Here is a 57,671-nt window from a genome sequence, read left to right as displayed (position 1 = left end):
GCGAAGGTGACGAGGTTCGAGTGCAGGTCGCTGTCCGAGCCGATGTCGCCCATCGCCAGCACGCGGCCACCGCCGCTGCCGTCAAAGCAAATCGCCGGTTGCAACACCTGGCCGCGCGTGGCGTAGTCCATGACACCGAACCAGGTGCGGTTGGCGATGGTCGGGGTGGCGGCGAGCAAATCCGCCTTGGGAATCGACACCAGCCCCGGCCCGACGGCGTTGGTATCGCCGTGGAAGAAATCGCCGGCGACGTAAACGGCGTTGCTGTCCACGCCGAGTGTCGGGAAGTCGGCAAAATATCCGTTGTCCGGATCGGCCTGAAACAGGAAGCCGTACCAGACTCCTTTCGGGTCGGTGCTGGCAGAGACGGCGAGCAAAAAGTCATTGGCGTAAATTGTCGGATCGGTGGCGTTGGCATTGGCGTTCACCTGCGTAGCAAACCATCGTTGGGAGATCGGATCATAAATGACTCGTGGGTCGCTCACCGCCGGATAGCCTGATGCGTTGATTCCCGCATCCGACCAGAATTTCACGTCCGTAATTCTTTTCACACTCAGGCCGTTGGTCCTGTTGTAAACGGTGAACGAGCCATTGATAAACTCCACGAAATATTGCGGCCCGATCGCACCGCTGCAATCCGGAGGGAAAATTGGATTATTGGAGTCCTCGGTCGTGCCGGTGAAATTCTGTCCGATGGTTACCGGCACTGCGGGTTGCGCAGCACTGAACCAAACGGATCCGCAGAACGCGAGGATCGGGGTAACAAGAGGGAGGCTTCTTCTGAAAAACGTCATTCGCTTGCTTTCTAAATAAGCCAGCAAACGTGCCAAGTCAAGCCGACCCTTCGAAACCACATCATCGCCGGACAACTACGACGCGAAAACCGATGTGGTCGTAGCGCCGCTCCGGTTCGAATCGCAACCGGAAAGCCGACCGGCACGGCCAACCCTCGTCGGCCCAGCAACCGCCGCGGCGCACCCGGGAAATATCGCCGTGTTCGCTCTTGGTCGCCGTGGACTTCGCCGAATACAAGTCGGGGTCCGTCCCGCCCGGCAATCTCCTGTGATACCAATCCCGGCACCACTCGTAAATGTTGCCGTGCATGTCGTGCAGCCCCCAGGCATTGGCAGGGTAACTGCCGACTCTCGCCGCCCGACCGAGCGATGGCCCCGGCTCGCCGCCGTTGTACGGCTTGCCTTTGAAGTTCGCCTGTTTGCTGCTGAGCTTGTCGCCGAACGAAGTGGCGGTCGTCGTTCCAGCCCGGCAGGCGTATTCCCATTGCGCCTCCGTCGGCAACCGAAACCCCCAGTTCTTCGGCAACTCACCGGACGCATGGCCGAGTTCAGTCAATTTTCCGCAGAACGCCTCCGTCTCGGCAAAGTTGACATTGCCGACTGGAAAATCGTCCCCCTCCGGCAACTCCGCGGTGAGTGGGCCGGGCAACTTACCAATGACCCGCTTCCACTGGCCTTGGGTCACCTCGTACTTGCTCATCCAAAAACCTTTGGACAGCGTCACGTCAACCTGGTTTTCGTCGGGACGCCGCTCGAGTTCGCCGCGAGGACTGCCCATCCTAAACCGCCCCGGTGGACACCAGCAAAGCTTGATGTTGTTGACCTCCCGCTCCTCGCCAGCTTTTGAACCGGCGAAGGCGTCCGCCCGTGCTGGAGGTTGGCTGGCAATTGGTGGGTCACGCGGCGGCGCAGCGGTGCAACTGGAAACAATCGCCACACTGATCAGAAGCGTGATGAGGGAACACGTCTCACACGTGATCGGGTAGCAGTGGCATTGGATGGATTGGTCAGCCGTCTTTATCAAGCTTTCCTCCTTTCCGGCAAAGACGAAGCCACTGAGTCCCAATCGAAACTACGGCTATCAACCACAAAAGAGGGAACTGGCCGAAAAACCGCCGACCCCCGCTACCCGTGGACAAGATTTCTTCCGTGGTTCGCTCGAGATGCCACATCAGGAGAGTGGCTGGACCCGCAATTAACACGAAGAGAAACAGGATCGACATGAACAAGATGCGGATTCGAGGCGAAAGCTTGCGCCGCCGCAGGTGAAGCCAAGTCCCGATCGCAAGAATCGGTGCTGTGATTAACGATGTGATCAGTATTGGCATCATGGCGTGACTGCGTCTAGTACTGTTAACTAGGCCGCAATCTGCGGTCTCGCATGGTTGTCCTGACCGTTTTGTATTTCACGACTTGCTGTGTGTCAACCAAGGCTCGTTGAGTCTCTCGGGGTCGCTCGAGGCTCGACGATGTTGGGTAGCGCTCGCCGCCGCGTTCACGGCTGGGTGCGGTTGTTGTCCTCAGACACTTCAAAGCTGTAAACGTAATTCCGTTGCCGCACCAACTCCGCGTGGCCGTCGCAAAACGCGACGTTGCCGCCGAGCGTGCCGTGATTGTCACCTCGCTCCGGGTAATTGCCAATTCCCCCTGAAGCGGTATCGTCGGCATCCAGAATCAACCAGACGCGTGAGGGGCCGGCGATCACACCGCGCAGGCTGAAAGCATTGTTCAAGTGCGCATAGGTTCGCACAGAGTTCTGCGTTTTTTGGATGAGCGTGGGTTTTGCGCCTCGAAAATAGCCGAACACCTCGTAGCTTGTTCCAGGCAACTTCTTGCCTTTGGCGTTGTCGGCCAGATCAAGCAGCTTTGCAGGAGACAAACGATTCGTCCGAATGAAATGCTGGGTGCTGGGACAGATGAAGGTTTTTAGAGTCGAAATGTAGTTGGGGTAAAGCCAGTTCAAATCGTCATCACCAATCGACTCTGTGTCCGATAATGCTCCCTTCTTGTCTTCGTCAGCATACAACACACTGCCCAGGCTCATTTGCTTGAGGTTGTTCAGGCAGCCGATGCGGTGTGCGCGTTCCTTGGCCTTCGCCAACGCGGGCAAAAGCAGGGCCGCGAGAATGGCGATGATGGCAATGACCACGAGCAATTCAATCAGGGTAAACGCCCGGCAGCGTCGGCAAGGGGAAGGAATCGAGGTGGAACATGTGTGACTCATGCCGCTTGTGATGCTTGGTTCGTGAATTTGGCAGCTACGATACGCACCCGTTGTCGGAGGGCAAGTTCTAAGCCAACGATGCAGGTGTACGCGCGCTGATTTCAATGGAGAGGCACAGGGGACGCGGCTTAAGGGAGCGCGGACTTCAGTCCGCTTCGATGTGGTTCACGGTTTGGTATTTGACGCCAGTTGGCCGCGATCAAGTTGAAGCGGAATAAATTCCGCGCTCCTGTCGCGCTCCCCAACTGCATTGTTCTGCGCGCGACCATGTTTTCACAACTGCGTGCTGTCGTCCTTCTTTTCCAACCTGGCGATGCGTTTCTTGATCGTTTCAACTTCCTTGGTCAACTGAAAGAGTGCCTTATAGATTTCGTCCTGCGTTTCCTTCTCGCCCAACGACGGAACGGCGGGATGAATGTTCATCAACTCGACGGAGATGGTGTTGCACGCCTTGCGGATTTGATTGATGCCCATTTGTGTGTCCATACGCGTCTTAAAAGAGTCGGGTTTGACGACCGGCGGTCAAGCCTTATAAACTCGCCGCACTGAAGATTTATGAATCCGGGCGCTCAAGCGGCGGCACAATCGCATAATCCATCCCTGAAAGGTTCAAGGCGGGATGGCGCGTCCGAACAAAGCTCTGCGGACGCCCGTCCTTCCGACTTTCAATCGCGATTGCAGGCGACATTGAAGCAGGCAATCGACAAGTTGCTCCTCGCGCGCGGACCGGGCGGACATTGGGTGGGCGACCTGTCCGGCAGCGCCTTGTCCACCGCTGTCGCGGTTTGTGCGCTCTCGATTGTCAGCCGGCAGTCACCGGAGGATGAAGCAAAGAACAGGCGGTTGATCGACGGCGGGCTGACGTGGCTGGCCGGCCACATCAATCCCGATGGCGGCTGGGGCGACACCGACCGCAGCCTCAGCAATCTAAGCACGACCGCTTTGGGCTGGGCGGCGTTTGGCTCGGTGCCGGGCGCGGATGAAAAATTCCGCACCGTCGTGGCCCAAGCCGAAGGCTGGTTGAAAAAAACGGTGGGCAGCCTCGAACCATCATCGCTCGTGCCGGCCATCGAAAAGCGTTACGGCAAGGACCGGACTTTCTCCGTGCCGATTCTGATGATGTGCACGTTGGCCGGACGATTGGGCGGTGCGGAGGGATGGCGTTGGGTCAAATCATTGCCCTTCGAGTTGGCGGCGCTACCACGCCGCTGGTTCGGCGCGTTGCAACTGCCCGTCGTCAGTTACGCCTTGCCCGCGCTGATCGCCATCGGGCAAGTCCGGCATCACCATCACCCGACGCGCAATCCTCTCATTCGACTTGTGCGAGATCGGGCGCGCAAGCGAACGTTGAATGCGCTGACTCATCTCCAACCCGGCAACGGCGGTTTTCTCGAAGCCACGCCCCTCACGGGCTTCGTCACCATGAGTCTCGCGGCGATGGGTCAGATCAATCATCCGGTGGCGCGCAAAGGAATTCAGTTTCTCTCGCGGTCAATGCGGCGTGACGGCAGTTGGCCCATCGACACCAATCTGGCGACATGGGTCACGACCCTTTCCGTGAAAGCGCTCGGCCAGCAAGCGAACCAGCTTTCCGCCGGCGAACAAAAAAAAATCCGCGACTGGCTGCTGGCCCAACAATTTCAATACAAACATCCCTACACCGACGCCGCCCCGGGAGGCTGGGCGTGGACGGATTTGCCGGGCGGTGTGCCGGACGCGGACGACACCGCAGGCGTACTGCTGGCGTTGCATCGATTGGGAGAAGCGGACGCCGCCGTTCGTTCCGCCGCCGTCGCCGGTGTGACGTGGCTGCTGAACCTGCAGAATCGCGACGGCGGAATCCCGACCTTCTGTCGCGGCTGGGGCGCGCTGCCGTTTGATCGCAGCAGTCCCGATTTGACGGCGCACGCGGTGCGCGCGTGGCTTGTGTGGCTCAACCAACTACCGGATGAAACTCAAAAACGCACCCACGCAGCCATCGATTCGGCGGTCAAATACCTGGGCAAATCGCAACGCGCGGACGGCTCCTGGTCGCCGCTTTGGTTCGGCAATCAGCAACTGCCGCATGATGAGAATCCAACCTACGGAACGTCGCGCGTGCTGATGGCGTTGCAGGAACTGGCTGCGAGCAACCGCACCATTCCCTTCGACGCCACAACCAAAGGTGCGCAATGGTTGCTGAAAGCGCAAAACCAGGACGGCGGATGGGGCGGAGGCGCGGGTGTTTCGTCGTCGGTTGAGGAGACGGCGCTGGCGGTCGAAACGCTGTGCGGGTTTTTGAACTTGCCACAACTCAACCTGACGATTCCGGTCGAACAAGTCAGATGCGCTGTGGTTTCCGGCGTCGATTGGCTGATCGAGCGGGTGGACTCGGGACAATGGTTGAATGCGTCACCGATTGGATTCTACTTCGCCAAGCTGTGGTACTACGAGCGACTGTATCCGATGATTTTTACCGTGGCAGCATTGAATCGCGTCGCTGCGGCGTTTGGTCAGACGCAAGGGTGCGAACCTCCAAGATAAAACTTTGAGCGCAGGCGATTCCAACTTAACTGGAGGCTGTGATGACTGATCCGCTTGACTCACTGCCGCACGGACCGGAATTTCGCTTCGTCGATCGTTTGCTTGAATTTGAACCAGGCAAGTCGGGTGTTGGTGAATACACGGTGCGCGGCGACGAGCCGTTTCTGCGCGGACATTTCCCCGGCCAACCGCTGTTCCCCGGCGTGCTGCTGGTGGAAGCCGCCGCGCAACTCGCCGGCACGGTGGCGCAAAGCGATCCGCAAATTCCAGCGATGCCCGGGCTTAAACTCACCGCGCTCCGCAACGTGAAAATCCTCGGCAGCGCGCGCCCCGGCGAAACCATCCGCCTCGAAGCCCGCGTCGTGGGACGGCTCGCCAATTTGGTCCAGGCGCAAGCTACTGCAATCGTGAACGGTCAGACCGTGTTGCAGGCGGATTTGGTTTTGAGCGGCGGCTGAAAATCGCTAGACAGCAAATTTTCCAAAGGGCAAAGTCGAATCTGTGATCTAGAAGAGACTGCTGAGTTACAGTTCAACACTAAGTTAAGAGTCTCACTTTGTAAGATGCAACTCCGTCGTCCGCAAATTATCGTCAAGATAGCAGCGGTGATCAGTGGATTGCTTGCTCTATCGGGGCTCACTTTCATCGTATGGCTGGCTTCTGACCTTCTGGTCTACCATGCAAGTGCGCCACGGTTCTACAAGGAGCTTGGCGTTTACGCTCTCTTTGCGATTGTGCCACTGATGTTTATTCTGGCCGCGATCCAAGCATGGCGCTGCATTCCAAAGGGCATTGTTTCACTTAGTTCTGGTTGGATCCTTTTCGGCCTTTGCGGAAGCATCGTCCAAGTCTTCTGGTTTTTCGCTGATTGGAGGATTAAGGATGCCATCGGTGCGATTATCTGGATTTGCGTTTTTCTGTTCGGAGTCTTGGTCGCCAGACAAGAGAAGAGAATTAAAATCGACGCGACCTAATCCGCGCCACCAACGCCGAAACATCCAGGAGATAGCTCATGGAAATTCATCCATCGCCTTGCGCGTTTCCGCCCAGGTGATCTGGCGCTCACTGACTCCCAGCAGCAAGCCCGTGCCCCGCTCCCGCACCACGCGCACCCGTGGTCGCGCCGGTTCAAGGCGCGTGAGTAACAGTCCGCCGTGGCCTCTCACCTTTACGTCAAACCGGTCTCCTGGATTCACCGTGGGCAACACCACGCGCTTCTTGGTATCCGCTGTAACTGTCATGGTGGGATTGTCCCACTCCACCTTTCCATTGTCAATTTTTGAACGGGATGGCAGCGAAATCATCCGCCTCGAAGCCTGAGTCGTGGGACAGCTCGCCAATTTGGTCCAGGCGCACGGCACCGCGTGCGTGAAGAGCCAGACCGTGTTGGAGGCGAAACTGGTTTTGGGTGGCGACGAAAAGAAATCCTCCGCGAATGTGGCGAATTCACGAGAATGAAGTCAAACAGAGCGCCGTAGGCGCGGAATCTTTGTAGCCATGACGCCCCCGGAAACCAAGCTCCGTAGTAGGAGCGGCATCATCCGGAAATATGTCGCTCCTACGGAGCTTGTGATTTGTGCTGCGTGGTTCTACAAAGATTTCGCGCCTCCGGCGTTGCCAACTTTTTCTGGACAGCGAATTTTCCCAAGCGCAGAGTCGAATCTGTAACCCGTGATTGTAAATCCGCCGTTCACTAATTAATTAGGTAATATCGTGGCCGACTTATGAAAAAGTGCACTTGGTGTGGGAAGGATTACCCCGATGAAGCGACAGCATGCACAATTGACGGAAAAGAACTGTCAGAGGTGAGACTCCCTGTGCGTCCGCCACTGGGAGAATCCCCAACTGTTCAGCAGAAGAGCCCTGTCGTGCGAGCCTCTATAGTTTCTGGAGTCATTCTCATCCTAGGAATTCTCAGAATTCTAGCTATTGCACAGGGCCGATGGATTTTGGTGATTTTTATCATGCTTGCCAGCGTTCTGCTTGCCTGTGTTGTTGCCATCGGCGTGGTCGCGTTTTGGTCTCGTCGCAGTCGAGCGCCGTGGTCTTGGTTAAGGGTCATCGTTGTCACTTTTCTAGGATACGTCGGCTTTGGCCTTGTTTGTTTAGTTCTTGGTCTCGGATTGGGGTTGGTTTCAAGAGGATTTCAAAGATGATCAGTTCGGCCAACTCTGTATTTGATCGTTTTCAGTTGTTTCATTCAATTTTTCCCAGCCACCGCTAACGCCAGTCGGCGCGGGACACTTTGCCGCGCGGGTTGGTCTGCACCGCTTCGACAAACCACCACTGACGCGGTGCTTGCCAGGCTGGCAGCGTTTCCAATGCAAACTGGCGCAGGTTTTCCTCGCGTTCCCGGCTCACGATGACCGCCACGATTTCCTCCGTCCGCTGCGCGTTGCGGCTCGGCACACCGAATACCACGCATTCCAGAATCTGCGGGTGCTTGAGCAAGGCCCGCTCAATTGTCTCCGGCGAAACTTTTCGACCGGCAACGTTGATCTGGTCGCCCGCGCGTCCGCGCAGATAAACGAGTCCGCCGGAAATCTCCGCGAGGTCGCTGGTGCGGAAACAACCGTTGGCCAGATCGGCGTTCGGCTCCGGCCAGTAGGTCTGCCCAACGGCTTCACTGCGTACCTGGAGACAGCCGTCATCGCCAACGGACAGTTGCACGTTTTGCATCGGCGCACCGGTGCAAGCGCCGTCAGTGCGCGGGATGTTGGTGGCATCATAGGCAATGCCGCCACATTCACTGGAGCCGTAAAAGTTGTGGATTTTTAATTCGCCAACCTCGAACACTGCCTGTTCGAGCGGCAACGGCAACGGAGCGCCGGCGGAAATGGCCAGCCGGACATTGGACGGAATCGCCTTGGCATCATGCCACGCCCGCCAAAGTGCAGGAACCGCCGCCAGCGTTATGGATTCAAAATCTTTCGCCGCGCGCCGGACGGTTTCCGGCATTGCGCCGTCGGTCAGAATGAGTGGAATGCCGTGCAACAACAGCGGCAAAACGAGATTGGAAAAGCCGTAGGAATGCGCCAGTGATATCACGCCGAGATTGGGCCAGTCGGCGCGAAGGCCCATCGTGGCCACGATGTTGTCCGCGTCGGCTGCCAGTTGTTCGCCGGTGAAAGCGATCAAGCGCGGCGCTCCGGTCGTAGCCGAAGTGGTTTTGAGATGGACGCCGCCGGGTGGAGGACTTGCGAGTGATGGGGCGGACTGATCCAGGTCGAGTGGGCAGATAATTTTGTTTTCACGCCAGGCGCGCAGAACGGCGAGGATGAATTCAGCGGTGTTACCCTGCGGGAATTGGACGGATGGTTGGAGTTCACGCTTCAGCGTGCCTCCGGACAAGCTAAAGCTTGAACTCCAACGCTCCGCCTCGGCGGCGAGTTGAGTAAAAGTCCAGCGGCGATTGGAGGTGGTGTCGTGCAACGCGAGTTCGTTGCTGTGTTTCTGCGCGATTTGTCGCCAGCGTTCGTAAAGCATTGTCAGTTTGGTAACGCAGCGATAGCTTCGACGGCAAGCAGGATATATGAAGTGTGGAGTGCGGAGTGCGGAGTACAGAGTGACTGCGGCCCAACGACGGCGGTTGTTGTTGCCAGCTTTAGCCCTATCGGTGTTATCGGTGACGCTGTTGAGCGGTTGCGCTTCCTCGCGCCCGTCCTCAGCCGTCACCAACAAGCCATTTGTTTTTCAACAGGACACGCTGGCCTACGCCAATCAACTGGTCTGGGAATATTATTTCGATCCGAACGGCAAGTGGCGAAGCAAACCGCGCGAACCAAAGCCGGATTACACGCATCACTGTTTTGTCGTTGCCCGTTCCGCACGACAATTCTTTCAACACGCGCGCTTCGATCCGGCGCAACCCGTAGCCGATGAAGCAACGTATCGAAGATTGATTCGCCGAGTAATTTCAGAAAGCCCGCGCCGGTATTCAACAGAGAGCGAGAAGGTGGTGATTCCCGGCTACGCAAACTTGCGCGAGTTCAGCCAGGCCCAGGAGAAATTGCTCAAGGCGGAATGTGGCGGCGCGTGGGAAAGTTATTTTCAGCGCGGCCATTGGCGGATGGTGTTTCCCTTCAGCCGCGCGCACCAGGCGAAGACAGCGCAGGCGTTGGTGGAGGCGCTGAAACAGAACCGTCCGCCGGTCGTCCACATCGTCCGCTTTCCGCAATTGACCATCAATCACGCCCTGCTGGTGTTCGATGCGACGGAAACGGAAACCGAAATCCACTTCGCAGTTTATGATCCCAACAAGCCGGAGAAGCCCACAACACTGACATACGATCGCGCAAAGCGGACATTCGACCTGCCAGCGAACGATTATTTCATCGGCGGCCGCGTGGACATTTATGAGGTTTATCGCAACTGGCGTTACTGACGCGCCGCGTTGAATTGGCTACAAGCGCTCGCGCCCGGCGTAGCCGGAATCGATTTCGTGCCAGAATTCAATGTCCTCTTCGTCCTGTTCCCAGCACAGAAAAACTTCGCGCCCGCCGATGAGCGACGGGAAATCAATCAACCCGCGCTCGAGGTCCTTGATCATGATTTCGCGTCTCTGAAATTCCAGCAACAGCTCCCTGATTTCCGTGGCGGTCCGGATGGATTCGTTGACCGTTTCGCCGCCCAAATCCTGACCCTCGGTCGCCATGCCGGCGAGGCGTTGACTAAACTTATCCAGTTTTTTGCGGAGATGATTGATCTGCTGCAGCCACTGGCGAATCTTCGGCAACAGTTCGCGCGCTTCTTCGCGGGTGTAATGTTTTTGAAATCGGAGGGCCATGAGGGAAGGGAGGATTGTCGCCAAATGTGCTCTGGGCGTAGTCTTATCTGGCGGCGGGCGGTCCCAGTTTCTTCTGGATTTGATCGTTCGGCTCGATGGCGAGCGATTTGTGCCAGGCTTCGCGTGCCTTTTCCGGCTGCTTGAGCGCGGTGTAAATATCGCCCAGATGATCGTAGAGCGTGGCATCGGGCTCTTCCGCGAACTCGACGGCTTTGAGGATTTGTTCAAGCGCGGGCTGCGGCTGGTTCAACTTGAAGAGCACCCAACCGAGGCTGTCGAGGAACGCGGCATTCTTGGGTTCGAGTTTGACCGCCTTTTCAATCAGCTCATGGGCTTTCTCCAGTTTGACACCCCGGTCGGCCCACATGTAGCCGAGATAATTCAGCGCCTCGGCAAAGTTGGGGGACATCTCCAGGCATTTTTGAAAATAGGTCTCGGCCTGTTGGTAATCGCCATTGCGTTCGTACACCGCGCCGAGTTGGAAATAGAAAGCCTGGTTCAATCGTTTGGGGTCGGTGACGCGAGCGATCACTTCCGCCGCGGTGAAATGCTTGATGGCCGTAGCGTAATCCTTCCGCCGGTTGTAAGCCAAGCCGGACAAGAATTCGGTCACGAAATTCTCCGGAAACTTGGTCCGGGCCTTGTCCAAGGTCGCCAGCGCGTCCTGGGTCTTGTTAAGATTGATTTGAACGCCGGCCAGATCGTAATACGCCTGTTGAATATCCGGGCGAAAGAGCAGTGTCTTCTCAAAGTATTCGGCCGCCTGATCGAATTTCTTTTCCTCATAGGCCAGACCTCCCAAATGATAGTAGGCCTGCGCGTTGGCGGGGTCGTCGCGCACCATCGCTTCGAGTTGTTCGACGGCCCGCTCGCGGTTGCTCCCGCGCAGGTAAATGTCCGTCAACTTGGCGCGGATTTCGTCGCGCACCGGAGGGAAATCACCGTACTTGGACAGCAACTGCAAATAAATCTCCGTCGCTTTGCGAATCTCGCCCATCAGATTCAATCCATCCGCGAGTTTCAAACTCAGATTTGGGTTGGCGGGGTTGAGTTTGGCGGCGCGGTTCAAGACCTCGAGTTCGAGCGGCTTGAGGGTGTCCTTCTTTTCCGGCACGGCGCGGCCAAAGCCGTTGCAAAGCTCGACCAGCCCGAGGAGAAACACGGCATCGGTATCGGGTTGTTTCGCCGCGCGTTCGAGTGTCTTCAGCGCCTCGGCGTGTTGGCCGCTTTTCATCTGCACATCAAAAAGGTTTTGGTATCCGGCCAGGGCGCGCGGGGATTTCTTGATGGCGGCCTGATTGGCGCTGATGGCTGCTTCATTCTTGTCGAGTTGCGCATAAACAAGGCCGAGGCGGGCGAACAGGGTTCCGGAAGCGCCGGGCAACGCCGTGGCCTTGGTCAAAACTTCCAGTGCTTTGTCCGTCTTCTTGGCTTGCAGAAGTCGGCGGGAAAGGTCGAGCACCAATCGTTCATCGCCCACATCGGCCATGGCTGCTTTGTAAAACTCCTCCAGTGCCTGGTCCGGTTCATCATTGATATCGTGTATGACGCCAGCCGCGTAGTGCGCGTGGGCTTCCGCGAGATTGCGGGTGGAGCGGTCACCAGATGCGGCGACATTCTTTCGTGTGAATGGTCTGTCGCGGTTTTCTGGCTGGGTGGAAGTTTTTGGTGAATGCGTGGCCGTGCCACATCCCGCCAATAGCGTCTGGCCGATGGCGAGAAGCGTGATCAATGACTTACGACATTGCAACATGGGGTACATTAACAAACAACGTCACCCGCGCAAACCGATAGCGGCATCGGCGGGTGCGTATGAACCAAGGTGTGCCAGGGCAGGCGTTTACTGCTGCCAGGTGCGCTTCTTGTGCCGATTGGCACGCAGCTTCTTGCGCCGTTTATGTTTGTTGATCTTTGCCTTCCGGCGTTTTTTGAGTGATCCCATAGTTTTTGTTGCCGTTTAATATACCACCTTGTTCAACGGATATTCAATGATTCCTTCGGCGCCCGCTGCCTTGAGGCGAGGGATGATCTCGCGCACAATGTGCTCGTCGATGATCGTCTCCACGGCGACCCAGTTCGATTGACTCAGCCGCGACACCGTCGGATTCCGCAGCGCGGGGAGTGCTTGCAACAGCTTGGTCAGATTCTTTTCCGCGATGTTCATCTTCAGACCAACCTTCGCCTCGGCTTCCAACGCACCTTTGAGCAGGAGCGCCATGGTTTCGATCTTCTGCCGCTTCCATTTATTTTTCCAAGCGTCATGGTTGGCAATCAGTCGCGGCGTGGACGTCAACAGAGTATCAACAATCCGCAGATTGTTGGCGCGCAGCGATGATCCGGTCTCGGTCAACTCGACGATCGCATCCACCAATTCGTGCGCCTTGATTTCGGTCGCGCCCCAGGAGAACTCCACTTCGGCTTTGACGCCGTGTTTGCGGAGATATTTCCGGGTCACGTTGACGACTTCGGTGGCGATGCGTTTGCCTTTCAAATCCTTGACCGATTTGATCCGTGACTTTTCCGGGACGGCCAGGACCCAGCGCGCCGGCTGCCGTGTTGCTTTACTGAACAGGAACTCGCCGACCTCGTGCACCTTGGAATTGTTCTCCACAATCCAATCGTGGCCCGTGATGCCGCAATCGAGATAACCGTGCTCCACGTAGCGGCTGATTTCCTGGGCGCGAATCAACCGGATTTCCAACTCGTCATCATCGACATACGGAACGTAGGAACGGCTGCTGACATGGATGTTGAACCCCGCCTTGGCCATCTTTTCGACGGTGGCCTCTTGCAAGCTGCCTTTCGGCAAGCCAAAACGTAAAATGGACTTACTCTTCATAAAGCAAACTGCGCTCCGAGCTTTTGGCGCGCGGGCGGGAATACTTCTTCGCTGAATCCTTCACCCGCGTAGCCGGATTGATTTGCCATTTACGACGCGGCAAAGCGACTTTTTTCTTTTTGGATTTCACGCGCCGAGGTTCTTGCGCCAGGTCACACGTCGGTCTCGCACTCCGATTTCCCCACGCGCAAATCCACCCACGACCGCGGGATAAAGCTCATGCTCCGCGCCGTGGATCCGCTCAAGCAATGTCTCCGGCGTGTCGTCGTCGAGCACGGGCACGGTTTGCTGGGCGATGATCGGTCCGCAATCCACACCGGCATCCACGAGATGCACCGTGCAGCCGGTCACCTTCACGCCGTGATCCAGCGCCTGCTTCCAAGCTTCCAATCCGGGAAACGATGGCAGCAACGACGGATGAATGTTCACGATGCGCCCCTCGAACGCGCGCAGGAAATCGCCTTTGAGCACACGCATGAAGCCCGCGAGAACGATCAAATCCGCTCCCGCTTCTTGCAACGCTGTGACGTAGGCTCGTTCGGCGATCTCATCCAGCTTCGTGCGAAATTTTCCAGGTGGAATGTATTGCGCGGGCATTTTCCGTTCCCGGGCGCGTTCCAGAATCCCCGCATCCGCGACGTCGCTCAATACAACCGCGACCGCTGCGGGAATTCTCCCCGCGGCGCAGGCGTCGGCAATGGCCACGAAGTTCGAGCCTTTGCCCGAACCCAGCACGCCCAGTCGGAGTTGTCTGTCACGATTCACCCGCCTTTCATACAAGCAGAAGCGACGAACCGGCAAGCATTTGGTTTGCCCCGCTGCAAATTGAACACGGAACTCTGCGCAAAACCTTGGACATCTCTGTTCCATCCATGTTTCATCTGTGCGTAGATAACGTTTATGGACGAAACCAACTCATTGATCGAGCAGCGCAAGGCCAAACTTGCCGCGATGCGTGCCAAGGGCGTCAACCCGTTCGCCAATAAATTTTCTCCTACCGAAACCTGCGCCGACGCCCGTGCTCACTATGTTGAAGGCCGCGAGGTTGCCCTCGCCGGACGCATCACGGCCAATCGCGACATGGGCAAGAGCCAGTTCATCGACCTCAAAGACCAGAGCGGCCGCATCCAGATTTACGCGCAGAAACAGGCGCTCGGCGACGAGCAGTTCGATATCTTCAAACAACTTGACCTGGGTGATTTCATCGGCGCGCGCGGGACGATGTTCACCACCAAGACCGGTGAGATTTCCGTGAAGCTGACTTCATTCGTCGTTCTGGCCAAGGCGCTGCGTCCACCGCCGGAGAAATGGCACGGCCTGGCCGACACTGAAATCCGCTATCGCCAGCGCTACCTCGACCTGATGGCCAACGACGATGTGAAACAGGTGTTCCTGATGCGCAGCCAGATCATTCACGAGATCCGCAGCTTTTTGCATGCGCGTTGTTACGTGGAAGTCGAGACGCCGATGATGCAGGCAATTCCCGGCGGTGCGGCGGCGCAACCGTTCAAGACGCATCACCACGCGCTTGGCTGCGACTTTTATCTTCGCATCGCGTTGGAACTCTACTTGAAGCGACTGCTCGTCGGCGGCCTGGACAAAGTGTTTGAAATTGGCCGCAACTTCCGCAACGAAGGGCTTTCCCGCAAACATAATCCCGAGTTCACGATGCTTGAGCTTTACCAGGCCTACGGCGATTATGAGAGCATGATGGAGCTGGTGCAGGGATTGATCTGTCACGTGGCGGAATCCGTCCTTGACACGCTCATCATCGACCACAAGAACGCGGACGGAAAGGTCATCAAGACCATCGACCTCACCCCGCCGTGGCGTCGCGTGAAATACAAAGACATCGTTTGTGAATTCGCGGAGGCGGATTGGTTTCTGATTCCCCCGGAAGAACGACGCGAACGCGCCATCAAACTGGGCGCGGAGATCGGCAAGGAATATGAGGACTTCGAGGTCACCCAGGCGGTGTTCGAGAAACTCATCGAGCCGACGCTCATCAATCCCACATTTGTCACTCATGCGCCGAAGGAATTGATCCCGCTGGCAAAAGTTTCGCCGGAAGATCCGAGCACGGTTGAGGTCTTCGAGTGCTGCATCAACGGGCAGGAGATTGCGCCAGCGTACACGGAGCAAAACGATCCCATCGAGCAACGCGAGCGACTCGAACACCAGGCCGGCGGCGAACGGCAAAAACTCGACGAAGACTTTCTGGTGGCGTTGGAACACGGGATGCCGCCCGCCGGCGGCATGGGCATGGGAATCGACCGTCTTTGCATGATGTTGCTCGGCCAGGAAAGCATCCGTGATGTGATTTTGTTTCCGCAGTTGAAGCCCAAGTAGCGTTTAGCCTCGCAATTTGGCCGACTCGAGGACGATGAAAAGAACTGCTCGTAAGTAAAGAAACATTCTTGTGAACTTCGTTTCAGTCGCGTCTTGGCGTTCGATTCAGAGTTGGGCGCAGGAAAGCTGCGGCGATAACCAATTTACAAATATGATTCGCCAAACTCGTTTCTGATGGCTAGAGTCATCCAGTGATGACAAAGCTGAAGGCTCACTTCGACGGCAAGGTATTGGTTCCTGACGAGCCAGTGAACCTGCCGCTTAACTGTGCCTTGGAAGTGCGGGTCCAACCGCTGAAGGGAATGTCAAGCCAGGAAAAACCTCTCGTGAAGCTTCTCCATGCGCTTGAAGAATTGCCGGAGAATTCAACCTGGCCCTCCGACGGTGCGCAGCAACACGACCATTATCTTTACGGTCTGCCCAAGCGGTCATGATCCTTGTCGATAGCGGATTTCTTTTAGCGTTGGCCCAGCCCACCGATGCACTGCACAGACGGGCTGCTGCCTGGGCGCAGCAGTTGTCCGAACCGCTACTCGTCACGGAATACATCCTCTGCGAAGTCATCAACAGCCTCTCCAAACGCCCCGATCGGCCGCGGGCGCGTCGGATTGCGGAAATGGTGATGAGCGATCCAGGTTACACGTTGGCGAACGCCAGCCCCACCCTTTTTCAAGCCGGCATGCAATTTCACAGCAGCCGGCCCGACAAGGAATGGTCGTTGACCGACTGCATTTCCTTCCAGGTCATGCAGGAGCGCGGCATCAGCCGGGCTTTGGCTTATGACATCCACTTTGAGCAAGCCGGTTTCGAGGCATTGTTGCGCAAAGATCCACCACCGTAACTTTGCACATCTCAAGTGCATAAATCTGCTCGACTGCCAGTTCGAGCGCGGCAGTGCTTTCTGACGCCGATGACCACCCATTCGCAAACGTTGACATTTCTAAACGTAACAGCGGTTTCGCTTACTTACACCAACTCAGCAAGAATCGGGTGGGCGAGAACTGATTCGAGAAGTATTTTGCTCGCATGAATACATCGTTGATAACGATTGAATCTGAACCAGCGAAACAACAATCGCTGGATTACCACCGAATAGAAAAGGCGATTGCCTATTTGCAAGTTCACTATCTGGAACAGCCTGACCTGGCCGCCGTCGCCCGCGCAGCGCACCTGAGCGAATTCCATTTTCAACGGCTCTTTACGCGTTGGGCCGGGATCAGTCCCAAACGCTTTCTCCAATTCCTGACGGTTGAACACGCCAAGCAGCAACTCGCGGAATCAAAGCCAGTGCTGGAAGCGACATTTGACTCCGGCCTCTCGAGTCCGGGCCGATTGCATGATTTGTTTGTCTCGGTGGAAGCCGTCACGCCCGGCGAATTCAAGTCGCGCGGCGACGGCATCCGCATCAACTTTGGCCTGCACGCGACTCACTTCGGGGACTGCCTGCTGGGCGTCACGGAACGCGGTGTGTGCTGGCTCGGTTTTGTTTGTGGCAATTCAAGCGCGGAAGCGATCATCGAAATGAAGCGGCATTGGGCGGGCGCGACCTTTGCGCGGCGTCCTGATCTTACGGAATCGGTGGCCAGGAAAATATTCTCGGGCTTGGAAGACGGGAAACAATCACCGTTCAGCTTGCTGCTGCTGGGCACAAATTTTCAAATCAAGGTCTGGCAGGCGCTGTTGAAAATTCCTGCCGGTGCGCTGATCTCGTATGAAAGGATTGGCGGATTTATCGGGGCGAGACAGTCCTCGCGGGCGATTGGCAGCGCGGTTGGGAGCAATCCCATCGCTTATCTCATCCCGTGTCACCGAGTCATCCGCAAGAGCGGTTTGCTTGGTGGCTACCGTTGGGGCGAAACGCGTAAGCAGGCAATGCAAGGATGGGAAGCGGCACGGAGATTTTCGAGTTCGCATTTGTTGTCGCGCTGAAAGGAAATTTGTCCGAGGCTTTCGCGTGATGATCAGGCGAATGTGTTTCTTCGGAGTTATTGCTGCCCTGACTTTCCGTTCGACCGGATTGTTCGCGGCAGATTGGTCGGTTACACCCTTCGCCCCATTCAACAAACTTTTTCACACACGAAGCGGTTGGATTGGCGCGGACGGCGATTATTCCGTGGCGCTGACCAATGACACCACCCTCTGGCTTTTCAGTGACACCTTCATTGGCGAAGTGCGCGATGGAATACGGGTCAACGCGCGAATGATCAATAATTCGGTAGCGTTGCAACACGGCAAAGACCCCGCGCGAGCCACGGTCCAGTTCTTCTACGGAAAGTCGGTTGACGACAAACCCGCGGCGTTGATCACGCCGGTCGATGGTCACGGGTGGTTCTGGCTGTACGACGGGGTGCTTACTAAACGCGGCCTGTTTCTATTCCTGATGCAAATCGAACGATCCGGTGGAAATTCAGTTTTTGATTTCACGCACATCGGCACGTGGCTCGGGCACGTGGTCAATCCCTTCGACACACCGGCGAAATGGCGCATCACCCAAAAGCGCATTCCGCACGAAACCTTTTCGGCAGAGGAGACGCGATTGTTCGGCTCGGCGGTGTTTCAGGACGGTGGGTTCGCTTATATCTATGGAACTGCTGAACCGAAGGGCAAAGGCAAGTCGATGATTCTGGCACGCGTGCCGACGGACAACGTGGACGAGTTCGCTCAATGGAGGTTTTTTGACGGTACGAATTGGGTGGCGGGCCACACCAAAGCCGCTCTGCTTTGTCCGGGCATCGCCAACGAATACTCCGTCTCCTATCAGCCGAGTTTGGGGAAATACATTTTGATCTACACCGAGAACGGCCTCTCGCCAACGATTCTGGCCCGATTGTCCGACAAACCGTTTGGGCCGTGGGGCGATCCAGTCACGGTCTATCAATGTCCGGAGGCGGGTTGGGGCGGCAAAATTATTTGTTACGCGGCCAAAGCGCATCCGGAGCTTGCAACATCGCCTGACGAGTTGATCGTGACCTACGCCACCGGCTCAACAGATTTTTGGGAGCTGGCAAACGACGCACGCATTTATTGGCCGCAGTTTTTGAAAATCAAATTCAGCGGCAAGGCAAAACCGTGACCTGCTTTGCTTTCGCGCCTTGAGCCACCAAAAAAAAGCACGCCCAAACTATCGGCGTGCTTGTTCGATTCAGTCGCGGACGACTTGTTCTTGCGTCGCTTAGTAATTCTTCGCCACTTCGGCCCAGTTGACCACGTTCCACCAGGCTTTCAGGTAATCGGGCCGGCGGTTCTGGTATTTGAGGTAGTAGGCGTGCTCCCAAACATCGCAGCCGAGAATCGGCTTGCCTTCACAACCGGCGATGGCCTTGCCCATGATGGGATTGTCCTGGTTGGCGGTGGAAACAATTTCCAGCTTGCCGCCATTCACCACGAGCCAGACCCAGCCGCTACCGAAACGGCCCACGCCCGCTCCTTCAAATTTTTCCTTGAACACGTCGAAACTTCCGAACGTGGCTTTGATGTCCTCGGCGAGTTTGCCGCTGGGCGCACCGCCGGCTTTTGGCCCCATGAGTTTCCAGAACATTGAGTGATTGTAATGTCCGCCGCCGTTGTTGCGCACCGGACCGCGGATGTTGTCGGGAACTGACGCCAGGTCGCGGATGAGCGCGTCAACCGACTTGGCTTCGAGCGCAGCGTTGCCGGCGATGGCTTTGTTGAGATTGGTGACGTAGGCGTTGTGATGTTTTCCGTGGTGGATTTCCATCGTCGCGGCATCAATGTGTGGTTCGAGTGCGTCTTTGGGATAGGGAAGAGGAGGTAGTTCGTGTGCCATAATTTTCCTTGGTTAACGGTTGTTTGTTAATTTCAATTGTCGATGAACGATTCTGTCATGCCTTCAAGTGACGGCAAGAAATTAACAAACCAACCACCGGGGCACAAGTGCCGGTTGTGAGATTCTGCCGGCAGTGCAGCGTCCACGGGGTTCGATCAAGCCGCCAGCTCCACAAAATTCTTCAGCAACTGCAATCCCACTTTCTGACTTTTCTCCGGGTGAAACTGCGTGGCGAATATATTGTCACGCCAGATGGCGGAGGCGAACGTCTCGCCATAGGTTGTCCGGCTTGCGACGATGGAGGGATCAGCCGGCAGCGGGAAGAAACTGTGAACGAAGTAAACGTAACTGCCGCTCGGAATGTTGCGAAAGAGTGGACAGTTCGATTGCACGAGTTCAATTTGATTCCAGCCAATCTGCGGAATCTTCAAGCCTGGCTTTTCGGCAAAGCGAACGACTTTGCCTTGGAAAATCCCCAACCCGGCGGCGCAACTGTTGAACTCCTCGCTGCGCTCGAACAACGCCTGATAACCGACGCAGATGCCGAGGAAGGGTCGTCCAGTCTGGATGAATTTTCGCACGCCTTCCAGCAAGCCCTGCTTTTGCAAGGCGTTTACGCAATCATCAAACGCCCCGACGCCGGGCAAGACGACGGCGCGGGCGTCCGCCATTTCCGCCGGTTGCCGGACGACGCGCACGTTCGCGCCCACTTTCAAGAGGGCCTTTTGCGCGCTCCGCAAGTTGCCGGAACCGTAATCAATCAGGGCGATCACATGACCATTAAGAATTAAAAATGCAAAACAAGAAACCACGAAATACTCAGCGTGGTTGTCTACGGCCCGAATTGGCGACTTGTAGTGAACTTGGCGCACGGTAGATTCGGTTTTGGCTCAGGGGTGGCCAAAGGCAATTTGAGACCAACCTTGTGCGATTTGTCCGTGGGTGGTTGTTATACAATGAGATGACACCTAATGATAGCGAACTGCTCCGGCGTTACGTGCGCGACCGGTCCGAAGCCGCCTTCGCAGAACTTGTGCGGAGGCACCTTGATCTGGTTTATTCGTCCGCTCTGCGACAGATAAACGGCGACGTTCATGCGGCCCAGGATGTCGCGCAGGCCGTGTTCCTCGATCTGGCCAGAAAGGCGGCACGATTGACCCGGCACTCGTCCCTCAGCGGCTGGCTCTACACCAGCACGCGCTACCTTACCGCCAATGCCCGCCGCGCCGCGCAGCGCCGTCTCGTTCGCGAGCTAACCGCCCACACCATGAACGAACTCCAACGTGCCGACGAAGCCGAACCTGATTGGTCGGCCCTGCATCCGATCCTGGATGACGCGATGCACGAACTGAATGAAACCGACCGGGAAGCGGTTCTCTGGCGTTACTTCGAGCGGCGACCGTTCGCGGAAATCGGCCTGCAACTTGGCCTAAAAGAAAATGCGGCGCGAATGAGGGTCGAGCGGGCTCTCGACAAATTGCGCGCGGCGCTGATTAAACGCGGCGTAAATTCAACGGGCGCTGCCCTGGCCACAATGCTCGTCAACCAAGCCGTCGCTTCGACACCAGCAGACCTGGCTCAACGCGTTTGCCTGGCCGTAACCGCTGCTGCCGAAGTCGGCGGAGTCGTCGCTTGGCGCGCTGCGTTATGGGCCTCAATGAAAATCAAACTGGCCGTCGGCGCTGGCGTTGCGATGCTCCTGGTGTGTGCCCTGGTGTGGTGGCAGTTTGCCGAACCGAAGCCCGGCATACCCTCATCACCGGATGAAAATGGAACCAGCGACACTGTGCTGGCGTCCCAACTTTCAAGCAACGATTCGGTTTCTGGCGCAACGGGTGAACTTGAGCCAGCACCGCCCCTGGACCAAAACAAACTTCATCTCTTGATCGTCGCCGCAGGCGGTGGCCAGCCGGTATCGGGCGTTGATGTATCCTGTGACGTTTTAGTGGGCAAAGATTCCAACAACACGAAATTCCGCTCGGATCGAAACGGCTCCGTCCAAATCGTGCTGCCGACTAACACGATGAGCCTTGAAATTCGTATCACGAGCGAAGGTTTTGCCGATACGCGGCTCGCGTGGCGGACAGACCGCGGGGAAGTGATTCCGCGGGAATATGTCCTTCGGTTGACCGCACCGGTTTCGCTTGGCGGCTCGGTGGTGGACGCAGAAGGGTGGCCCGTCAGTGGCGCGCAAGTCACAATGCACTGGGCCGACAATCCGATCGATGCACCGCGTCCAGAAACTCACACCGCTTGGGTAAAGGTCAGCACCGATGCCGGCGGCCGCTGGCACACTGAACGTGTCGCTCCCGAATTAGTTCGCCAGTTGCGTGTGTTTGCCAGTCATCCTGACCATGCGGAGTCACTGGCAATCCGCGTCGCGACTGACGCGGAGACCGAGCGTCAAATGCGCGAAGGCACCTTGGTCTTGCATTTGGGCGCGGCCGGCACTGTCCGGGGTTTGGTGGTTGATCCTGATGGAAACCCGGTGAACAAAGCCAAGGTCCTCATCGGGAAGCTCTACTATAGCGACTCGAAAAAGCTCGAGACTGCGGCGGATGGCTCCTTCGAGGTGCGAGGTTGCGCGCGCGGCAAGGCGATAATAACTGTTGAAGCCAATGGCTTCGCTGCCACCGGAGCCGAAGCGGACGTTGATGCCGCCGAGCCTGTCCGCATCGTGTTGAGCCGGGGCAAATCTCTCCTCGTGAAAGTGATTGATCGCGAAGGTTTACCCGTAGCCGGTGCTGGTGTAGGGGTGAGTCCGGCCCTCGAACGTTCCGGTTCGAGGCGGGACCGAGTTCCCCAGTTTGCCTTAGACACGAAAACGGATGCTGACGGAAAGGTGTTGATGCCGCATGTGCCAGATATGGATCTGAATCTTGGGGTCTGGGCAGATGGATACATGAACGTTTGCGGCATGAACGTCCCGCCCGACGAACGGGAGCTGCAAGTAACACTCCCTCCCGTGCTGACCGTGAGCGGCACGGTCCGGGACGCGACCACGGGCAAGCTGGTTCCGAAGTTCCAAATCGTCACCGGCCGGCCTGAGATGCGCGGACCTTATTGGAGCACCATCGACCGGTTCCATCCGACTTTCGAAGGCGGCACCTTTCGACACGTATATGACGAGGCCGTCGTGTGCGAAGCGACCAATTCCGGCTACCTGCTGAAGTTCGAGGCCGACGGTTACGCGCCATACGTCTCCCGATTGATCGCACCGGACGAACGCTCCGTTCAATTGGAGATCGCGCTTCAACCGGCGGAATCACGACAGCTCATCGTGGTCAATCCAGATGGCACTCCGGCGTCGTGGGCCGACGTGGGATTGCCGGAACTCGCCAAAAACAATTCGTTGCTCCTGGTGCCGGGTGGCTTCGACGTCAGCTACAATCGCACGGACGGTGCGCGGCAGAAGACCGACCAACAAGGCCGATTTAAAGTCCCCGCGAGCGAACCGATTCGGCGGGTGGTCATTGCCAGTTCAGCCGGCTATGCGGATGTGAGCATTGAAGGATTGGCCGACGGTGCCACCGTACAGTTGCAGCCTTGGGGCCGGATTGAGGGCGACCTGCCGGGTATTAACAACCAGTCCACGCAGAACGAAGTGACGTTTAGCTTTCATGGCACGCACGCGCCCGAGGATGGAATCTGGGTGGACCCCTTTTCTGGCTTCCGCGTCAAACCGGATTCCACCGGACACTTTGTGTTGCCGATGGTGCCACCGGGTCGGCACGGCGTTCAGGAATTGATTCCCTTCAAAAATGGTTGGAGCCATGGCCGTAAACTGGAAATCGAAGTGCTCTCCGGCCAGACCGTTCAGGCAACGTTCAATACAAATGCTGTGCCGAACACGGCCGGCAATCACGCCCAATGACCGGATGAACCGATCAGCATGAACCGGATCTCTTCCGCTTCGAGGGTTTCCAGTAACCGAGCGACCGGATGAAGTTTTCGGCGAGTTTCCATCGTTCTTCAAGTGTGGCGGCGAGGCCAAGCGCATTGACTGATTTGTCGGCGTCCGTCAAACCACGCACCGATTTGAGCCGCGCGAGCATGCGAGCGGCGCGCACCGGCAAAGGCTGCACTGGCAGGCGTCGTTTCATGGTGTGACTGTATCAGATGATGCCGGACAATTCACGCTCTGTTTTTAACCGCAACTGGCCGCAGGCGGCATCCAGGTCGTGACCTTTTTCGCGGCGGAGCGTACAGACGACTTTCTACTGCTTCAACGCGCAGGAAATGATTCGGACGTGACTTGCCGCCGGGCTTGCGCAAGGATGGGCCGCGTTATGAAGCTGGTCACGGAAGCGTTCGTCAGCGAGAACCTATTTGAAGTCGGTCTGGGGTACGTGCTGTTCACCCGGTTTCGAGCGGGCGACGCCGAATCGGGCGTATTCATGTTAGACGTATATTGCCGCGGCGTCAAAGACGCCTTCTACACCCGAAGCAGCGAGGTCGAATACCGCCGCACGACTTTGGACCGGATACTGAAACCCGACACCCGAAGACCACTCGATCCCCCAGCGGCCCGCAAGTTGGTGGAAGGGGCGGTGGCTTATGCCCGGAATCTGGGCTTCGCGCCGCATCCGGATTACGCGCAGGCGTGTCGCGTGCTGGGCGGCACCAGCGCCGCCGATTCTGCGGCCACCTTCACCTTCGGCAAGAACGGCAAGCCGTTCTACGTGCAGGGCAGATTCGATTCCTTTGAAACCTGCCTTCGCGCCTTGAACCAACTCCGCGCTCGCTGCGGGAATGATAACTTTGATTTTCTCGCCGTTGGAAGCGCGACCGAGACTCGGGAACTGGAACGCCAGGGATTCACTATCCGACAGAAAGTTCCGGTGCCGCCAGCGGATTTGAATTCAGCCAGTCACCACAGGTAAAGAAACCATCAACATGAAAACGATCATGCCTCAAACCACTTCACCCGGAAAATGCCGGCTCAGCGGCGAGCTGCTCGACAAGGCGCGGATGAGCACGCATCTCAAGCACTGTGCCAAACGCGCCACCCCACCCTCCGCGGCCCGCAAACCGGCGCCTTGTTTTCATGTTTTCGTCGAGGCGACTTACTCGCGGCAGTACTGGCTGCACCTGGAGGTGCCAGCCAAAGCCACGTTCGGCAAATTGGACGGCGTGTTGCGCGCCATCTGGCTGGAGTGTTGCGGTCACATGAGCGCCTTCAATTTCCCGCGGAAGCGCGTCTGCCTACCCGCTTCGGGCAACGTTGCTCAAGTGTTCGCCGCCCTGATGCAAGGCGGTTTTGGGGACGACATTGAAGACGATGAACAACTCATGCGCGAACCTGTCGGGACCCGGCTCGCGCCCGGGGTGAAGTTCAGCTACGAATACGATTTCGGCACCACCACCGAACTTTCACTCCGCGTGCTGGGCGAACGCCCCAGCGCGTTTCCCAAGGCCGGCATCCACCTCCTGGCGCGCAACGAACCGCCCGAGATCCTCTGTGCCCGTTGCCAGAAACCCGCCACGCAAATCTGCGGTCAATGTGAATGTGAAGGCGACGGGGCGCTCTGCGAAAGGTGCGCAAAGGAGCATGAATGTGGGGACGAAATGTTGCTGCCGGTCCTCAACACCCCCCGTACCGGTGTGTGTGGCTACACCGGGCCGTCCGAGGAGCCGTAATCGGGGACGGCTATGCTTGAGTCTCAGCGTGGGTCGCGCCGTTTCCAACCTCCAACGGGCGTCACTAAATTCTGAGCGAAGTTCTGGAAGCTGGAGACAGGCGCCACGTCGGTCCTACGCCGAAGCCAGTTCCCGCTCGGTCTGCAGCCGCAATTGCCCGCACGCCGCGTCAATGTCGTGGCCTTTTTCGCGCCGCAAGGTGGCGGTGACTTTTTGCTTCTCCAACGCAGCAAGAAAGGCTTCCTGCACCGGTTCGCTCGGGCGCTCCCACGGCAGACCTTCGACCTTGTTGTAAGGAATCAAATTGACCTTGGCGTTGAGGCGATGGGCAAGTCGCGCCAGGGGTCTGACCTCATCCAAGCCGTCGTTCACACCGGCGATTAGGATATATTCCAGCGTGATCATCCGCCCTTTTTTCTGCTGATAAAACTCGCAAGCCGCAGTTAGTTCGCTCAATGGATATTTGCGATTGACCGGCATGATTTTGTTGCGCGTTTCATCGGTGGCGCCGTGCAAGGAGACGGCCAGCCGAAATTGCAATGGCTCGTCGGCCAGCTTGCGGATTTGAGGCGCAAGGCCGCTGGTGGAAACCGTAATTTTCCGAGCGCCAATTCCACCGCCCCACGGCGCGTTCAGAATCTTCAGGGCCTTCAGGAGATTGTCGTAATTGGCCAGCGGTTCGCCCATGCCCATGATGACGAGGTTGTCGATGATGCGTGATGCGTGATGCGTGATGGGAATTGCGTGTTGCATGTCAGGTTGTTCATTTTGCATTTTGCATTTTGCATTTTGCATTTCCGCCGCGTTCCACCGCTCAACCGCCAACACCTGATCGACAATTTCCTCGACGCCCAGATTACGCTTCCAGCCGTCGAGTCCGCTCGCGCAGAACTTGCAACCGTAGGCGCAGCCGACTTGCGTGGAGACGCAGAGCGTGTGGCGGTCACTGGCGTCTCCGTAAAGCGCGGGGTTGGCCGGGATCAAAACGCTTTCGACCAGCGAATGGTTATGCAGTTGCCAGAGAAATTTTTGCGTGGTGTCGCGCGAACCTTGTTTGCGCGTCAATTCGAGTGTGTGAAAGGAGAATTCCTTCTGAAGTTGATCGCGCAAAGCTTTGGGCAGATTGGTCATCTCGTCCCAACTCGTCACGCGATGGCAGTAGAGCCATTCCAGCACTTGATCGACGCGGTAAGCGGGTTGGCCCCACGCTTTGAACCGTGCTTCCAGTTCCTCGCGGGTTTGCGATTTGATGTCGGCAGTCACGTTGGATTCTTGTTCTTAATCTTTCTCTTAATCTTAATCTCTCCGGCATTTCTGTCAGTGGACAAGATTAAGATTACGATTAAGAGTGAGAGGGAAAGCTACTTCGGCAGGTAATACTTCTGGGTGTATTCCTGGACCATGCGCCAGGTGTTGAATTGGGGAACGAGCGTCACCATCGCGCGGCGGATTTTCTGAATCCATTGACGCGGAATGCCGGTGGCATCGCGGTTGTAAAACGTGGGAATCACTTCTTCAGTCAGCACGCGGTAGAGGTTTTCGCTGTCACGACGGTCTTGTTCCTCGACGGAATCGGGGTGGGAATCATCCCCGATGGCGAATCCGTTCGTGCCGTCGTAGCCCTCGCGCCACCAACCGTCAAGAATGCTCAGGTTCAGACAACCGTGGCAGCCGGCCTTCATGCCGCTGGTGCCGGAGGCTTCCAATGGCCGCCGCGGATTGTTCAGCCAGACATCGCAACCGGAAATCATCTGCCGGCCAACGTGGACGTCATAGTTCTCGATGAACACCAGTCTGTCTTCCAGTTCGCTGTGCTTGGAGAGATGAACAATGTGTTGGATGTAACGCTTGCCGTCGTCGTCCCGCGGATGGGCCTTGCCGGCGTAAATGAATTGCACGGGCTGCTGTTTGTCGTGGACGAGCTTCACGATGTTGGAGAATTGCTGGAAGATCAGGGGCGCGCGCTTGTAGGTGGCGAAACGGCGGGCGAAACCAATCGTCAGCGCATCGGGATTCAGCAATTGATCGAACGCGATGAAGTCGCGCTGCGTCAGGCGCTGGCCCTGCAGCAGCAAACGGCGGCGGGTGAATTCGATCAACTCGCGGCGTAGTTTGTAGCGCAACGCCCAGAGTTCCTCGTCGGAAATAAAATTCGGGTCGGCCATCTTGGCCCAGAACTCCGGAGAGTTAATCATGGCGTCCCACGGCACGGCGGGTTTGTGGCGCAGAAGGGTCGTGGTGTCTCCGCTGGCAGAGTGCGGTTCGTCGGGACTTGAAAGGAAATTAAGTTTGCGCCGCCAAAAACGGCGCACGGTGCCCTTCATCCAACCCAACAAATGAACGCCGTTGGTGATGTGACCGATGGGCACTTCTTCCACTTTCATGTCCGGAAAAAGCGCGTGCCACATCTGCCGGCTGACGCGACCGTGCAGTTCGCTCACGCCGTTGGCCGCGCGCGACATCTTCAAGGCCAGCACCGTCATGCAAAAGGCTTCGTTCTTGTCCTGGGGATGGACCCGCCCAAGGGCCATCAATTCTTCGAGCGAAAGTTTGAGTTGCGATTCAGATTTGTTCGCAACGTAATTCATCAGGTCGAGTGAGAACCGGTCGTGGCCGGCTTCCACCGGGGTGTGCGTTGTGAAAAGGCATTCGGCCTTGGTCGCTGCCATCGCCTCGCCGAAACTCCTGCCCGCGGCGATTTTTTCGCGCATCAACTCCAGCGTCAGGAAAGCCGCATGACCCTCGTTCATGTGGAAGACGGAGGGTTGCACGCCCAGCGTGCGCAGAAGCCGGACGCCACCAACGCCGAGCAACATTTCCTGCATGATGCGCGTGGAGCTGTCGCCACCGTAAACGCGCAAGGTCAGGTCGCGATAATGCTGCTCGTTTTCCGGCCGGTCGGAGTCCAGCAGATACACCGCGTTTCGCCCCACGTTGACGCGCCACGCCTGAAAATAAACCTCGCTCATCGCGATGCGGATGGAGCATACCACGGGTTCGCCCCTGGCGTTGAGCACCGGTTCCATGGGCAGGTTCTTCGGGTTGAGCAGGGTGTAGTATTCGGTCTGCCAGTTGTCCTGGTTGAAGGCTTGTTGAAAATAACCTTCGCGATAAAACAGACTGATGCCGACAAAGCCGATGCCCAGATCGCTGGCGGATTTGGCATGGTCGCCGGCGAGAATGCCAAGACCCCCGGCGGCGATGGGCAAGGTTTCATGGAAACCAAACTCCATGCTGAAGTAGGCCACGGGATTCTGTCGCAGTGCCGGCGCGTGTTGGCCGCCCCAGGTTTCTTTTTCGTTCAAATAGGCGTCAAAAGCCTGGAGCACGTCGCGAACGCGATGCGCAAATTCCGGGTCCTGAAACCGCACGCGCAGTTCGTAATCAGACACCTCATGCAGGATGGCGACGGCGTTGTGATAGAGATTCTGCCAGCCGCGCGCGGAAAGTTCCTGAAAGACTTCCTGCGCCTCCTGGTTCCACGTCCACCAGAGATTGCGGGCCAGGCGGTTTAATCCCACCGTCAGGTCGGTCAGTTCTGTCGCGCTGAGTGGTGGTTTGCTCATAACGTTCGCGCTTTGACGAATCCTGGTTCAATCTTCATTTCGTGGATAAACGTTAGTTACGCTGGAGCCCCACCGCAAATAAAATCAGCGCCCGCACGCCGCCGCCGTTTGTTTGCGAATTGGAAATCCAGGTCTGGTGTTTTTCCGGACTGCCGGCTTAAGATGATCCTCAAGCGGTGGTCATGAAAAAATATTGGCACGTCGTCAACATCGGCATTCAGAACACGCTGACGTATCGGGTGAATTTCCTGTTCCGCAGTTTGTTTGGATTGATCCCGCTTTTCGCGACGATTTCCCTGTGGCGCGCCATTTTCGAGGGCAAGAGTTCGACCGTCGCCGGCTACAGTCTCGCGCCGATGATTTCATATTACCTGGTCGTCACCATCGTGGATGCCCTGACGGCTGTGAGCGAAGACGACTGGCAGATCGCGGCGGATATCAAGGACGGCAACATCAGCCAGTTTTTATTGAAGCCGATTGATTATCTGACGTATCGACTTTGTTTGTTCGGGGCGGGGCGTTTGATCTATACGGCGGTGGCGTTCGTGCCGGTGACGTTGTTTATCCTGATTCAGCGAACCAATTTTGTGCTGCCGGCCGACGGCGCGGTGTGGGGCTGGTTTCTGCTTTCGATTTTGATGGCGGCGTTGATTCAATTCTTTCTTTCCTACACGCTGGCGTTGCTGGCGTTCTGGGTGTTGGAGGTTTCGAGCTTCATCATCATGGTGTTCGCCTTTGAATACATCGCGGGCGGACATTTGTTCCCGCTGGATATTTTGCCTCCGGCGCTGTTGAAGGTCCTTTATTTCACGCCTTTTCCCTACCAACTGTTTTTGCCGGTGAACATTTACCTGGGTCGCACCGCGGGGGACGCGCTGTATCAAGGATTGTGCCTGCAGGCGTGCTGGGTTGCGGCGGCTTATCTGTTGGCACGGTTTGTCTGGCGCCGTGGCATCACAAAATACAGCGCGGTGGGAGGCTGAGTCGATGAAATCTGAAAACCGAAATCCGAAATCCGAAACGTACACCGCCCATCACGCTTCACGTTTCACGCGTTACCTCTCCATCTACGCTGCGCTCCTGAAAAATTCCGTGGCGCGGGAGATGGGTTTCAAAAGCAACTTCCTGATGTGGATCGTGGTCGAGTTGCTCTGGTTTGCCTTGCAGGTTTCCTTCATTGTGGTGATCTATCAGCATACCGAGAACATCGGTGACTGGACCAAGTGGGAGGTGGTGCTTCTGGTCGGCGCAAGTCATTTCATCCAGCAAATCTTTCAGACTTTTTTTCTCACCAACTGCACCCAGCTTTCCGAACTGATCCGCGTCGGCAAGCTCGATTTCATGCTGTTGCTGCCAATCAACTCGCGGTTCATCATCTCGCTGCGGCAGGTGGACCTGGGCGGGATTGTGAACGCGGGGACGGCGTTGACGGTCATGGTGTATGCGCTCCGGCAACTCCATTTGGTTCCCGGCGTCTGGCAGATCGGCGGATTTGTTTTGCTGACGGGCGCGGGCATTCTCATTCACTACTCGCTGATGTTTTTGCTGTCCAGTGTGAGCTTCTGGACGGTGCGCGCGCAGGGTATCGTCTGGGGCTACTACAGTCTGTTCAACATCGCGCGGATGCCAGACGCGGCGTTTCGCGGCTGGTTCAAGGCGGTGTTCACGTTCGTTATTCCGATGCTGCTCGTCTCGAATGTGCCGGTGAAGTTGCTGGTGCAGCGATTGAGTTCGCCGGTGGACATGCTGTTGTTGGTGACCATGAGCGCGGTGTGCTTCGCGGTGTCGGAAATGGGCTGGCGGTTTTCCGTCCGGCACTACACCAGCGCCAGTTCTTGAGAGCTGCAAACGCAAATCGCCATTGGGCTTGCCTTTTCCAGCAAAGGGTTCAATATCCAATTCAGTAAAACGAATAGTTGCTGATAATCGAGAAATCAGAAATCTTGCCGGCACATAACAAATCCGGGCTGTTCTGTGGGATGATTGGTTGACCGTCGCGACAGGTTCATGTTTTGCCAATCGACTTGGGAGCCCGACAGCCGAACGCCAAAAACCTTCAAACGGAAACTCAGCCATGAAAACGATCATCATCATCGAAGACGATCCGAAGAGCACGGCTTCACTGGTCACCCGCCTCGAAGCCAACGATTATGAAGTGTTGATTGCGCGTGACGCCGTCAACGGCGCTTTCATGGTCATCGAAAACAACCCGGCCCTGATTCTGTTGGATATTTCGTTGCCGGAAGGCAGCGGGCTGGCGTTGGCCAAAAAATTGTTCAGCCGTCCGGAGACGCGGCACACGCCAATTATCTTCGTCACCGCCGACAAGGACCCGCAGTTGCGGGAAGTCGCCATGAACCTGCGCGCGGCCGGCCTGTTCGACAAGCCCTACGATCCTGAGGAATTGCTGGCCATCATCCGCTATGCACTCGGCGACACCATGACCAAGCCGCGCACGGAGTTGAACAGGTAGCCTCGGCTGAATTCGACGCGCTCAACTGGTGGAGTGTTGTTGATGTTCTCTGAAACGTGAGGCTGTTTCAATAATCATACAGTCCGCTGTCGTGTGTGTAACCGGCGCCCGTGCCCGCTCCACCTGCTTCGCCGCCCATCAAATCGCCAAGCAAGTCGCCCATGTCCGCTTCGATCTTTTCCGGATCTTCGCCCGCTTCGAGGCGCTTGATGGCGATGTCCATTTCCTTGGGCATCGTGCCAGCCGGCATAAGGTCCTTCATTTTGCGCATCATGTGCGCCATGTGCCTGGGATTGTTTTCATCGAGACTCTCCATGTCGCGTTCCATCTCGCTCATGGCGCGGGCGATTCGCGGGTCATCGAAATCGGGCATCGGCGGTTCGTTGCCGTCGTCAATGTCGCCTTTGGCCGCCGGTTCTTTGGCGCGGCGCGGCGCGGCGAAGCGGCTCATTTGTTTGGCCAGCTTCTTGTGGCCGCACTTGGGACAGGCCGGGGAGCGCTCGGGATTGGTCCGCTTCGACAGGAAGTTGAAGATGACCCGGCATTTGGGACAGGCAAATTCGTAAATGGGCATAGTCGCGTCTTTCTCGTTTTGCTGGACGAATACCAGAAAACCGAAGCCGAGAAAAGAGAGGAATGCGGCTTGGTCCAATGAAGACGAGTGGGCGACCTTACGAACAGCCGACCCAGACCGGGAGGAGTTCAAGTCAGACAAACTGCTTCTCCAACTTCTTGATCTCCTTGTTGAGCAGCCTTCCGACGCGATGTTTGGCCAGGTAAACCTGCGCGGAATTCACGCCGAGCGTTTGAGCGACTTCCCGCACCGCCTTTCCCAGAACGACGTGCAGATGATAAATCTCGTAATGTTGCGGATGCACCTGGCGTTTGATGCGGGCCAATGCCGCCTGTAGAAGATTCTTTTCCCATTCAGCGTTCCAAACGGCCGTCAGGTCGAGGCCCGCGGGGTCCGGAACGCGTTCAATCGTGGCCGTGCGGGTGCCTTGCTCCTGCGTAGCAGCCGACGTAAGGAGGCTCTGAACTCCCATCCCCCGCCGTTTCTGCAGTTGATCAAGAATACGCCAGCGCGTGACTGTCAGCAACCAGCCCTTAAAGGAATCCTTCGCCGGATCGTAAACGAACCCCGGCATTTTCTTCGCCACCGAGATGAGCGTCTCCTGGACGACTTCATCCGCTTCGGTCTCGTTCAACCCAGCCTTGCGCGCCACGCTGTAGATGAGTTCGCGGTAAGTCTGGTAAAACTCGTTCCAACTCGTTTGATCGCCCAAATCCTTCAGGCGCTCCAGCAAGCTGGCGCGCGTCGGAATCAATTCGTCACGCGGCATAATTGAGTTAATCACGGATGACACGGATCGGCACGGATGTTTTTGTCATTGCTCTTTGCGACTGGACTTATCCACCTGATCGCTTCGCTGCGCGGTCATTTACCGATTAACCGCCAGACCCGTGCCATTTCTTTCAACAATCTTCTGACCTCTGATCTCTGACTTCCGACCTCCGGCTTTCGTCTTCTAAAATAATTCCACTTTTCTGAAAGACCTTCGTCTTCCGACCCGGTTCATCTCCAGAAGCCAAAATGAAATGATCATGAATGCACCGTCAATTCAGCACACTTGCCTCAGATCGGGTGATTTAGCTCACTGTCTCAAGCCCGGCGGCAATCTTTTCCGTAAGGATTCTTCAAGCGGTTCGTTTAAGAGTCATAAGGCAATTAACCCATTTGGGTCTCGCTCGCGAAGTTGGGCTGACTGAGCGGATGAACTACTGGATCGAACGCTTTCCAGCTATGGATCAAAAAATTGCAAAGCCAATTCTGTAAAAACGGCAAACGAAGATTTCCGCCCGAGTGTGCGGGAAGGCGGGTTTGGACAGTGGCTAGTCATGGCCCGAACCCGCCGAGCAGTCGGGTCTTAAGCTGAAGGCGATGCCCAACTGGAAGTAAAACAAAAAACCAAAACAGAAAAGCCGGGTGCCTGTCACCTGGCACAAAAAGAAAGGAACATCATGAAAAATCCTACCACAAACAAAACTGGAGAACTGATGCGCTCGAAAGGCAAGTGCCTGGGCATCTTCTCGCGTATGGTGCTGCTCGCAGCCCTGCTCGGTCCGCTGGCCGCGGCTCAGGCACAGACCTGGAGCTTCAGGATCGTGAACGCGCCCATTGCGTTGAACAAGAATAGTCCCAAATTCGAGTCCATCCGCATAACCGGTAGCGGGACATTTGATCCCGTGCTGGGTGTCGTCTCTGCGTGCGGGACTTACACCCTGTATAACGCGTTTGATCACCCCAATGGTCCCGTCATCCACGCCACGTGGCACTCCAGCACATTCGTGGGTTGGTTGGAGGCCGGTAAATCCAGCATGCTGACGATCAAATTCGAGTCAAGCGATCCCCTGGCGAATCCGAATGGCCCAGGTGAGATCACCTTGCTACGATACGGCATCCAAGGTCCCATCGTCGCCGGTGAACCATACATTGTGCCGCCGGGCGGTTCAGGCGGGGGTGTGAAGTTCAGTGAGAACGATGACGATGACGAACCGTTCTTCCCGCCAGTTCCCTGACATATCAACCGATTGCGGCCGCCTCGTTGACACACGCGCCAGCGGGGCGCCTCAATCAATTCCCTAACCTATTATGATTATTCCCACTAGATTAGCCAAACCCTGTGGTCTGTTCTTCACGGTCCTCCTGGCCGGCGCGTTGTTGCTCCAATCATCGTCCGCGCTTGCCCGGGATGAAGACCAACTGGACCGCCAACTAATCGCCCGGCTAAAACAACTGGGCTTTACCGGAAAGGTTGATTCCACTTTCGAGCAGCGTCTCGGTCGCGCCGTGGATCCCGCGCGTGCCAACCTGGGCCGGTTGCTTTGGTTCGACACCATCGGCGGTCTGAACAACGACAACACGTGTGGCGGCTGCCATTCGCCCACGCGGGGATTTGGTGATACCCAATCCATCGCCATCGGCATCGATAATAATGGGATTGTGGGACCTGATCGCACCGGACCCCGTAATCAACGCCGCACCCCGATGGCCATCAACACAGCCTTGTATCCGAACCTGATGTGGAACTCGCGCTTTGCCTCGCTCGCGGACGATCCGTTTGACAACAGCGCCGGATTCCAGTTTCCGCCGCCGGAAGGATTGACTCTTTCCTACCTGCCGCACCTGCTCGTCGCCCAAGCGTTCATTCCGCCGACCGAACGAATCGAAGTGGCCGGGTTTGACTTTCCCGGAGACAACTACGCCATCCGCGCGGAGGTATTGCGGAGACTCAACGACACGGCGGCGTACCGCCAGTTCTTCGGTGAACTCTTCCCGGAAGTTGCCCAAGGCGCGCCCATTACCTTTGATATGTTTGGGCAGGTGATTGCGGAGTTTGAGTTTACGCTGATTCGGGCCGACGCTCCCATTGATCAATACGCGCGCGGCATCAGAGGCGCGCTCAAGGCGGGGCAAAAGAAAGGCGCACTAATTTTCTTTGGCAAGGGCCGCTGTGTGGAATGCCATGCCGTGTCCGGACCTTCCAACGAGATGTTCAGTGACTTCAACCGGCACGTGATCGGTGTGCCGCAAATCGCGCCCCTCCTCGGCAACCTGACTTTTGACGGGCCCGGTCAGGATGAAGACTTTGGCCTGGAACAGATCACCGGTGACCCCAACGATCGGTACATGTTTCGCACCTCGCCGCTGCGCAATGCCGCCTTGCAACCGGCCTTTTTCCACAACGGCTGCTTCACGCGTCTGGAGGATGCCGTGCGCCATCATTTGGACGTGTTTGCATCGGCCCGCAATTACGATCCGGTCCGCGCCGGTGTCGCTGCCGACCTGACGGTGTTGCGCGGACCGATCGAACCAGTCCTGGCGCGAGTTGATCCGCTGCTGGCTACGCCGATTTCGTTGAGGGATGACGAGTTTGGCTGGCTCGTCGATTTTGTGCGTGAGGGACTGCTGGACCAGCGCGCGCAACCCGAGCTCTTCCGCCACCTCGTTCCTAAAACCGTGCCCAGCGGACGGCCGACTTTGCTCTTCGAGTTTGAGAATCACGCCGAGACGAAATGATCATGACGCTCGCGATTGCTTGACCGCTTGAGAGCTTTGCTTGGTGAGGTGCGCGGAATAGCGCACCCGTCACCAAATGCGGAAGAAATTAAACAAACTCAAAGGCCAGAAGAGTTTTCAAAAGAATGGTGAACACCACCAAGCGGCTGCCGACCTCTGATCCAAGATCTTCTACCTCCGGCTTCTGCTTTCTCAAATAATTTCACTTTTCTGAAAGACCCGCCTTCCTCGGCCCGGTTCATCTGTGGAAGCCCAAACGGAAGGATCATGAAAGCAGTGTCAATTCAGCGACGCCTTTGCCCCGGATCGGGCGATTTCGTACACAGGCATGAATCTGGCCGTCGGAATCTTTCCTGTAAGGTTTCTGCAACCGCGTCGTTTAAGCGCCAGCAAGCCATGAGAGCGACACGAACCAAAGTTCAGGTGTATGCCACGTGAAACAGAAAGAAATAAAAAGATGAAAATACCAATCTTGCTTCTCATGTCTGTTCTGCAGGTGACCACGGCGGCCGATCTGCTGCCCACAATTAATTGCCCCGGCGACATCGTGGTGCCGACGGAGCCAGGCCAGCCGTACGCCTACTTCAACTACGTTTCGTTGGTGTCCTCTAGCGACACCGGGGTTGCCATCAATTGCGCCACGCCCAATGCCACCTTGCCGGATTGCAGGTGGGCCAGTGAAACATTCTCACCCAGCGTGGCACCCTATATTTTCGCCAAAGGCGCCAACACCGTTACTTGCGTGGCTACCAAGACCTCCCCGGGCATTATCACGACCATTGCGGGTAACGGGACGGCGGGATTCGGCGGAGATGGCGGCCCGGCGGCCAGCGCCAGTTTCAATTACCCTCGCGGACTGGCCACGGACAGCGCCGGCAATGTTTTCATCGCTGATCTCAGTAATAATCGCATCCGGCGATGGGAGGCGGCCAGCGGCACCCTCTCCACCGTGGCCGGGAATGGAACCGCAGGTTTCAGCGGGGACGGCGGGCCAGCCACGAGCGCCCAACTCTACCACCCTTACAGTGTGGCCGTGGACAGCCACGGCAACGTTTACATCGCCGACCAGCAGAACTCTTGCATTCGCAAGGTGGAGGCAGCAAGTGGGACCATCACTACCTTCGCAGGCATGGGAGGCAGCGCTGGCTTTAGCGGCGATGGCGGGCCGGCCACGAGCGCACGGATTTATCCGCCGGTTGGAGTTGCTCTGGACAGCAACGACAATCTTTTCTTCAGTTGCGGCTATGGCTTCAGCCTCATCCGCCGTGTTGATGCGGCCACGGGAATCATCAGCACAATAGCCGGTGTTAACGGGTGGGGCGGTTTCGGTGGGGACGGTGGCCCGGCTACGAGCGCCACGTTGAACGTGGCTGCCGACCTGATGCTGGACAGCGCCGGAAACCTCTTCTTTTGTGACTCGCGGAACAACCGGATTCGCCGGGTGGATGGCACAACAGGCATCATCACGACAGTCGCTGGCAACGGGATAGACACCTATGGCGGCGATGGTGGGCCGGCCATCAATGCCAGCCTTTCTTTTCCGAACGGCCTGGCGATGGATGCCGCCGGCAACCTGTTCTCCGCAGACAGCGGAAATCACCTTATCCGCCGCGTCGAGGCGGCCACCGGGATCATCAGCACGGTGGCGGGCGCAATCAGCGATGCAGGGTTTGGCTTCCGCGGCGATGGCGGCCCGGCCAGCAGTGCCTTGTTCAACGGTGCGTACGGGGTCGCGTTGAACAGCAGCGGCAATCTTTTCATTGCGGATCAATCGAACCACCGCATTCGCCGGGTGGACCTCCCTGTCCCTTACAGTTCGAGTTGCTCGTTCAAGGTGATCGTCAGAGACACGGAACCGCCCAGCATTATTTGTCCGTCCGATGTGGCGGTCGCGGCGGCCCCCGGCCAACCTTCGGCCGTCGTCCAGTACCCGCTGCCCACTGCCACGGATAATGGCTCCAATGTGATTGTCACCTGCACACCGCCGCCCGGTTCAGTGTTCCCCGTTGGAACCACAACCGTCACCGCCACCGCAGTGGACACCGCAGGCGGCATAGTCACGACGATTGCCGGCAACGGCCTGCGCGCCTATGGCGGAGACGGCGGACTCGCCACCAACGCCAGCTTCAGTTTGGCATATAATCCGGTTGCGGTGGACGTTGCGGGAAACGTTTTCATCGCGGACTCGGAGAATAACCGGGTGCGGCGAGTGGATGCGGCTTCCGGCGTGATCACCACCGTGGCGGGCAATGGCGGTGCCAGTTTGAGCGGACTGGGCGGCGCAGCGACGAGCGCCGGAGTTCCTTTTCCCGCGGCGGTCGCAGTGGACAATTCGGGAAACCTGTTCATTTCCATCCGTGGACGAATTCTGCGCGTGGACGTGGCCGCCGGAACGATCAGCGTGTTCGCGGGAAACGGCAGCCTGAACTACAACGGCGACGGCGGGCTGGCTATCAATGCCAGCATTGGCCAAGTGATGGGTTTGGCGCTGGATGGTACCGACAGCCTATTGCTCGTTGATGTATTCAACGGCGTGGTCCGCAAGATCAATGCCCAGACAGGAATCATTTCGACGGTAGCGGGCAATGGCATCAGGGGCTTTAGTGGAGATGGTGGCGCGGCCACGAACGCCAGCTTGCTCGACCCCGAGGGCCTTGCGGTTGATCCCGCCGGCAATATCTTCATCAATGACTCGGGCAACTTCCGCATCCGCCGCGTGGATGCTCAATCCGGCATCATCACGACGGTCGCGGGTAAAGGTTATGGATTTAATGAGTGCGACCAAACGGGTGGCATTCGAGCGACAAATCTGTTCATTATTTCACCACACGGAAATCTCGCTGTAGATGCAGCCGGAAATTTCTTCTTTGTCCATGACTCGCAAATTTTCCGGGTGGACGCCGTTTCCGGCATCGTGACGCCGGTGGTCGGGTCTTACAATGGCGGCATTGGCTTCAATGGCGATGGCGCTCCTGCCGACCAGGTGCAAATCAATACCACCGGCGGGCTGGCGTTGGACACCGCTGGGAACCTCTACTTTTCAGACACGTTCAACTTCCGTATTCGCCGCGCCAGCTTTGCCGGCGCCGCGATGGGGAACACCGCGAGCTGTACCTTCACCGTAACGGTGCAGGCCGTGCCGCTGATTGCTTCACTCGAACCCGCTTTGATTTTCGCCGGCGGACCCGACTTCACCCTGACGGTGAACGGCACGAACTTCATTTCCAGCCCCACGGTGCTTTGGAACGGCGTTCCCCGGCCGACCACTTTCGTCAGCCAGACCCAGTTAACGGCTGTGATCCCCGCGAGCGATATTGCGCTGAACAACGAGAACATCGGTGTGGCCATCGTTACGGTGGTCAATGCCAACGGCCTCCCTTCCAATCCGCAGCCTTTCACTTTCGTCGGCGACAATGTGACCGTTGCCGAAACGCAGCTTGCCATCGCAGGCGCGATTGCCGCCGCCTCGACCGTGCCGGCGGCGGCGAACCAGGCGGGCGTCTCGGCCCAGCTTGCGAATTCATCCGGCAGCCAGCCCGTGACCGTCACCGCCGCAAATTATTCCGGCAACCCCGGCGCGGGCACCGTCTTTGACGCCGGCGGCGGTTTCGTGGATATCAAGGTCACCGGGGCGGGCGCTGACAGCGTCTTGACTGCGGATTTTTACTATGCCGCCTCAATTACCGGCGCCGCCGAGGTGAATCTGGTACTGCTCTACCTGGCCAGCGATAACAGTTGGCAGCGCGTCTTTGGCAGCGGTGGCGCGGCTCCGCTAAAAGACACTATGGACCTTTCTCTGAGCGGCGTCACTTTCGGTGGCCGTTTCTCGGTCGTCTTTGACAACACCAGCACGCCCAGAGTCAGCGAGTTGACCGGAACGCCCTTTGCCGTCGCCGTGGATCGCACGCTGCCGGTAATTACCTGTCCCGCTGATATTGTCACGCGCACCGACCCCGGCCAGTGCGCCGCGGTCGTGAACTACAGCGTCACTGCGACCGACAACTCCGGGAATGCCAATGTCACCTGCTCCCCGCCCGCCGGTTCGGCTTTCCCGAAAGGCACGACGATTGTCAACTGCACCGCCACCGACCCCTCGGGCAATAGCGCCATTTGCTCCTTCAGCGTAACCGTCAGCGACCCCGAGTCGCCGAGTTTCACTTTGACTGGCGCCTTTCAAACCAAGACCATCGGCGGTAACCCGTTCATCAATTCTGAATTTGTGACCACCGGCGACTTTAACGGCGACGGCAATGTGGATGTCGTAGCCGTCTCCGTTGGTTATTTCGCCGAACGGGGGACTAATGATGTTGCCGTGATGTTGGGAGATGGCGCTGGCAATTTTGCTCCTGGGCGGGTGTTCTCCGTTCCCTTTTCCTGCCACTCGGTTGCGGTCGGGGATTTCAACGGAGACGGCAAAATGGACATGGCCGTGGCCAACGGGGACGACAGCACTTTTCCAGTGAGAGGCAACGTCAGCTTGTTGTTCGGCGACGGCGCGGGCGGCTTTGGCCAGCCCGTCAACATCCATCTGGGGTTCTGTTACAAGGTGGTGGCCGGCGACTTCAATGGTGATGGCAAAATGGACCTGGCCGTGGCGAACTGGGATGAGACAAAAGCACCGAAGCAGCGTGTAACCGTGCTGCTCGGCGACGCGCATGGCGGTTTTGCGGTGGCGACGAATCTGTTCTGGTGTCCTCCTCCTACTGGCAATCCCACCATCAGCCTCGCTGACAGCGTCGCGATGGAAGAGTTGACCGTTGGGGACTTCAACGCGGATGGCAAGCTGGACCTGGCGATTCCGAACAGCGCGGGTTTGGCGTTGGGCGGCGGTTCGACGACTTGCGGAATCAATGTCTGGCTGGGGAATGGCGCTGGGAATTTCAGCGCGGCGATGTCTTCCCCGGTGACGTTCGGCAACGCCAGCGGGATGTCAATGGCCGTGGGTGACTTTAACGAAGATGGCAGGCTGGATGTTGTCACCGTCCAAGGTTACGTCGGCGACTTCGGACAACCCGCCATACCGGCCGGTTCGATCAATGTCAGCATTGGCCACGGCGACGGGAGCTTCGGACCTGAGCTGAACTACATTGACTTCAACCGACCCACTGCCGTTGCTGTCGGTGACTTCAATAACGACGGGCATCTCGACCTGGCTGTGGCGGAGAATAACAGCGGGGTTTCCATTCTGCTTGGCAATGGTCAGGGTGGTTTCAGCTTCCTGGCGAATTCGCCTGGCAGCGCGTTTTACTCCCTGGCAGTGGCTGACTTCAACCATGATGGACGTTTGGACGTGGCCAGCGAAGCCAACTCCGGAGCGACCATTTATCTCAATGGCAAGAGTACTCTCCCAAACGATATCACGGTATCCCTGCCGCCGGGGACAACTTCCGTGCCCGTGACTTTCCCAACGCCCATCGCGAGCGATAATTGTCCGGGCGTTGTCGTGAGCTGCGTGCCGCCTTCCGGTTCGTCTTTTTCCAGTGGAACCAACACTGTTACCTGCACTGCCACTGACAGCTCCGGCAACACCGTCACAACTTCTTTCCTCGTGAAGGTGGTCGGCTTGCAACCGCTCTTTCCAGCCACCCCGGCAAATCTGGCAAGCAGCACCGCGCCGGGACTGTGCTCAGCCGTGGTGAATTACGGCATCAATTACTTCGGCTATGCCTGCACTCCACCCTCCGGCTCTTCCTTTGCGAAAGGAACCATTACGGTCGATTGCACTCCACCCACCACCGGCAATTACGCCACCGGCATCATCTCGACGGTTGTGGGCACCGGCACAGCAGGTTTTAGCGGGGACGGCGCGCTGGCCAGCGCGGCGCAGATATCTGTTGTGAACTTTCCCGGCGGCTTGGCCACCGACGCGGCGGGCAATCTTTACCTTGCGGACGAGGGCAATCTTCGCGTGCGGAAGGTGGATGCCGCCACAGGCATTATCTCAACCGTCGCCGGCAACGGCCAATCTGGCTTTAACGGCGATGGACTGCCGGCTACCCAGACCAGCTTACGGCCAAAAGCCGTCGCCTTCGACCAGTCCGGCAATCTTCTTATTGCCGACTCCGGAAACAGCCGCATTCGCAATGTGAACGCTGTCACTGGTCTCATTACGACGGTGGCCGGGAATGGCCTTTCTGGCTTTGGCAGTGATGGCGTGCTGGCTACAGCCCCCGGCTTTAACGGTGGCAGGCTTTCCGGGCCTTCGGGGCTTGCCATGGATGGCGCGGGGAATCTTTTCATCAATGACCAGGGCAATTACCGGATTCGTCGAGTGGACGCCGTTACTCAAATCATGACGACTGTAGCGGGTAATGGCACGTTTGGATCCGCCGGCGATGGCGGCCCGGCGACCAATGCCAGTTTCAAAGTCCCCTCGAGCATCGCCCTCGACAGCCACAACAACATTTACATCACAGACGCTGATCGCGTGCGCAAGGTGGACACGCTCACGGGTATCATAATCCTGGTGGCCGGGGGCGGTACCACTTCCACGTCGGAAATCTTGCCAAACGTAACGCTGGCCACCAATCTTAACCTGGGTTCGGTGGACCCGGGGATCGCTCTGGACGCCAACGACAACTTTTTCTTTGCCAGCGGCAGCAAAATCCTCCGCGTTGATGGTCAGACCGGGCGAGTCACCAGAATGGCGGGGACTGACAACGGCTTCAGCGGCGACAGCGGCTTGGCCACCAGCGCAATGCTCAACTATGGCCGGGGCCTGACGTTGGACCGACTGGGTCATCTTTATTACACGGACGCTGGTAATAATCGCATCCGCCGGATCAACCTGTCCGGCAGTGCTGTGGCCACCTCCTTCACCGTCACGGTGAATGATACCGAGAGGCCGGCGATCACCTGCCCGGCAAACCTTGTTGTCAGCACCGATCCCGGACAGTGTTCTGCGGTAGTGAATTATCCGCTGCCTGCGGCCAGCGATCATTGCCCGGGAGTGACCGTGGTCAGCACTCCGCCCAGCGGCTCAGTTTTCCAAAAAGGAACGACTCTGGTCAACTGCACCGCAACGGATGCTTCGGGCAACAGTGCTTCGTGCTCCTTCACCGTGACAGTCGTCGACGCTGAAAAGCCCACGCTGACCTCATGCCCGACGAACATGCTCGTCAGCACCGCTCCGGGACAGTGCTCGGCAGTGGTGAATTATTTGCCGCCGGTGGCCCAGGACAACTGCCCGGGCGTGACGCTCGCGTGTAATCCGGCCAGCGGCGCCACTTTCTCGAAAGGAACGAACCCTGTCCTCTGCACCGCCACGGACGCCAGCGGCAACACCAACGCCTGCTCGTTCACGATCACAGTCCTTGACACCGAAAAGCCGACGATTTCCTCCTGCCCAACAAATATGATCGTGAGCACCGATCCCGGCCAATGCTCCGTAATCGTGGTCTTCCCGCCGGCAATCGCCCGCGACAACTGTCCGGGAGTCACTGTGGTCAGCAGTCCACCTCGCGGTTCGGCTTTCCCGAAGGGAATAAACCTCGTGACCTGCACCGCTACTGATTCTTCAGGCAACAGCAGCACGTGCGCTTTCACTATCACCGTCAACGACACGGAAAGACCGACGATCACTTGCCCGCCGAACATCACGGTCAACACCGATCCCGGCCAGTGCTCGGCTCGCAACGTCGCCTTGGGCACGCCCGCCGTGGCGGACAACTGCAGCGTCGCCAATGTCGGCAACAATGCGCCGGCCATCTTCCCCAAGGGCACCACCGTCGTGGCGTGGAGTGTGACCGACACCTCCGGCAACTCGGCCACCGGGGCACAGAATGTCACCGTGTTGGATCGGCAGCCGCCCACCATCACCTGCCCGGCAGACATTTTCGCCAACACCGATCCCGGCCAGTGCTCGGCCGTGGTCACTTACAACGCGGCTGCGGCCGACAATTGTTCCGGGGTCAATGTCAGTTCCAGTCCCCCTTCAGGCTCGGCATTTCCGATTGGAACAAATAACGTGACGGTCACTGCCTCCGACTCTTCGGGAAATACCGCTTCCTGCATCTTCACGATAACAGTCCTTGACAACGAACCGCCGACGTTTATCCCGCTCTCCAGTTCCGTGTTGTCCCCGTTTGATCTGGATCACCCCATTCAACGGAACAATGATCCCGGCGATTGCTACGCGACTGTCACCTTCGCCAACCCCAAGGCCACGGACAACTGCGACCCCAGCACCTTGAGCGTGACGGTCACGGCGCTCGATGAAACCGGAGCCAACATTCCGCTGAGCCTGGCGGCCGGGGATCAACTCACGGGCCAATTCCCGGCAGGCAGGAGCGTGGTCACGTCCGTCGCCGATGATGGCCGGGGCAACACCATCCAGCACCAGACCGCCTTGATCGTGACCGACGTTGATCAGCCGGTGATCACCTGCCCCGGTGACCAACGGGTGGTCGTCAACCGCGGAGAGCCGGTCGTCTTCACCGAAGCGACCGCCGTGGACAATTGCGATCTGCAAAGTGTCGTGTGCACTCCACCGTCCGGCACCGTCCTTGACCCCGGCTCAAATTACGTCGTCAAGTGTGTTGCCACGGACATCCACGGCCTCTCGAATACGTGCACCTTCACCGTGACGGTCGTGGCGGCGAATCTGCCCCCGGTGGCCAACGCCGGCGCTGATGAAACGGTCCTGGAAACATCAACCACTCCGAGCGTCCAATTGAGCGGTTGCAGCAGCACGGATGACGGCAAGCCGGTTGTTCCCGGAAGTTTGTCCTTTCTGTGGAAGCAGGTCGCGGGTACTCCCGTGGTGCTTTCAAGTGCGACGGCGTGCAACCCAACCTTCCGCGCTCCCTTGCTGCCGTCCGGGAGTTCGGAAGTGCTCACGTTTAGTCTCGTGGCCAATGACGGGGAGTTGAACAGTCCGGAGGCCTTCGTGAACATCACCGTGAAAAATGCGAACCACCCGCCGGAATGTCACGTCTCGGCGCCAACCGCGGTCGCCGAAGGTTCACCGGCGGTGACGCTCAATGGCGCAGCCAGTTTTGATCCCGATGCGGATTCGATCGTCTCCTATCAATGGACGCAGATTTCAGGTCCGCAAACGCTCACTCTGGCCGGGGCGAACACCGCCAACGCCAGCTTCGACGCGCCGTTCATCACCAGTGGTGGCGGGAACACCACTTTGACGGAATCCTATTCCTTCCGGCTCACGGTCGGTGATGGCCAACTCTCCACTTCGAGCGACGTCACGGTCATCGTGGACAACCTCGACCATTGTCCCACGGCGAATCCTGGTGGGGATGGTCTGGTGACGGAGGGCAACGGTTACACGCTCAACGGCAGCGCCAGCAGTGATCCCGACAACGATCCGTTGCTCTACGCCTGGAAACAGAACGATGGTCCGCCCGTTACCCTGGTCAACCCCAACACCGCCTCCCCGAGTTTCCAGGCGCCGTTCGTCAATGCTGGTGGTACCAATCTGGTCTTCGCCCTGACCGTGGATGATGAATTCGGCTGCACCGACACCAAGACCGTCACCGTGCACGTGGACAATGCCGGCGATCCGCCCACCTGTGCGGGCGCACGGGCCAGCGTCACTGAACTTTGGCCGCCCAATCACAAGATGATTCCCGTTTCTCTCGTCAACGTCGGCACGGGCGACCGGCCGACCACGATCCGCATCACTTCAATCCGGCAGGATGAGCCGTCGAATGGCTTGGGCGATGGCGATACGCCGTGCGATGCCATCATTGCCGCCGACGGCGCCAGTCTCCTGCTGCGGGCGGAACGGGCGGGCACGGGGAACGGCCGCGTTTACCACATCTACTTCACAGCGACCAACTCCGAAGGCACGTGCTCCGGCGAAATCCAGGTCGGTGTGCCACGTGACCAGAAGCCGGGTCACATCTGTGTGGATGACGGGCCGCGATACCCATCATGTCCGTAGTAGAAACTTATAAATAAGGCTTGCTTTAAAAACTTATCAGCTCACCATTTCGAGTGAGCCAAAAGAAAGTGTGAACGAATGAAAACTTCTATTAAGGCTGTTCCCGTCGGCCGCCCGCCGTCCCCGACAGTGGGCTTCACGTTGATCGAATTGCTGGTGGTCATCGGCATCATCGCCATTCTGGCCGGCATGTTGTTACCGACTTTGGCCAAGGCAAAGTCCACCACAAAGTCAATGAGTTGCGAAAACAACTTGGGGCAACTGCAACTGGCTTGGCAGATGTACGCAGACGACCACCACGATATCCTGCCGCCGAACAATTGGGCGAACGTCAATTGGAATAATGGATGCCCGACGGGCGTTCCATCAGTGTCCGGAACGTGGGTTTTGGGAAATACCGCCAAGGACCAAGACGGTTGGGGCATCAAGAATGGCGTTTTATTTTCCTACCTTAACGAGGTGGGAGTCTATCATTGTCCGGCGGACCAGTCAAAGGTGGATGGCCGCAAGATATTGCGGAAGCGAAGCTACTCCATGAGCTTCTACATGAATGGCCAAACCAGTTCGCTCTACCAGCATAAGAGCAAATATACCGAGCTTCGGGTGCCGGCGAAGGCCTTCGTTTTTCTGGACGAGCATGAGCTTACCATCGACGATGGAGTTTTTTTTCTTCATGCCCCGGGCGACACAGGAGAGCATTGGGAGGCCAGCCATGGAGCAACTCCTGCGTTCGAGGGTGGGCACTGGATGGATCGGCCCTCTGACCGTCACAATCAAGGTTGCAATCTCTCTTTTGCTGATGGCCGTACGGAACACCGAAAATGGCTATTCCCCAAGAAGGGAGCCGGCGATCAGCAAGTGGCCAACGCGGCTGACTTTCAGGATTTGTGTTGGCTGCAAAAAGGCATCCCGGAATAATTCTTCGCGGGGCCGTCCAGGATCACTCGGTGGTGACGGCCACAAGGAAGGGCACCGCGTCGGCATTGCTGGAGACAAGATCGATGCTGACTACTTTCATGTCGGGACGCAGATTCACCCAAGAGCTTTTGAACAAGCGCAGCGACCTACTCTTGATTGATTGAGCGTGCGGATTGGTTCCCATCCAAATCAAAGCAGAGGGGTTTGTATCGAGCGGTTCGCCCGGCACGGTCCACCAGTCTCGCACGTCCTTGCCGTACACAATCGGGATGCTCGTGGTCTGATCGTCCGCGTAATGCACAAGGTAGTTTCCAACCCGCGTGCCATCTATCGCCTCAAAGCTCGTGGCATGGAGGAAATGCAGGCGCTTACACTTCCGGCCAATTTTGATCCCATTGATCCGGGGCGGATAACTGTTCGCAGACGGCGGTTCTATCTGGCTGGAAAGGTGAAGTATCCCGCGCACATCGAACCTCCTGCCGCCGAAGGTTTGCAACCCGGCCGGCAGATCGGCCAGATCATTTTTCGAGGCCGTTTTAAGTGAGAGATTGTAGTAGTCTGACAAATCCGCCGTTTCGGAGGCGGCCAGAGGATCGCGCGGCGGGATTTCTCGCATCTGTTCCCGGTGGCCACGGGTCTTTTTGCGGGCGGAATCCAGCGCCAACCGGGCATAGTCATAACGCTGTTGCAGCGTATGGTCGTTCGGCTTGGCCGCCAGCAAATACTTTAGGTGAAAGAGAGCGGGCCACCAGTCCCACGCCTGTTCGCAAGCCCGCGCTTCCTGATCGTGCCATGCAAACACTGCTTGCGCGGAATCAGAGAGGATTTCAGGGTATTTCCGCTTGAGCTTATCCCAGGCGCTTTTGACATCGCCCCTCTCAAACGGACGAATTCCTCCAGTCTCATCGAGTTGGCTGCCGGAGAGCAACTGTGCGAGCAGCACCAGATCCGCCGCCGGCAGGTCGTTTCGCGCCAAGGCCGCTTTGGAGAGCTTGGGCGCGTCAAGGTCATAGCTGGTTTTCAACAACGGGGTCAGCGGCTCGCCTGTCGCCAGGTCCCAGACCCTCGCCTGCGAGTCCGCGTTTTCCGTAACCAGGATGGCGTTGTCTGAGCCGAAGAACGCCTGTCTGAAGGGGAGCTTCTGTGTGAGGGGTTGGGTCAAAGATTTGCCCGAACCCACCTCGAACGTTCTGATTGTATTGTCGCTGCTGCTGATAGTCGATTTAAATTGTCCGTTCGAACTGAGAGAATCTTCGCGGTAAACGGCGGTGGGTGGAATCCGCAGCGGCGGTGGTTCCAATATGGCCAGGTCCCAAACGCGGACGGCTTCGGCTCGTTGCAGGGTCAGCACGAGGTGGCCATCAGAACTGAACAATACTTGTCCGAACGCCGTGTCGTGCTTGAGCAAGGGAGCGCACAACACGGCCGAATCTGCGTCCCACATCCGGGCCAGGTTGCCCTGGCTTGCAGTAATAATCCGTCTGCCATCGGGGCTAAAGTGAGCATCGAAAACTTTCACCTCTTGCAGGAGCGGACGGAGTGGTGAGGGTTGCGTGGCCAAGTCCCAGACCTCGATCGTGTTGTCGCGGCTGACCGTCACGAGACGGTCGCTTTCGGGACTGAAAGCAACGGACGTGACCCAATCCTGGTGCTCCAAGGGCGGCAATATTTCTTTGCCCGCCATCACATCCCACAGTCGCGCAAGGTTGTCGTGGCCCCCGGTCGCCAGAATTCGACCATCTGGGCTGAACGCGCCGTCCTTGAGCCCGTCATGCACGAAATCGGTCGGGAGCAGTTTGCCGGTGGTGGCGTCCCACAATCGAACCCGATTGTCCCCGCCCACAGTGAAGACCTGGCGGCCATCCGGGCTGAAAGTGAAACCTGTGACTTCCCGATCATGGCTAAGCGGTTGTCCGATGGCTTCACCTGTGGCGACGTTCCAGATCTGCAATTTCTTTGGCTGAACCACGGTGATGATTCGCAAGCTGTCGAGACTGAACTGAGGGGATGGGCCATCATATCGAGCAACGTGGTGAATCGGATGCCCGATGAGTGATTTGCCCGTCTCGGCGTTCCAAAAGTGAACAGTGTTGTCGGCACCCGTTGTGGCAATTCGTTTCGCATCCGGGCTGAAGGCGCCGCTGAGCACCGGTCCGCGATGGGGGAGAGTAAGTCGCCGTGTGCCCGTCGCCAAATCCCACACCTGCGCGGTGTTGTCGTCACTGGCCGTGATTACTGAGCGGCTGTCCGGACTGAAGGCGGCCTGGTTGATCCTTGTCTCGTGCACAAAAACGCCAACGAGCTTCGGACATTGGCGCAAAACGCAGGCAATGCGGATTCGATGCGATTCTTCGCGCTTGGCATCGCCACGATCAAGTCTCAATGCCTCTGTGAACGACAACAACGAACCGAATAGGTCGCCTTCGTTCATCAGGCGGGTGCCGTTGGTAACGTGAAGTCGGACCAGATTCTGCGTGGCGAGATTCCGTTCGCGATTCATCTGGAAGAGGACTCCGGCGGCAACGACCGCGAGTAAAGCCACCAGCTTGCCGATGCGGGTCAGCAGCGCCAGCCGGCGCTCGACCAAGTGCAGACGCTTCACCGAATGTCCAGCGCAGAGTAGTTCCAGATCGGCGTGCATCTTTCCCGCAGTTTGATAACGTTGTCGTACTTCCGCGCGGCAGGCCTTGTGGATGACCGTGTTGAATTCCAGCCACCGGGCATGGTCGAGTTGCGCGGCCAAATCCGGTAACGGCTCTGGAAAATCCTGGTGGCTCTTTCCCGTGCTCATTTCGTAGAGCACAATGCCCAGACTGTAGAGATCCGCTTGCGGCGAGCCGGGACCTTCCGGCGGAATGAAGCCTTCCGTGCCGACATAGGAGCGGGCTTCGTTCATGCCAGCCACCAAACCCACATCCGCCAGCTTGGGCACGCCGCCGACGAAGATGATGTTCGACGGCTTGATGTCGCGGTGCACCAATCCCTATTTGTGAAGATACGCGAGAGCACTGGTAAGCGAGAGACCCAGTTGGATGCATTCGTCCAGTGGGAGGCGGTTCGTGGTTGGTCGAGGGTTGAGAGCCGGCTCGCGAATTATCGGAGTTGAGTGTTGAGTGTCCGGGCGGAGCAAGCTGCGGAGGGTGCGAGGGACGTACAAATCCGAATTCCGAAGACCGAATTCCGAAGGAAGCACGAAACCCGAAGTCCGAAGGAGGGCAGCTTCTGCGTCTGTTTGGGATTTCGAACTTCGGATTTCTTTCGGATTTCGGATTTCGAGTTTTGGATTCTCCCCGGCATCATCCGCCAGTTCCATGACGTAGTAGAAATAACCCTCGGCGTCGTTGCGGCCAACCTGGAGCAAATCCACGAAGCCTTCGTGTGAACGAGAGATGGGTTCAAATTTTTGGATGCCTTCAAACTCACGCTCGAAGGGGCGGTCGTGCTCGAAACTGTGTCGATGCACGATCTTCACCGCGCGATAAGTGCCCATGACGCTGCGCGCCAGCCAGACTTCACCGTAACTACCGCCGCCGATGCGACGCAGCAGTTCGTGGTCGGGAATGGCGGGTGGAGGAACGGAGTGCTGGTTTGATGGAGTACTGGGTTGCGGGACGGACGCACTCTTCGCCGGGAACATTTCTGGATCACTTTGCGGCATCAATCAACGACGTTAGCAGAAGGTCGGTGAGATGAAAGCCCGGAAATTTGCCCCCGGTTGTCAACTGCAGTTATCGTTTGCGGGCGCTTGAATCCAAGGCCATGCCATCAAGTGTCAATCAGCCCGACAAAGAGTATTATGCAGCGGATAGTCCCCCATCGTCTCAAACTGTTTAATGTTCAGTTCAGCATGGGCGCGGTCTTGACCTTTTTTAGCGAGAGCCAACCCCGTGGCCTTATTCGTCTCAGACGCCACTTGGGTAACGCCTTTGGTTTCGGCGGTCGGGAGCAATTCGGAAGTTTGTCGGAGGTTTGAAGTTTGAAGAATACCGACGCATCATGCTGAGCCGCGTTCAGCCCCGTCGGGGGCGGCATCTTTGTGGTAATCGACCATTTCGATCAGTTCCAAGCTCCTTCAGCAGCGGCATCTCAGGCTTTAGCCTCCTCGGTGCCGCACCGCTGAGGCGTCGCATGCTTCAACGGCAACGTTCCATAAAGAAGTCGCTCCTGACGGAGGTCTCGCCCTTTTTGCGAGGTTGTTTTTCCGATTATCCCAAAACTGGTTCGTCCTCGAAATAACATTGAACCTGCGATTGACTAAGCGCGCGGGGATCTTTATTAGGAGGTGAGCATTTTCGAACCAAGTTTTCCAAATCAACCAAACTCAAACTTTATGCCTCCTAAAACCACCGAAAAGACTGCACCCGTTGAAACCTCCAAAGCCACCGTCACCCGGCAACGCGACCTCGATGCGGCCATCTCGTCCATTACCAAAGCCTACGGCGACGGCAGCATCATGCGCCTGGGCGACGCCCGCGCCCAGGTCAAGATTGACGTGATTCCCACCGGCGCATTGGCGGTGGATCTGGCGCTCGGCGTGGGCGGCGTGCCGCGCGGACGCGTCGTGGAAATTTTCGGACCGGAGTCTTCCGGCAAAACCACGTTGATGCTCCACGTCGTGGCCAACGCGCAAAAGGCCGGCGGATTGGCTGCCTTCATTGACGCCGAGCACGCGTTCGATCCCGGTTACGCGAAAAGGCTCGGCGTGAATCTTGATGACCTGCTCGTCTCACAACCCGACAGCGGCGAGGAGGCTCTGACCATTTGCGAAACGCTGGCCCGCTCGAATGCCTTGGACGTGATCGTCATTGACTCCGTCGCCGCGCTGGTGCCGAAGGCTGAACTCGAAGGCGAGATGGGTATGGCGACCATGGGAATGCAGGCGCGTCTGATGAGCCAGGCGCTGCGCAAGCTGACCGCGATTCTCGGCAAATCCAAGACGACCTGCATCTTCACCAATCAACTGCGCGAAAAGGTCGGCGTGATGTTCGGCAATCCCGAGACGACGCCCGGCGGAAAGGCGTTGAAGTTTTACGCGAGCGTCCGCATGGACATCCGCCGCAAAGACACGCTCAAAGACGCCGCTGGCAACGCCATTGGCAACCACGTCAAAGTGAAGATCGTGAAGAACAAAGTCGCGCCGCCGTTTGCCGAGGCCGAGTTCGACATCATCTACAACCACGGGATCAACAAGGAGGGTTGCATTCTCGACGTGGGCATCGAATGTGGCGCGGTGGACAAGAAAGGCGCGTGGCTGCAATTCAACGGCGAACTGATTGGTCAGGGCAAAGACGCCGCGCAAAAGACCCTCGCGGAAAAGCCGGAACTGGCGAAAAAAATAGTCGAGGCCATAATGGCCAAACGGAACGCGCTCGCCCCGGCCAAGGATTAACGCGAATGAATGAATAGAGCGCCTAGTCCGTCCCAGCCGCAGCCCGGTTCTCGGGTGCGGCCTGATAATTCTCAATCAGTTCCTTGATACGCCGCGCGTCGCCTTTGGAATGCCCATGACTTTTCAACGGATCGCTCCCACCGGAAGATTCGATCAGAATGTCCGACCAGATGATGCCGGTCTTGATGTGGACAGAAGCGACCTTGTGGATGCTGATGCTGATTTCATCAATGCTGAACCAGGAACGCTTGCGCCGGATCACCGCCTTGTCGGTGACCTCAATGCGCGTGGGAAAAAGGAAGTTGCCCTTTGTCCAACGACTGGCCTGGAAGATTTCCGATGCCATGATGCGCCGTCTTTATTGGTTGATTCCGGCGGAACAAGCAACCTCGTTTGCACAAAAAAATTCGGGCAATTATTTGCTTGCAGACCATGAGCGACAGGCTTAGTTTCCCGTCGAATGAGTTACCGGCCAATTGCCAAAGTCAGTTCGAGTATCGCCGCATGAACAAGCTTCAACCGACGGGGGTGTCTTGAGCCGCCCTTTCCTGCCTCGTAATTCCTCCACTGGTGCTTTCGTCAGGATCAATGGGAAAATCCGTGCCCGCGAGGTGCGGGTCATCGGAGTCGATGGCAAGCAACTAGGCGTCCTGACCCTGGGCGACGCCCTCACCCAGGCGCGCGCCAACGGGGTGGATCTCGTGGAGGTTTCGCCCAATGCCACTCCGCCCGTGTGTCGGCTGGTTGATTTCGGCAAGTTCCGCTATGAACAGGCCAAGAAGGAGCGCGAATCCAGAAAGCATCAGCACGCCAACAAGGTGAAGGAGATTCAATTAAGCCCAAAGATTGATCCGCATGATCTCGGCGTCAAAATCAGCCACGCTGTCGATTTCCTTTGCGATGATATGAAGGTGAAAGTCGCGTTGAAGTTTCGCGGTCGCGAAATGGCGCACACAGAAGTCGGCTTTGAAGTGATTGAAAAGGCGCTCAAGGAAATGGCCGCCTATGGCCATCCCGATTTCACGCCCAAGCTGGTCGGTCGGGCGATCAACGTCATGATCAGCCCACTGCCGCGCAACAAGCGGGCGAAAAATCCGCACCAGGAAAACGACCAGCCGGGTCCGCCCAACTCGCAAATCACCGCGAATCGGAAAGAACCTGCTTCGTTGCCGCCTGCTTCTGAACAAGCGACCGGATTTACCAACAATCCGTTTGCAAAGATCGATGCCTGATCATTGTCGCGCTGCGCCTGCCGCAGCCCCGCTGTCATTCCACTGAATGCCATTCGCGCACCAGTTGCGGAAACTGGCAGTTCTCGCAGATGGCGTTGGAGTGATCGCAAAAGTCCCGCACGATTTGCAAGAGTCCTTGCTGCGCGGCCGCACCGAGCAAGGCCCGCGCCGGCGCACCGCCGAGCAATCGCTGACGCGCCAGGCGCAACACCGCGTTGTCCTCCGCTGACGGCCAGGCGAGGTAACGATGTTCGGCCACTCGCTGAAGTTTTTCATTTTTACCTTCCGCCGCGCGCACCCAGAACCAAGGCAGGATCACATTCACCGCCAGGTCGGTCACCCGCGCCGCGCCGAGCAACGGTTGCGGTTTCTTGAGCCGGGCGGAACGGAATGTCCAATGCCACGACCAGAAATCGTCCCGCTCGACTTGCAGGATTTTCAGCAGTGAATCCGCCAGCCTCGTCGGCTCAGAAGGTAATTCCGTGGTGAACCATTTTTCCAATTTCGCTAGAAAATTCTCCTCGGTCAGCCAATGTGCCGCGAGCGCCAGACGGCGTTGCGGATGGTTGGCAGGACGCAGCCCGTGGAAACGCCACAATCCGCGCGGTAAAATGCAATCGCTGCATTCATCGCGTTCCCGCCACCAATGATCCCAGATGCGACGGAGATAACTGTCGCTGGCCGTCTGTGCGCGCGACAAATCGACGGGCAACAAACCGCTGAGACCAAAGAGGCGCGCTTGCAGCGCGAGCGGCGAGAGTTTTGGGGACCCCCAGCGTGGGCGCAATTCCGCCAGCCGCTGCATCGGCCAGACGTTGTGCTTGTAGCCGAGCGCGCGAAAGAGCCCTTCCCAAAATGATTGCTCCCAACCAGCCTGCCGGGCGCGGGCCTGAAACTGGGCCGCCTTGCTCTGCCATCGGACTTGCGCGGCCTGATGCAGCAACTCCGTCAACTTTGGCTCGGACAAGACGCGCAGCGGAGCGGAACATTGACCGAGCAGGTTCTCCGGCAACGGCACCCCGCCCTCGCGACCCAGCCACGTACTGAGTTCTGAGATCGGCGCATCGAGCAGCCGACGCAACGGCAGCGTGGGAATTTCTCCGGCAGCCGGGCGCGCACTGTCCCAGATGACATGGAGAACAACTTTTTCGAAGGCGGGGTTGCCTGCGTGATGATGCGCGCGCCAGCCGCTGGATTGGAGATCGACTTCGACATCGCCGGCGCGTGGCGGCTCGTCGCCAATCTGCACCATGGCCCCGCGAAAATCCGGCCCGGCTTCGTGGTTCGCAAAACCGGGATGAAGCACGCGCACATTTTTTCCGTCCAAGGTCGTGAGTTGATCGCGCAAGAGCCGCTGGTGCTGCCAGATGGCTTGGAGCAGATGTTCCGGCGGCGGGGTTTCGTGGTCCTCCCGGAACACCGCCGCCACGCCGCAGCGGGCGCGCCACTGGGCGTAGAAGGAGAGTTGAGAGTTGAGAGTTGAGAGTTGAGAGTTCGTGGCCTTGCTTTTGCGCGGATGCTCTTGCAAAGTCAAGCCGCGTGCGCGCGAACATTCGAAGTCGCGCGGCGAAACAATTTAATGAACCCACGCGGGGTTTCTTGTGTTGAATATGAACATGGTTTCCGAGGGAGAACATTCCCGGCGGGTTCAGCCGCGAAAGTGGCGACTGACCGCCTGGCTGCTGGTGATCAGCCTCTGGACGGTCTGCGTCCACCCGGCGGAAGTGGATGTGCGTCGGGATGCCGCCGTGGAGGCCGTCGAACGGGTCATGCCCAGTGTGGTGAACATCCAGACGGAAACGATTGTAGAATACAGCGATCCCTTTGATGAATTGCTCCGCGAATTCTGGGGGCCGTATTATCGGCGGCGTCCGCCCAACACCGAATACAGCCTCGGTTCGGGAGTTATCATTCACGAAGAGGGCTACGTGCTCACCAACCTCCACGTCGTGCGGCGGGCCAATCGCATCACAGTGAAAGTGTTCGATGGAAATCAATTCAAAGACTACGAAGCGGAGCCGATTGTCGGCACGACCCGCAGTGACGTGGCCTTGCTCAAGTTGAAAACCAAACCCGGCGAACGCTTCCGGGCTGTCAAGTTCACCCGCGATGATGATTTGCTGCTGGGGGAAACGGTGCTGGCGTTGGGCAATCCTTTTGGTCTGGGCGGCTCGGTCAGTCGCGGCATTCTGAGTTCCAAGAATCGTCGCCTGCCGAAAGAGGACGAGCCGTTGGACGTGGCCGACTGGCTGCAGACCGACGCGGCGATCAATCCTGGCAACAGCGGCGGCCCGCTTATCAACTTGCGCGGCGAACTCATCGGTTTGAACGTCGCAGTTTATCGCGAAGGACAAGGAATTGGCTTTGCGATTCCAATCAAGCAAGTCACCGAGGCGCTCTCGGAGATTTTTATTCCAGAAGTGATCCATTCGCTCTGGTTCGGCGCGCGGATCAAAGCCGGCCCGTATCCGCCCACAGTCACTTTTGTGAAACCGAACAGCCCCGCCGGCCAGGCCGGGTTGCGCGTGGGCGACCAGATTCTGCAGGTGGACGGCAAAACGCCGAAAGGTTTTATCGAATGCAATGAAATGTTAAACGTCAGCACTAAACCGACCACCTTGCTCGTCGCGCAAAAAAATGGTGATCATCGCAAATTGACGATTCAGTTGCTGCCGTTGAGCCGGTTGGTCAAAGACAAACTGGGACTCGACGTCCAGGAACTCACGCCCGAATTGGTCCAGGCACTGGGGGTGAAAGGCAAGGTGGGGCTGTTGATTGCCGACGTGGAAAAAGGCGGGCCGACGGAACAGACGAAGTTGCAAAGCGGTTTCCTGATCACCGGCATCGAAGGACAAACCACGACCTACCTGATGACGGCGGCTGATATTCTGGCGGACAAGAAAAAAGGCGAGCGCGTGCGACTGACAGTGCTGGTGCCGCAGCGGGCGGGTAACCTGGTCGGCTATCGGCAGGGCACGGTGGATGTCAAGGTGCGTTAGCTATGAATTTATGTTGGCCGAACCGGGGAGTTCCGGACTAAACTTCGCTTCGCCGACCCATGAACAACAACTTCATGATTGAAGTTTCAAATTTGACCAAACGTTACGCGGGCAACACCGCCGTGTCCGGCCTTTCGTTCACGGTCGGGCGCGGGGAAATTGTCGGCCTGCTCGGCCCCAACGGCGCCGGCAAGAGCACGACCATGCGCATCCTTTCCTGCTACATGCCGGCCACTTCCGGCAGCGCGCGAGTCGCGGGACTGGATGTGTTCACGGACGCGGACGAAGTGCGGCGGCGCATCGGTTACATGCCGGAAAACAATCCGCTGCATCACGACATGCGCGTCCGTGAATACCTCAAGTTCCGCGCGCGGCTGAAAGGCTTGAGCCGGAAACGTTCGCGCGAACGCGCCGACGTGGTGACTGAACAATGCGGACTGACGGAAGTGAGCCGGAAAATCATCGGCCATCTTTCCAAGGGTTACCGGCAACGGGTCGGTCTGGCCGATGCCCTCTCACACGAACCGGAGTTGATCATCCTGGACGAACCGACCATTGGCCTGGACCCCAATCAAATCCGCTCGGTCCGGCAACTCATCAAGGATTTGGGTCGCAACCACACCGTTCTCATTTCGACTCACATTTTGCCGGAGGTGGAGATGACGTGCAACCGGGTGCTGATCATGCATCGGGGAAAAATCGTGGCGGCGGACTCCCCTGACAACTTGCAAAAAATCATGAGCGGCAGCACGCGGATCATCGCGGAAATCGCCGCGCCGCCGGACGACTTGCGGGCCTGCTGGGAACAGTTTCCCGAAATCGAGTACTACGATCTTTCACCGACGGATGGCGAGTTCCACCGCTGCGCGCTGACACCGCGCGACGGGATGGATTTGCGGGCGCAGATTTATGCCTTGGCGCGCGAGCGTGGCTGGGTTTTGCGGGAACTGACGCGCAACCGGCATTCGCTGGAAGACATTTATGTGCGCCTCACCCGGCCGGACGAAGAAGGGGAGGAAGGTTGATGCAAGCTTACCTCACGCTGACGCGGCGGGAGCTGGCCAGCTTTTTTGTGTCGATGACCGGCTACGTAATCATCGCGGGCGCGTTGTTTCTGATGGGATTGAGTTTTGTGGTGCTGCTGGTGAAGTTGCAGTCCGAACCGACGCCCATGCCGCTGACCGAATTGTTTTACTCCACCCCGTTTTTCTGGCTGATCCTGCTGCTGGCCTCACCGGTGATCACGATGCGGCTGTTTGCCCTCGAAAAATTCTCCGGCACGTTTGAAACCCTGATGACGACACCCGTCAGCGATTTGCAGGTGGTGCTGGCGAAATTCACCGCGGCCATGATGTTTTATGTGCTGATGTGGCTGCCGCTGCTGGGCTGCATCTTCATCCTGCGCCATTATACCACCGATCCAGGCGCACTGGATGTTGGCGCGATTGGCACCACCTACCTGGGGATTCTATTATTGGGTGGACTGTTCATGTCACTCGGTTGTTTTGCCTCAGCGCTGACGCGCAGCCAGATCATCGCGGCAATGATCAGTTTCGCGGCGGGCATCACTTTGTTTTTGTTGAGCTTTCTGGGCAATCAAATATCCGTGGATGCCGGCTGGCAAATGCAGGTGTTGAATCACTTGACGATGTTCGATCACATGCTGGACTTCGCCCGTGGAATTGTCGATACCCGCCACGTCGTATTTTACGTGAGCCTCACGATCTGGTTTTTGTTCTTGACGCTGCGCGTCGTGGAAAGCCGCCGCTGGAAATAACATGGCCAACGATACGTCAACCAAGCCCAGTTTTTCCGCCGGCCGCAAATGGACCATCGGCTTCAACGTGGTGGTGGCCAGTCTGGCGGTGCTGGCGTTGGTCGTCATGGTCAATTACCTCGGCGTGCGGCATTACTGGCGTTTCCAGTTTTCGGACCGCGGCCAGATGAAGCTGTCTCCGCAGACCGTGAACGTGCTGCGTTCTTTGACCAACGAGGTTGCGGTCACAGTTTTCTTTGACGCACAGGGCGAAGAGGAACTTTACAGCCTCGTTTCGTCGCTGCTCAAGGAATACAATTATCTGAATCCCGCGATCAGCATCAAAACAGTTGATCCCATGCGCCAGCCGGGGAAGGCGCAATTGGTGCTGGCCGAACACAAACTTACCAACCC

48 protein-coding genes (2 of these 48 cut by a window edge) are annotated in these 57,671 nt (G+C 57.7%); 25 read left to right on the top strand and 23 right to left on the bottom strand.

Going from position 1 to position 57,671, the window contains the following annotated elements; genetic code table 11:
* The 4 genes from HY298_13705 to HY298_13690 form a co-directional block, all read right to left on the bottom strand.
* On the bottom strand, positions 1 to 707 hold the start of the coding sequence (locus HY298_13705) for a hypothetical protein (protein MBI3851311.1). 880 nt of this gene lie to the left of the window's left edge; only the first 707 of its 1,587 coding nucleotides appear in the window; the start codon lies at positions 705 to 707; its stop codon lies beyond the left edge, outside the window.
* A 148-nt stretch (positions 708 to 855) separates the two neighbouring features.
* Entirely contained in the window at positions 856 to 1,818 is a 963-nt protein-coding gene (locus HY298_13700) for a formylglycine-generating enzyme family protein (GenBank protein MBI3851310.1), read from the bottom strand.
* A gap of 471 nt (positions 1,819 to 2,289) precedes the next feature.
* Positions 2,290 to 3,018 carry a prepilin-type N-terminal cleavage/methylation domain-containing protein gene (locus HY298_13695; protein ID MBI3851309.1) on the bottom strand — a complete coding sequence of 243 codons (729 nt, stop codon included), beginning with the start codon at positions 3,016 to 3,018 and terminating at the stop codon, positions 2,290 to 2,292.
* A gap of 273 nt (positions 3,019 to 3,291) precedes the next feature.
* Entirely contained in the window at positions 3,292 to 3,504 is a 213-nt protein-coding gene (locus HY298_13690; protein ID MBI3851308.1) for a hypothetical protein, read from the bottom strand.
* Positions 3,505 to 3,573: 69 nt separating this feature from the next.
* Here HY298_13690 and HY298_13685 point away from each other — a divergent pair, with 69 nt between their 5' ends.
* The 3 genes from HY298_13685 to HY298_13675 all read left to right on the top strand — a co-directional run bounded on the left by HY298_13685 (position 3,574) and on the right by HY298_13675 (position 6,515).
* Positions 3,574 to 5,541 (top strand): squalene--hopene cyclase, encoded by a 1,968-nt coding sequence (locus HY298_13685; protein MBI3851307.1) that lies wholly within the window; start codon positions 3,574 to 3,576, stop codon positions 5,539 to 5,541.
* A 41-nt stretch (positions 5,542 to 5,582) separates the two neighbouring features.
* Positions 5,583 to 5,999, top strand: coding sequence for a beta-hydroxyacyl-ACP dehydratase (locus tag HY298_13680; protein ID MBI3851306.1), 417 nt, complete (start codon positions 5,583 to 5,585; stop codon positions 5,997 to 5,999).
* A 105-nt stretch (positions 6,000 to 6,104) separates the two neighbouring features.
* A complete protein-coding gene (locus tag HY298_13675) occupies positions 6,105 to 6,515 on the top strand; it encodes a hypothetical protein (protein MBI3851305.1) in 411 nt (136 codons plus the stop codon).
* 36 nt (positions 6,516 to 6,551) lie between these two features.
* Here HY298_13675 and HY298_13670 read toward each other — a convergent pair whose 3' ends face one another.
* Together HY298_13670 and HY298_13665 are read right to left on the bottom strand one after the other, a co-directional pair.
* Positions 6,552 to 6,782, bottom strand: a complete 231-nt coding sequence (locus HY298_13670) for a hypothetical protein (GenBank protein MBI3851304.1) — start codon at positions 6,780 to 6,782, stop codon at positions 6,552 to 6,554.
* A 979-nt stretch (positions 6,783 to 7,761) separates the two neighbouring features.
* Positions 7,762 to 9,027 (bottom strand): long-chain fatty acid--CoA ligase, encoded by a 1,266-nt coding sequence (locus HY298_13665; GenBank protein MBI3851303.1) that lies wholly within the window; start codon positions 9,025 to 9,027, stop codon positions 7,762 to 7,764.
* Positions 9,028 to 9,157: 130 nt separating this feature from the next.
* On the opposite strand from HY298_13665, the gene HY298_13660 reads away from it, so the two are divergent.
* Positions 9,158 to 9,925 (top strand): hypothetical protein, encoded by a 768-nt coding sequence (locus HY298_13660; GenBank protein ID MBI3851302.1) that lies wholly within the window; start codon positions 9,158 to 9,160, stop codon positions 9,923 to 9,925.
* A gap of 18 nt (positions 9,926 to 9,943) precedes the next feature.
* On the opposite strand, the gene HY298_13655 is transcribed toward HY298_13660, so the two are convergent.
* The 6 genes from HY298_13655 to HY298_13630 all read right to left on the bottom strand — a co-directional run bounded on the left by HY298_13655 (position 9,944) and on the right by HY298_13630 (position 14,036).
* On the bottom strand, positions 9,944 to 10,327 hold the full coding sequence (locus HY298_13655; protein ID MBI3851301.1) for a DUF2203 domain-containing protein: 384 nt from the start codon (positions 10,325 to 10,327) through the stop codon (positions 9,944 to 9,946).
* A gap of 43 nt (positions 10,328 to 10,370) precedes the next feature.
* A complete protein-coding gene (locus tag HY298_13650) occupies positions 10,371 to 12,080 on the bottom strand; it encodes a tetratricopeptide repeat protein (GenBank protein MBI3851300.1) in 1,710 nt (569 codons plus the stop codon).
* A gap of 87 nt (positions 12,081 to 12,167) precedes the next feature.
* Positions 12,168 to 12,269 (bottom strand): AURKAIP1/COX24 domain-containing protein, encoded by a 102-nt coding sequence (locus tag HY298_13645; protein ID MBI3851299.1) that lies wholly within the window; start codon positions 12,267 to 12,269, stop codon positions 12,168 to 12,170.
* Positions 12,270 to 12,284: 15 nt separating this feature from the next.
* Positions 12,285 to 13,166, bottom strand: coding sequence for an ATP phosphoribosyltransferase (locus HY298_13640; GenBank protein MBI3851298.1), 882 nt, complete (start codon positions 13,164 to 13,166; stop codon positions 12,285 to 12,287).
* Positions 13,156 to 13,296: a hypothetical protein gene (locus HY298_13635; GenBank protein ID MBI3851297.1), complete on the bottom strand. Its 141-nt coding sequence runs from the start codon at positions 13,294 to 13,296 to the stop codon at positions 13,156 to 13,158. Before HY298_13635 ends, HY298_13640 begins: the two co-directional genes overlap by 11 nt.
* Positions 13,293 to 14,036 carry a phosphoribosylglycinamide formyltransferase gene (locus HY298_13630; GenBank protein MBI3851296.1) on the bottom strand — a complete coding sequence of 248 codons (744 nt, stop codon included), beginning with the start codon at positions 14,034 to 14,036 and terminating at the stop codon, positions 13,293 to 13,295. Before HY298_13630 ends, HY298_13635 begins: the two co-directional genes overlap by 4 nt.
* A gap of 30 nt (positions 14,037 to 14,066) precedes the next feature.
* Here HY298_13630 and lysS point away from each other — a divergent pair, with 30 nt between their 5' ends.
* The 5 genes from lysS to HY298_13605 all read left to right on the top strand — a co-directional run bounded on the left by lysS (position 14,067) and on the right by HY298_13605 (position 18,588).
* Positions 14,067 to 15,515: a lysine--tRNA ligase gene (gene lysS, locus HY298_13625; protein ID MBI3851295.1), complete on the top strand. Its 1,449-nt coding sequence runs from the start codon at positions 14,067 to 14,069 to the stop codon at positions 15,513 to 15,515.
* A 194-nt stretch (positions 15,516 to 15,709) separates the two neighbouring features.
* A complete protein-coding gene (locus HY298_13620; GenBank protein ID MBI3851294.1) occupies positions 15,710 to 15,949 on the top strand; it encodes a hypothetical protein in 240 nt (79 codons plus the stop codon).
* Complete coding sequence (locus tag HY298_13615; GenBank protein ID MBI3851293.1) at positions 15,946 to 16,356, top strand: type II toxin-antitoxin system VapC family toxin; 411 nt, start codon at positions 15,946 to 15,948, stop codon at positions 16,354 to 16,356. Before HY298_13620 ends, HY298_13615 begins: the two co-directional genes overlap by 4 nt.
* Positions 16,357 to 16,541: 185 nt before the next feature.
* On the top strand, positions 16,542 to 17,444 hold the full coding sequence (locus tag HY298_13610; protein ID MBI3851292.1) for a methylated-DNA--[protein]-cysteine S-methyltransferase: 903 nt from the start codon (positions 16,542 to 16,544) through the stop codon (positions 17,442 to 17,444).
* 28 nt (positions 17,445 to 17,472) lie between these two features.
* A complete protein-coding gene (locus tag HY298_13605) occupies positions 17,473 to 18,588 on the top strand; it encodes a DUF4185 domain-containing protein (protein MBI3851291.1) in 1,116 nt (371 codons plus the stop codon).
* Between the two features lie 99 nt (positions 18,589 to 18,687).
* Here HY298_13605 and HY298_13600 read toward each other — a convergent pair whose 3' ends face one another.
* Positions 18,688 to 19,305: a superoxide dismutase gene (locus HY298_13600; GenBank protein ID MBI3851290.1), complete on the bottom strand. Its 618-nt coding sequence runs from the start codon at positions 19,303 to 19,305 to the stop codon at positions 18,688 to 18,690.
* Positions 19,306 to 19,457: 152 nt separating this feature from the next.
* On the bottom strand, positions 19,458 to 20,075 hold the full coding sequence (gene hisH, locus HY298_13595) for an imidazole glycerol phosphate synthase subunit HisH (GenBank protein MBI3851289.1): 618 nt from the start codon (positions 20,073 to 20,075) through the stop codon (positions 19,458 to 19,460).
* Positions 20,076 to 20,263: 188 nt separating this feature from the next.
* On the opposite strand from hisH, the gene HY298_13590 reads away from it, so the two are divergent.
* Positions 20,264 to 23,176 carry a sigma-70 family RNA polymerase sigma factor gene (locus HY298_13590; GenBank protein MBI3851288.1) on the top strand — a complete coding sequence of 971 codons (2,913 nt, stop codon included), beginning with the start codon at positions 20,264 to 20,266 and terminating at the stop codon, positions 23,174 to 23,176.
* 13 nt (positions 23,177 to 23,189) lie between these two features.
* Here the strand turns inward: HY298_13590 and HY298_13585 are convergent, their stop codons facing one another.
* The gene (locus HY298_13585; protein ID MBI3851287.1) at positions 23,190 to 23,405 is read right to left on the bottom strand and encodes a hypothetical protein; all 216 of its coding nucleotides are present in this window, start codon (positions 23,403 to 23,405) and stop codon (positions 23,190 to 23,192) included.
* Positions 23,406 to 23,591: 186 nt separating this feature from the next.
* Between HY298_13585 and HY298_13580 the strand changes: the two genes are divergently transcribed.
* Together HY298_13580 and HY298_13575 are read left to right on the top strand one after the other, a co-directional pair.
* On the top strand, positions 23,592 to 24,185 hold the full coding sequence (locus HY298_13580; GenBank protein ID MBI3851286.1) for a hypothetical protein: 594 nt from the start codon (positions 23,592 to 23,594) through the stop codon (positions 24,183 to 24,185).
* Between the two features lie 13 nt (positions 24,186 to 24,198).
* Complete coding sequence (locus HY298_13575) at positions 24,199 to 24,942, top strand: hypothetical protein (GenBank protein ID MBI3851285.1); 744 nt, start codon at positions 24,199 to 24,201, stop codon at positions 24,940 to 24,942.
* 114 nt (positions 24,943 to 25,056) lie between these two features.
* Here HY298_13575 and rlmN read toward each other — a convergent pair whose 3' ends face one another.
* A complete protein-coding gene (gene rlmN, locus HY298_13570) occupies positions 25,057 to 26,205 on the bottom strand; it encodes a 23S rRNA (adenine(2503)-C(2))-methyltransferase RlmN (GenBank protein ID MBI3851284.1) in 1,149 nt (382 codons plus the stop codon).
* Positions 26,206 to 26,303: 98 nt separating this feature from the next.
* Positions 26,304 to 28,508, bottom strand: a complete 2,205-nt coding sequence (gene glgP / locus HY298_13565) for an alpha-glucan family phosphorylase (GenBank protein ID MBI3851283.1) — start codon at positions 28,506 to 28,508, stop codon at positions 26,304 to 26,306.
* 182 nt (positions 28,509 to 28,690) lie between these two features.
* Between glgP and HY298_13560 the strand changes: the two genes are divergently transcribed.
* The 3 genes from HY298_13560 to HY298_13550 all read left to right on the top strand — a co-directional run bounded on the left by HY298_13560 (position 28,691) and on the right by HY298_13550 (position 30,981).
* Positions 28,691 to 29,491, top strand: a complete 801-nt coding sequence (locus HY298_13560; GenBank protein ID MBI3851282.1) for an ABC-2 family transporter protein — start codon at positions 28,691 to 28,693, stop codon at positions 29,489 to 29,491.
* A 4-nt stretch (positions 29,492 to 29,495) separates the two neighbouring features.
* On the top strand, positions 29,496 to 30,347 hold the full coding sequence (locus HY298_13555) for an ABC-2 family transporter protein (GenBank protein MBI3851281.1): 852 nt from the start codon (positions 29,496 to 29,498) through the stop codon (positions 30,345 to 30,347).
* 235 nt (positions 30,348 to 30,582) lie between these two features.
* Entirely contained in the window at positions 30,583 to 30,981 is a 399-nt protein-coding gene (locus tag HY298_13550) for a response regulator (protein MBI3851280.1), read from the top strand.
* A 67-nt stretch (positions 30,982 to 31,048) separates the two neighbouring features.
* On the opposite strand, the gene HY298_13545 is transcribed toward HY298_13550, so the two are convergent.
* Positions 31,049 to 31,555: a zinc ribbon domain-containing protein gene (locus tag HY298_13545; GenBank protein ID MBI3851279.1), complete on the bottom strand. Its 507-nt coding sequence runs from the start codon at positions 31,553 to 31,555 to the stop codon at positions 31,049 to 31,051.
* A gap of 133 nt (positions 31,556 to 31,688) precedes the next feature.
* Positions 31,689 to 32,324, bottom strand: coding sequence for a sigma-70 family RNA polymerase sigma factor (locus HY298_13540; protein MBI3851278.1), 636 nt, complete (start codon positions 32,322 to 32,324; stop codon positions 31,689 to 31,691).
* 679 nt (positions 32,325 to 33,003) lie between these two features.
* Between HY298_13540 and HY298_13535 the strand changes: the two genes are divergently transcribed.
* The 4 genes from HY298_13535 to HY298_13520 all read left to right on the top strand — a co-directional run bounded on the left by HY298_13535 (position 33,004) and on the right by HY298_13520 (position 45,881).
* Entirely contained in the window at positions 33,004 to 33,561 is a 558-nt protein-coding gene (locus HY298_13535) for a hypothetical protein (GenBank protein ID MBI3851277.1), read from the top strand.
* Between the two features lie 73 nt (positions 33,562 to 33,634).
* Positions 33,635 to 35,062: a hypothetical protein gene (locus HY298_13530; protein ID MBI3851276.1), complete on the top strand. Its 1,428-nt coding sequence runs from the start codon at positions 33,635 to 33,637 to the stop codon at positions 35,060 to 35,062.
* A gap of 457 nt (positions 35,063 to 35,519) precedes the next feature.
* The gene (locus tag HY298_13525; GenBank protein MBI3851275.1) at positions 35,520 to 44,963 is read left to right on the top strand and encodes an HYR domain-containing protein; all 9,444 of its coding nucleotides are present in this window, start codon (positions 35,520 to 35,522) and stop codon (positions 44,961 to 44,963) included.
* 78 nt (positions 44,964 to 45,041) lie between these two features.
* Positions 45,042 to 45,881 (top strand): DUF1559 domain-containing protein, encoded by an 840-nt coding sequence (locus HY298_13520; protein MBI3851274.1) that lies wholly within the window; start codon positions 45,042 to 45,044, stop codon positions 45,879 to 45,881.
* A 22-nt stretch (positions 45,882 to 45,903) separates the two neighbouring features.
* Here the strand turns inward: HY298_13520 and HY298_13515 are convergent, their stop codons facing one another.
* Both HY298_13515 and HY298_13510 read right to left on the bottom strand, forming a co-directional pair.
* On the bottom strand, positions 45,904 to 48,858 hold the full coding sequence (locus HY298_13515) for a hypothetical protein (GenBank protein MBI3851273.1): 2,955 nt from the start codon (positions 48,856 to 48,858) through the stop codon (positions 45,904 to 45,906).
* A gap of 6 nt (positions 48,859 to 48,864) precedes the next feature.
* Positions 48,865 to 49,539: a hypothetical protein gene (locus tag HY298_13510; GenBank protein MBI3851272.1), complete on the bottom strand. Its 675-nt coding sequence runs from the start codon at positions 49,537 to 49,539 to the stop codon at positions 48,865 to 48,867.
* Between the two features lie 672 nt (positions 49,540 to 50,211).
* On the opposite strand from HY298_13510, the gene recA reads away from it, so the two are divergent.
* Positions 50,212 to 51,270 (top strand): recombinase RecA, encoded by a 1,059-nt coding sequence (gene recA / locus HY298_13505; protein MBI3851271.1) that lies wholly within the window; start codon positions 50,212 to 50,214, stop codon positions 51,268 to 51,270.
* Positions 51,271 to 51,292: 22 nt separating this feature from the next.
* Here the strand turns inward: recA and HY298_13500 are convergent, their stop codons facing one another.
* On the bottom strand, positions 51,293 to 51,616 hold the full coding sequence (locus tag HY298_13500) for a PH domain-containing protein (GenBank protein ID MBI3851270.1): 324 nt from the start codon (positions 51,614 to 51,616) through the stop codon (positions 51,293 to 51,295).
* A gap of 187 nt (positions 51,617 to 51,803) precedes the next feature.
* On the opposite strand from HY298_13500, the gene HY298_13495 reads away from it, so the two are divergent.
* Positions 51,804 to 52,502, top strand: a complete 699-nt coding sequence (locus HY298_13495) for a translation initiation factor IF-3 (GenBank protein ID MBI3851269.1) — start codon at positions 51,804 to 51,806, stop codon at positions 52,500 to 52,502.
* A 34-nt stretch (positions 52,503 to 52,536) separates the two neighbouring features.
* Here the strand turns inward: HY298_13495 and HY298_13490 are convergent, their stop codons facing one another.
* Positions 52,537 to 54,036 carry a DUF2851 family protein gene (locus HY298_13490; protein ID MBI3851268.1) on the bottom strand — a complete coding sequence of 500 codons (1,500 nt, stop codon included), beginning with the start codon at positions 54,034 to 54,036 and terminating at the stop codon, positions 52,537 to 52,539.
* 76 nt (positions 54,037 to 54,112) lie between these two features.
* Between HY298_13490 and HY298_13485 the strand changes: the two genes are divergently transcribed.
* From HY298_13485 to HY298_13470, 4 genes are all read left to right on the top strand, one after another.
* Positions 54,113 to 55,501 carry a trypsin-like peptidase domain-containing protein gene (locus HY298_13485; GenBank protein ID MBI3851267.1) on the top strand — a complete coding sequence of 463 codons (1,389 nt, stop codon included), beginning with the start codon at positions 54,113 to 54,115 and terminating at the stop codon, positions 55,499 to 55,501.
* A gap of 74 nt (positions 55,502 to 55,575) precedes the next feature.
* The gene (locus HY298_13480; GenBank protein MBI3851266.1) at positions 55,576 to 56,526 is read left to right on the top strand and encodes an ATP-binding cassette domain-containing protein; all 951 of its coding nucleotides are present in this window, start codon (positions 55,576 to 55,578) and stop codon (positions 56,524 to 56,526) included.
* The gene (locus HY298_13475) at positions 56,526 to 57,278 is read left to right on the top strand and encodes an ABC transporter permease subunit (GenBank protein MBI3851265.1); all 753 of its coding nucleotides are present in this window, start codon (positions 56,526 to 56,528) and stop codon (positions 57,276 to 57,278) included. The genes HY298_13480 and HY298_13475 overlap by 1 nt, the downstream gene beginning before the upstream one ends.
* Position 57,279: 1 nt before the next feature.
* Positions 57,280 to 57,671, top strand: the start of a protein-coding gene (locus HY298_13470) for a GldG family protein (protein ID MBI3851264.1). It continues 1,129 nt past the right edge of the window; 392 of the gene's 1,521 nt are visible here — the first part of the coding sequence; the start codon lies at positions 57,280 to 57,282; its stop codon lies beyond the right edge, outside the window.

It is taken from the genome of Verrucomicrobiota bacterium (assembly GCA_016200005.1).
In the GTDB taxonomy this organism is placed as follows: domain Bacteria; phylum Verrucomicrobiota; class Verrucomicrobiia; order Limisphaerales; family PALSA-1396; genus PALSA-1396.
The sequence above is the reverse complement of the archived record's forward strand: the minus strand, read 5'-3'. Positions and strand labels throughout refer to the sequence as shown.

Bases quoted from the DNA above. Each gene is read 5' to 3' on its own strand.
- HY298_13695 (MBI3851309.1), bottom strand. From the start codon at position 3,018: ATGAGTCACACATGTTCCACCTCGATTCCTTCCCCTTGCCGACGCTGC.
- HY298_13690 (MBI3851308.1), bottom strand. From the start codon at position 3,504: ATGGACACACAAATGGGCATCAATCAAATCCGCAAGGCGTGCAACACC.
- HY298_13685 (MBI3851307.1), top strand. From the start codon at position 3,574: ATGAATCCGGGCGCTCAAGCGGCGGCACAATCGCATAATCCATCCCTG.
- HY298_13680 (MBI3851306.1), top strand. From the start codon at position 5,583: ATGACTGATCCGCTTGACTCACTGCCGCACGGACCGGAATTTCGCTTC.
- HY298_13675 (MBI3851305.1), top strand. From the start codon at position 6,105: ATGCAACTCCGTCGTCCGCAAATTATCGTCAAGATAGCAGCGGTGATC.
- HY298_13670 (MBI3851304.1), bottom strand. From the start codon at position 6,782: ATGACAGTTACAGCGGATACCAAGAAGCGCGTGGTGTTGCCCACGGTG.
- HY298_13665 (MBI3851303.1), bottom strand. From the start codon at position 9,027: ATGCTTTACGAACGCTGGCGACAAATCGCGCAGAAACACAGCAACGAA.
- HY298_13655 (MBI3851301.1), bottom strand. From the start codon at position 10,327: ATGGCCCTCCGATTTCAAAAACATTACACCCGCGAAGAAGCGCGCGAA.
- HY298_13650 (MBI3851300.1), bottom strand. From the start codon at position 12,080: ATGTTGCAATGTCGTAAGTCATTGATCACGCTTCTCGCCATCGGCCAG.
- HY298_13645 (MBI3851299.1), bottom strand. From the start codon at position 12,269: ATGGGATCACTCAAAAAACGCCGGAAGGCAAAGATCAACAAACATAAA.
- HY298_13640 (MBI3851298.1), bottom strand. From the start codon at position 13,166: ATGAAGAGTAAGTCCATTTTACGTTTTGGCTTGCCGAAAGGCAGCTTG.
- HY298_13630 (MBI3851296.1), bottom strand. From the start codon at position 14,036: ATGGAACAGAGATGTCCAAGGTTTTGCGCAGAGTTCCGTGTTCAATTT.
- lysS (MBI3851295.1), top strand. From the start codon at position 14,067: ATGGACGAAACCAACTCATTGATCGAGCAGCGCAAGGCCAAACTTGCC.
- HY298_13620 (MBI3851294.1), top strand. From the start codon at position 15,710: ATGACAAAGCTGAAGGCTCACTTCGACGGCAAGGTATTGGTTCCTGAC.
- HY298_13615 (MBI3851293.1), top strand. From the start codon at position 15,946: ATGATCCTTGTCGATAGCGGATTTCTTTTAGCGTTGGCCCAGCCCACC.
- HY298_13610 (MBI3851292.1), top strand. From the start codon at position 16,542: ATGAATACATCGTTGATAACGATTGAATCTGAACCAGCGAAACAACAA.
- HY298_13605 (MBI3851291.1), top strand. From the start codon at position 17,473: ATGATCAGGCGAATGTGTTTCTTCGGAGTTATTGCTGCCCTGACTTTC.
- HY298_13590 (MBI3851288.1), top strand. From the start codon at position 20,264: ATGACACCTAATGATAGCGAACTGCTCCGGCGTTACGTGCGCGACCGG.
- HY298_13585 (MBI3851287.1), bottom strand. From the start codon at position 23,405: ATGAAACGACGCCTGCCAGTGCAGCCTTTGCCGGTGCGCGCCGCTCGC.
- HY298_13580 (MBI3851286.1), top strand. From the start codon at position 23,592: ATGAAGCTGGTCACGGAAGCGTTCGTCAGCGAGAACCTATTTGAAGTC.
- HY298_13575 (MBI3851285.1), top strand. From the start codon at position 24,199: ATGAAAACGATCATGCCTCAAACCACTTCACCCGGAAAATGCCGGCTC.
- glgP (MBI3851283.1), bottom strand. From the start codon at position 28,508: ATGAGCAAACCACCACTCAGCGCGACAGAACTGACCGACCTGACGGTG.
- HY298_13560 (MBI3851282.1), top strand. From the start codon at position 28,691: ATGAAAAAATATTGGCACGTCGTCAACATCGGCATTCAGAACACGCTG.
- HY298_13555 (MBI3851281.1), top strand. From the start codon at position 29,496: ATGAAATCTGAAAACCGAAATCCGAAATCCGAAACGTACACCGCCCAT.
- HY298_13550 (MBI3851280.1), top strand. From the start codon at position 30,583: ATGAAAACGATCATCATCATCGAAGACGATCCGAAGAGCACGGCTTCA.
- HY298_13545 (MBI3851279.1), bottom strand. From the start codon at position 31,555: ATGCCCATTTACGAATTTGCCTGTCCCAAATGCCGGGTCATCTTCAAC.
- HY298_13540 (MBI3851278.1), bottom strand. From the start codon at position 32,324: ATGCCGCGTGACGAATTGATTCCGACGCGCGCCAGCTTGCTGGAGCGC.
- HY298_13535 (MBI3851277.1), top strand. From the start codon at position 33,004: ATGAAAAATCCTACCACAAACAAAACTGGAGAACTGATGCGCTCGAAA.
- HY298_13530 (MBI3851276.1), top strand. From the start codon at position 33,635: ATGATTATTCCCACTAGATTAGCCAAACCCTGTGGTCTGTTCTTCACG.
- HY298_13525 (MBI3851275.1), top strand. From the start codon at position 35,520: ATGAAAATACCAATCTTGCTTCTCATGTCTGTTCTGCAGGTGACCACG.
- HY298_13520 (MBI3851274.1), top strand. From the start codon at position 45,042: ATGAAAACTTCTATTAAGGCTGTTCCCGTCGGCCGCCCGCCGTCCCCG.
- HY298_13510 (MBI3851272.1), bottom strand. From the start codon at position 49,539: ATGCCGCAAAGTGATCCAGAAATGTTCCCGGCGAAGAGTGCGTCCGTC.
- recA (MBI3851271.1), top strand. From the start codon at position 50,212: ATGCCTCCTAAAACCACCGAAAAGACTGCACCCGTTGAAACCTCCAAA.
- HY298_13500 (MBI3851270.1), bottom strand. From the start codon at position 51,616: ATGGCATCGGAAATCTTCCAGGCCAGTCGTTGGACAAAGGGCAACTTC.
- HY298_13485 (MBI3851267.1), top strand. From the start codon at position 54,113: ATGAACATGGTTTCCGAGGGAGAACATTCCCGGCGGGTTCAGCCGCGA.
- HY298_13480 (MBI3851266.1), top strand. From the start codon at position 55,576: ATGATTGAAGTTTCAAATTTGACCAAACGTTACGCGGGCAACACCGCC.
- HY298_13475 (MBI3851265.1), top strand. From the start codon at position 56,526: ATGCAAGCTTACCTCACGCTGACGCGGCGGGAGCTGGCCAGCTTTTTT.